The sequence below is a fragment of the Silvibacterium sp. genome, from assembly GCF_047605705.1.
Classification (GTDB): Bacteria; Acidobacteriota; Terriglobia; order Terriglobales; family Acidobacteriaceae; genus Silvibacterium.
The window spans coordinates 1-50679 of record NZ_JASGFD010000038.1 but is presented as its reverse complement, the minus strand read 5'-3'; the positions used below and the strand labels follow the sequence as shown (position 1 = coordinate 50679).

The following is a 50679-nucleotide window of genomic DNA, read 5'->3' as shown; positions in this document are numbered from 1 at the left end:
AGTTGGTGGTTGCGTAGTTCAGCGTGGTGTTGGCATTGGGCTGGGGCAGGGCTTTGCCGAGTCACTCACCTCGCCCTTCTCGGTTGCCGTCAACAGCCGTCAGCGTGTCGACGTCAGCCTGCAGCCGGGCAGCGTTTCGCAGACCGTCACGGTAACCGGCGCGGCCTCGCAGCTGCAGACGGAAACCAGCGATTCGTCGACGATCATCAATCATTCGGAAGTCGTAAACCTGCCGCTGAATGGCCGCGCTTATGGCGATCTGGCCACGCTGGTTCCGGGCGTTCATACGAACATTCTGGAAAACCAGACGGTCACCAGCCGTGACGCCTCGTTCAACGTGAACGGTCAGCGTTCGGAGTTCAATAACTTCCTGCTCGATGGTCTTGACAACAACGCCTACGGTACTTCGAACCAGGGCTTCTCGAACCAGGCCATCCCGCCCTCGCCGGACGCTATCGATCAGTTCCAGGTGCAGACGAATAACTACTCGGCCGAGTTCGGCCGTGCGTCGGGCGCCGTCATCAACGTGTCGATCAAGAGCGGTACCAACAAGCTGCACGGCAGCGTGTGGGAATACAACCGTAACACCGACATGAACGCCGAAGGTCCTTTCGTGGCCAAGTCGAAGCCGACGCTGGTCCGCAACCAGTTCGGTGGCGCAGTGGGCGGTCCCATCATCAAGGACAAGCTCTTCTTCTTCGCCGACTACGAAGGCAACCGTCAGAACCAGGGCTCCTACGCGACGGCGACCATTCCGACCACGGAACAGCAGCAGGGCATCTTCAAAGATGCGAACGGCGTTGGCATCCCGCTTCGCAACCCCATTACGGGCACAGTCTACTCCGATGGTGTGGTACCGCAGTCGGACTGGACGCCGCTCGCTAAGCTGGTCTTTGCAGCACTGCCCCAGCCCAATGCCAACACCACGCTGAACTACGCAACCACCAACTATGTCGGAACCCCGATTGCTACCCTCGTGGATAACAAGGGCGACGGCCGTCTCGACTACTTCATGAGCCCGAAGACCACCATCTTCGGTCGCTACTCGAAGCACAAGGGCGACATCGTCGACGCCTCCCCGGTTCCGGGTGATGACGGCGGCGGTGGCAACGGCACGATCCACGCGTATAACCAGCAGATCGCTGCCGGCGTCACGCACTCGTTTACGCAGAACCAGATTGTCGATGCCCGTATCGGCTTTACCTGGACCCAGGGTGGTAAGACTCCTTACCTCGCCGGCCAGACGAGCCTGAATACCGAGGCTGGCATTCCCGGTCTGCCCACCGATTCTACGGTCATCCGTGCACTGAGCTCGGAAGCGGTACAGGGCTTCACCGCCTGGGGCGCGCAGACCTCGAACCCGCAGTTCCAGAACCCCTTCGTTATCGATCCGAAGATCAACTACACCTGGCTCAAGGGCCGTCACTCGCTGAAGTTCGGCTGGGAGTTCCTCTCGCTGAACACCGAGATCGACGACTTCAACCCAGTCTATGGTTATGAAGACTTCAACGGTGGCTTCTCGCAGTATGGTGGCGGAACCAGCGCCTCTGCGGACGCGCAGGCTGCATACCTCACGGACTTCCTGACCGGTGCCCGTGCGACGTACCAGCTCAACAACTTCGTCGTCATCAACCAGCACCAGCGCATGCACTTCTTCTATGCGCAGGATGACTTCAAGCTCTCGCCGAAGGTCACCATCAACGCGGGTCTCCGTTACGAACTGGCTACTCCGCCTTACGTCAGCGGCAACCACCTGGCAAACTTCGACCCCACGAACGATACCCTGATCCAGGCCAAGAGCGGTTCGCTCTATGACCGCGCTCTGGTCAACATGCCCAAGCTAGACTTTGCCCCGAACTTCGGTTTCGCCTACCAGGTGGCTCCGACGACGGTCATTCGTGCGGCCTACGGTCTGAGCTTCGATCAGTTCAACCGTGAAGGTGGCGAAAACCTCCTCGCCTACAATGGTCCGTACATCGTTAATTCGTCGATCACGCAGGTTGCTCCGTATGCATATTCCACCACTGGTACCGGTCAGACACTTTGCACCGGCCAGAACTACAACGGCTGCTTCCGCGATGTAGCCCAGGGCTACCCGACCAACTTCGTGAGCTCGTCGAACTTCAGCACTCTGCTGGCAGAGACGCGCTACATCCCTAAGGACATCTCCACCGGTTACGTGCAGAGCTACCATGCCGACGTGCAGCAGCAGCTTGGCAAGAGCACGACCTTCACCCTGAGCTATGTCGGTTCACATGGCGTTCACCTCTGGGTACTGGCTGACCAGAACCAGGCACCCCCGAACGCTCTCGGAGGTACGGCTACCCTGCTAGCGCGTCGTCCGATTACCGGCTTCACCGGCATCGAGGTCTCGCTGCCCGATGGCTTCCTGCGTTACAACTCGATGCAGGCCAAGCTTGAGCATCGCACCTCATATGGTCTCTACTTGCTGAACGCCTTTACATGGTCGCATGCCATCGACAATGCGGCTGGTCACCTAGACACGCCGAACGGCGACAATTCGCGTATCGTCCTCGGGAATCCCAAGTACAACGTGGGTCAGTCGGCCTACAACCAGCCCATCAACGACACCCTGACCGTGGTCTATGACCTGCCCTATGGTAAGGATCGCGAGTGGGGCGGCGGTGCGAACCGCTGGGTACAGATGGCGCTGGGAGACTGGCAGCTGACAGCCACCAATATGGCCACCAGCGGCGCGCCGGTCAATCTCACCTACTCGGAGAGCGGAACCCAGGACATCAGTGATCTGCTCGTCTACCATCCCAACATCACTGGCAATCCCAAGGCCAAGAAGAGCGCATGGGTGAAGACCACCACCTCTCTGAACGGCTACCTGGATTCGACCAAGGTTGCCACCGCAGCCCAGATGCCTGTGAACGCGCCATTGGGCAACTCGGGTCGTAACTCGATCCGCGATCAGGAGTTCAACCAGCTCAACCTCGGTCTCCACAAGAGTTTCCGTCTGTGGAACGACACCTCGAAGTTCGAGCTCCGCGGAGAGGCGTTCAACGCGCTGAACCACGTCAACTACCAGAATCCGGACTACAACCGTAGCGATTCCACCTTCGGTGAAATCTCCTCGGCCTTCCCGGCTCGTCAGTTGCAGGTGGCGGGTAAGATCACCTTCTAATTCACACACCTCCCTTCGGCTCCGCATAAGATTTCTTGTGCGGAGCCAGATTTTTTGCTCCGATTTTGTGCTCAAACGAAAGGATTTTTGTGGCTGACCTTCGTGCCTCCCGCGTATTCGCCTCTCTGTCGCTGCCGGTCATGGCGGCGATCCTGTGCAGTGCAGGCGTTGCTGCTGCGCAGAACGACGACAACGTGCGCATCAACCAGATCCAGGTCATCGGGACGCACAACAGCTATCACGCCGGCTTTGCGCCCAGCGCTGCGAAGCTCTGGCAGCAGAAGAGCCCGAAGATGTACGAGGGGCTGAACTACAGCCATCCCACGCTGACGGCTCAGCTCGACGGCGGCGTGCGCCAGCTCGAGATCGATATCTTCGCTGACACCAAAGGGGGACTCTTTGCGCATCCCTACGGTGAAAAGGCGATCGCCGAGGCTGGCCTCCCAGCCGATCCGCCGTATAACGCCGATCACGTCATGGACAAGCCCGGCTTCAAAGTCCTGCACGTGCAGGACGTGGACTACCGCAGCCGCTGCGAGCCCTTCACCGCCTGCCTGGCAGAGGTGCGTAAGTGGTCGAAGGCGCATCCGCACCACCTGCCCGTCTTCCTCCTCATCGAGAACAAGTACGGCAAGCTGAAGAATGTGCCCTTTGATACGGTGACCCCGGAAGACTGGACGCCCGCGATCTTCGACGATCTCGATAGAGAGATCCGGTCGGTCTTCCCAGAGAGCGAAATCGTCACGCCGGACGACGTGCGCGGCAAGTACGCCACGCTGAACGAGGCGATCCGTGCCGGCAACTGGCCAACTTTGAAGCAGGCACGCGGCAAGGTCATCTTCCTGATGGACCAGCGCAGGTTTGAGGATATGTACACCGAGGGGCATGCGTCGCTCCAGGGACGAGTCCTCTTCACCAACGCAGTGCCGGGCCAGCCCGACGCTGCGTTTACCGAGGAAAACGACGGCACGCCGGAGGAAATCGACGCGCTGGTGAAGCAGGGCTACCTGGTTCGCACGCGTTCGGATGAGCCCGGCCGCGAGGCTCCGAAGAACGACACTACACGTCGCGACGTGGTGCTTCAGACGGGCGCGCAGATCATCAGCACCGATTACCCGGCGGCGGAAAAGCATGCTTCGGGCTACGATGTCGAGCTGCCCGGCAACGCCGTGGCGCGTTGCAACCCGGTGCTGAAGCCCGCAGACTGCACTGACAACGGACTGGCAGCGAAGAAGTAAACGGAGTAGAAGAGAAAAAGCGCGCCGTCAATCCGCGGCGCGCTTTCCTATTGAAACGAGTTCCATTGGGAGACGTTCCCTCGCCCTCGCCTTTGCTCTATGCTTGAGCAAAAGGTTCTGATTGCCGCACCACCGCGGCCGGAGAGGGTTTCTCAAGCGTGCGTCTGTCGCTCTTTATCACCTGTTATAACGACACACTGTTTCCGGAGACGGGCAAGGCCGTCGTCCGCGTACTGGAGCGGCTGGGACACGAAATCTCCTTCCCATATGAGCAGACCTGCTGCGGGCAGATGCACTGGAACACCGGCTACCTGAAGGAAGCCGTGCCGATCATTCGGCATTTCGTTGATGTCTTTCGCGGTGCCGAGGCCGTGGTGATTCCGTCCTCTTCTTGCGTGGCCATGATCCGCGACCACTATCCGAAGGCAGCCGAGGCGAGTGGCGATCCGAGTTTTATTGCCGATGTGAATGCGCTGTTGCCTCGAGTCTGGGAGTTCTCAGAGTTTCTGGTAAAGAAACTCGGCATCGAGGACGTAGGAGCGGAGTTTCCGCATCGCGTGACCTATCATGCAAGCTGCCATTCCCTGCGGGGACTCGAGCTGGGTGACACCCCCCTGCGGTTGTTGCGGAATGTAAAGGGGCTCGATCTGGTTGAGCTCAAGAATGTGGATCGCTGCTGCGGCTTCGGCGGTACCTTCGCCATCAAGAACGCCGATGTCTCGACCGAAATGCTCGGTGAGAAGCTGGTCTCCATCCAGGAGACGCAGGCAGAGATTTGTACGGCTGTCGATAACTCCTGCCTGATGCACATCTACGGTGGCCTGCACCGGCAGGGCGCAGGTGTGAAGGCGATGCACATTGCGGAGATTCTGGCCTCTACCGGAGGTGTGCAGTGAGCGCGGACGTCGGCCATGCGTGGCCCGATGTCGCCTTCCCGGAGGCGGCGAAAGAGTCTCTCAAGGACACGCAGCTGCGCCGCAATGTGCGCAACGCGACCGACATCATCACCACCAAGCGTGGGCGCGTAACCGGAGAGCTCGAAGACTGGCAGGAGCTGCGCGAAGCCGGCAGCGCCATCCGCGCGCACGTACTGCGCAACCTTGATGCGTATCTTGTGCAGTTTGAGCAGGCTTGCACGGCAGCAGGAGGGCAGGTTCACTGGGCACGCGATGCGGCGGAAGCCAATGCCATCGTGCTCGAATTGCTCGCCGCGAAGAACGCGAAGGAAGTCCTCAAAATCAAGTCGATGACAACCGAGGAGATCGGGCTCAATCGCACGCTCGCCTCACACGGCATCGAGGCGAAGGAGACCGATCTTGCCGAGCTGATCATCCAGCTGGGCAAGGACAAGCCCTCGCACATCGTGGTTCCCGCCCTGCACAAAAACCGCCATCAGGTTCGCGAGATCTTCTCGCGCGAGATGGGGCTCAAGGAACTCGGCGACCGGCCTGAAGATCTCACCGAAGCAGCGCGCCAGCATCTGCGTGAGCGTTTTCTGCGCGTGCCGGTAGCCATCAGCGGCGCGAACTTCCTCATCGCCGAGACGGGTGGAGTCTGTATCGTCGAGTCCGAAGGCAACGGCCGCATGTGCCTCACGCTGCCGGACATGCTTATCACTATCGCGGGCATCGAGAAAGTGCTGCCGCGTTTCGCGGACATGGAAGTCTTCCTGCAGACGCTGCCGCGTTCAGCCACCGGCGAACGGATGAATCCATACAACTCGGTCTGGACAGGCGTGCGTCCGGGCGATGGCCCGAGCGAGTTTCATGTGATCCTGCTCGATAACGGCCGCTCTGAAATCCTCAGAGATGCCGAGGCGCAGCAGACGCTCAAGTGCATCCGTTGTGCTGCCTGCCAGAACGCCTGCCCTGTCTACCGGCAGACGGGGGGACACGCTTACAGCTCGGTCTACGCCGGACCGATTGGTGCGATTCTCACGCCGCAGCTCTATCAGCTGGAGCGAGGATCAACGCTGCCCTATGCCTCATCCCTGTGCGGAGCGTGCTACGAGGTCTGCCCAGTCAAGATCAACATCCCCGAGGTGCTCATTCACCTGCGTGGCGAAGTGGTGCGCGAAGAGCAGAAGACACTCAAAGGCAGACTCGGGCCGTGGAATCTCGGCATGCAGGCCGCTGCGAAGATCTTCCTCAGCGGCGACCGTCTCGAGCTTGCACAGCACCTTGGAAAAATGGGACAGAAGCCCTTCGTCGGTAGCGATGGTTTCATCCATCACCTGCCCATGATGATGAGCGGCTGGACGAAGTCGCGCGATATGGCGGCGATGCCGAAGGAAAGCTTCCGCCAGTGGTGGGAGAAGCGTGGAAAGGAAGCGAAGGCATGAGCACGGCGCGCGCGGCGATTCTTGGAAAGGTGCGCTCGGCGATTGCTGCTTCGACCGGTGCCAGCAATGACAATCAACGCGAGCAGGAGTACGCGGAGCTGCCTCGCAGCTATGCACGGAAATCGGCTCTCGATGAAGAGAGCCGCCTGGCTCTGCTGGCGGAGCGCCTTCACGAATACGACGCCGGAGTCTACGAAGCCACGCGCGAAGGGCTGAGCGCAAAGATCGAGGAAATTCTGCGTGGGCGCGGCAAACATCGGCTTGTGCTTCCGCAGGCCATTCCGGAGAACTGGCTGCCGCAGGGTTTCGATTTCGTTCCCGGCGAGAAAATGACTGCGCTCGAGCTCGACAAAGTCGATGGACTGCTGAGCGGCTGCTCTGTGGCGATCGCCCTCACCGGCAGCCTGGTGCTACAGAACACCGCGGCGCAGGGGAAGCGGGCGCTTTCGCTGGTGCCGGATTACCACCTGTGCGTCGTCTTTGCCCGTCAGGTGGTGACGACGGTTCCGGAGGCCTTCGCGCGGCTGGATGCAACTTCGACCTTGCCGACGACATTCATTTCCGGCCCTTCAGCCACGGCGGATATCGAGATGACGCGCATCAAGGGCGTGCATGGGCCGCGCTTTCTCGACGTAGTGCTGGTCCGCTAATTCGCAAGATGATAGATTGGCGAGGAGTAATCCTTGGTGCTCTCGCGGTAACGATTCCATCCTGCAAATTTCGGGAAAACGCTGGATTCGTCACTCTTTCCGTTACAAATTTGACATAGGCCGGATCCACCATTGCTCGCCGGCCTCACTCTTCATAGAAAGGTTTCCCGCAGCATGCTCTCCAGGCGCACTTTTCTTGAACTGGCGTCCCTCACTGCCTGTTCCAACCTCGTCGCCAAGCCATCGTTCAAGGTTGGATTGGGTGGCGCGCACGACGGCCTTACGCAGTATGTGAACATCGCCATCGGCACCGGCGGCCATGGCCACACCTATCCCGGCGCAACCGTGCCCTTTGGCGCGGTGCAGCTGAGCCCGGACACCTTCAATGCGGGTTGGGACTGGTGCTCGGGGTACCACATCTCGGACAGTTCGATCATGGGCTTCAGCCACACGCACCTGAGCGGCACCGGATGTGGCGACTTGCTCGACGTGCTGCTGATGCCGTGCGTGGGTGACGTCAAGCTGGAGGCCGGCTCGCGTGAAAACCCGGAAAGCGGCTATCGCTCGCGCTTCTCGCACGATGACGAAGTGATGAAGCCGGGCTACTATTCGGTGAAGCTCAAGGACTACGGTGTCCTCGCCGAACTGACCGCGACCGAGCGCACAGGCGCACACAAGTACACCTTCCCGGCGAGCGAAAAGAGCCACTTCATCCTCGACTGGAGCCATGCCTACGAGGACCCGAAGAACCCGATTTCGGATGCCTTCCTTACCGTGCATGGCAGTGACACGATCGTCGGCGGACGCACCGTCCACTCCTGGGGGAACGGCCGTAAGATCTATTTTGCAATGCAGTTCTCGAAGGCGCCTTCGAAGATCGACATTGTCGCCGAAGGGACCACGTTGCCTGCGGGTACGACCGAGGCGAAGGGCACGGCGCTCAAGGCCGTCCTGCATCACGCGACCGCCGCCAATGAAGCTGTTTACGTGAAGACCGGCATCTCCGCGGTGAGCGCCGAGAACGCGCTCAAGAATATCGAAAAAGAGCAGCCGGGCTGGGACTTCGACAGCGTACGCAAGGCCGCGCACGAGACGTGGGAGAAGGAGCTGGGCCGCATCCGCATCGACGGCGGAACGGACAAGCAGAAGCAGATCTTCTACACCTCGCTCTACCACATGATGGTTGCGCCTACGCTGATGGACGACGTGGACGGACGCTATCGCGGCATGGACGGTCAGATTCACCAGCTCGATCCTGGCCAGCACAATTTCAGCACCTACTCGCTGTGGGACACCTACCGCGCCCTGCATCCGAGCTTCACGCTTTTCCAGCCGGAGCGCGTGCCGCTGATGGTGAACAGCCTCATCACCATGGCAGAGCAGAGCCCAGCAGGTATTCCCGTATGGCCGCTGCAGGGGGAAGAGACCGCCTGCATGACCGGCTACCACTCCGCATCCGTAATGGCCGAGGCCTGCGTAAAGAACTTCCCCGGCATCGACTGGGAGCGCGCCTACAAGGTCATGCGCAAGCGCAACATGGACGACGATTATCAGGGCCTGGGCTACTACCGCCAGATGGGCTACATCCCGGCCGATCTCGAAGGCGAGTCGGTGAGCAAGACGCTCGAATACGATTACGGCGACTGGGCCTGCTCGCGCGTGGCGGAAAAGCTGGGCAAAACCGGCGATGCCGAGCTGATGAAGAAGCGCTCGCGTAACTATCAGCACCTCTTTGACCCGAAGACGAAGTTCATCCGCGCCAAACTCAAGGACGGCCAGTGGGCCACTCCGTATGACCCTAAGGAAATGGGTCATATGCAGAAGTGGCGCGACTACACCGAGTCGAACTCGTGGGAGACGACCTTCAGCGTCCAGCACGATGTGAAGCACTACATCGAGATCTTCGGCGGGCGCGACGCCTTTGTCGCCAAGCTCGATGAGCTCTTCAATCAGGATTCGAAGCTGCCGGCCGATGCTCCTCCGGACATTGCCGGTCTCGTCGGCATGTACGCGCACGGCAATGAGCCCTGCCACCACATGGCGTACCTCTATCTGTGGGCGGGGCAGCCGCACAAGACACAGGCGCGCATCCGCATGCTGCTCGATACCATGTACGACAACAAGCCGGACGGCCTCGCAGGCAATGAGGACTGCGGACAGATGTCGGCCTGGTATGTGATGTCGGCCATGGGCCTCTACGCCGTCGATCCGGCGAGCGGCACGTATGTCTTCGGCTCGCCTATCTTTGATAAGGCAACCATCACCCTCGCTGGCGGAAAGAAGCTCGAGATCGAGACGAAGCGCAAGTCTCCCACCGATCAGTACATCGCGTCGGTGACGGTGGATGGCAAGAACCATGATCGTTTGTGGATCGAGCATGAGACGATCGCCCGGGGTGCGAAGATCGTCTTCAGCATGAGCCCGGAACCGAACATGCAACTGGGAACGTCGGAGGCCGTGGCCCCGCCGTCGCTGGAGGTTTAAGTAAGAGAATGAGCAACGAGAATTTCTTCAACGCTGGCATGAGCCGCCGCGCGATGCTGCGGGGCGGTCTGGCCGCAGGTGTAGCCGGGCTCGCTGGACGGGCCGCCGTGGCGGAAGGTGGCACGCAGTCGGCTATGGCCATGGCCCAGGCAGACGCGCCCCCTCCTGAGCTCCGCGAGCGTCCTGCACCAGGTAAGCGCCGCTTCCAGAGCGACGCGATCGAGCGCGTCATCCGCGAGACAAAGGCGAAGATCGCCGATCCGACACTGGCGACGATGTTCGAAAACTGCTTCCCGAACACGCTCGACACCACCATCTATGCCGGAACCTTCGGGGGCAAGCCGGACACCTTCGTCATCACCGGCGACATCGATGCCATGTGGCTGCGCGATTCCTCGGCGCAGCTCTGGCCGTACGTCCCTTACTGCAAGGAAGACCCGAAGCTGGCGCAGATGGTGGAGGGTGTCATCCGCCGCCAGTCTCGCTGTGTCCTTATCGATCCCTATGCCAATGCCTTCATGCCGTCGGTCGATGATAAGCCGCTCTCCTGGAGCGTGCAGGACCTGACCGACCTGAAGCATGGCGTTGGCGAGCGCAAGTGGGAGATCGACTCGCTCTGCTATACGCTGCGTCTTGCGCACGGCTACTGGAAGGCCACCGGCAGCACTGCTCCCTTCGACGCGCAGTGGAAGCAATCGGCAGAACTCATCGTCGAGACTTTCCGCGTCCAGCAGCGTAAGGATGGCCCCGGACCGTACCACTTCCAGCGCTCGTCGCCGATCCCGACCGATACGCTGATGCTGAACGGCTACGGCAATCCAGCTGTCCCTGTGGGCATGATCTTCTCCATGTTCCGCCCCTCGGACGACGCCTGTATCTATCCGCTCTTCGTGCCCGCGAACCTCTTCGCCATCACCAGCCTTGAGCAGCTCGCTGAGATGGCAACGGCCATCTACCATGACGCAGAGCTGGCGCAGAAAGCGCAGGCTCTGGCGAAGGAGGTGCGCGCAGCGGTGATGGAATATGGCCGCGTGCAGCATCCGAAGTACGGGGAGATGCTGGCCTATGAGGTCGACGGCTACGGTGGCCGCAATCTGATGGACGACGCGAATGCTCCGGGCATCCTGTCGCTCGCTTACCTCGGTTGCATGGACGTGCATGATCCGCTCTACCAGTCGTCGCGGAAGTTCGTGCTCAGCACAGACAATCCCTACTTCTTCAAGGGGACGGCGGCGGAAGGCATCGGGGGCCCGCACCAGGGGCTGAACTCGATCTGGCCCATGTCGGTCATCATGCGCGCCCTCACCTCAACCGATGAGGCCGAGCAGAGGGCATGCCTGCGCACCATCCGCAACACCACCGCGGGTACCAACTTCATCCACGAGACCATCAACAAGGACGATGCGGCCAAGTACACCCGGCCATGGTTCTCCTGGGCGAACGGTCTCTTCGGTGAGCTGATCCTGCACCTGGCGGAACATCGCCCGGCCCTGCTAAAGGAAACCTACGCGTAGGGCTGGAGTCAGCAGCGATGACGGCTAGCCTTTGCGCTCTCATTCCGCACAGCAACACCAAGGGCATCCCTAATGGGTGCCCTTGGTGTTGCCAACCAATGCATGTCGTTCCGACCGAAGCGAGCCTCAGGCTCGCGCAGTGGAGGAACCTGCGGTTCACTCCCCAGGCGAGAATGCCGACGGTGGCCTTATTGCTGATCAGGCGGCAGAGGCGAAGGCATGGCGCTCAGGTCGGTGATCTTTTGCGGAGGGGCATTTGCGGCCGGCGGCGCCAGGTTCACCGGGTCCAGGTCGAGCGGCTGTTTCAGCAGATCGAGTGCGCTGGCGGGCAGCGGGTTGTTCGCATTCGCCAGCAGCAGGGAAACCTGCCACATCTGCGTCTCGTTCAGAACTTTTCCGAAGGCCGGCATCCCGGTCAGGCGGATACCGTTAGCGACCTTCCAGTAGGTCTCGCCTGGGGGATCGTCGCTGACGCCCACATTTCCGTCCCCATGGGGAGCCCAGAGCTGCGGCGCGTGGGGGTACATGGACTTGGCAAAGCTCGCAGGCCGGCCGTAGAGTCCGTGGCAGGCGGCGCACTGCTGCCGGTAAATGTGCGCTCCGGCCTCCAGATTGGTGACCGAGGCCTCAATCGGCGCAGATTTGGGCATCTCCGCGTGAATCCGGGCGTGAAGGGGCATGTGGACAATCTGCTTTTCGAAGGGAAAAGGCGGATCGGCGACGGCGACCGGCGGATGGCCGAGGTGGAAATAGCAGGCAGCGGCGACAGGGAGCGCCAGAAGGCCGAGAATCAGACCGGCGAGGAATGCTTTCATCGTGTAGAAACCTCGTTTCCTTTCGATGCGGCCCAGACCTTCTACGGGGGAAAGAGTCTAATCTTCAGCAAAGCAGGGCGCGCAAGTGATTTAATACCTAAAGCAGGGAAAAGATTTCGTTATTTTGACCCCCAGAGTCAGCAGGCAGTGGAGGCAAGCAGGTTCATGCACTTGAGAAAGCGCAAGGTTTTGGCGCTGGCACTTTGGTTGGCGCCGGCTTTGGTATGCGCGCAGACTACCACCGGACAACAGCAGCAGCAGCCGGATCAGACCCAGACACAGACGGCGCCTTCCACGGAAATTCCGGCGACCGAGGGAACGCAGGAGCGCGCCGAGGTGCTTCGCCAGGCGCAGGCCCGCGTCAAGGCTCGCCGCAAGCTGCGTATCCAGCAGATTGTCCAGGACACCTACACGCATAAGTACGAGACGTACTTTGGCGGTGGTTATCTCCGCTTCCGTCCGGGCGCGAACCTTCAGCACATCAATGAAGGTGGCTGGAATGTGGGCGTAACGGATTACCTGAAGGGCAAGCTGGGCGTCACGGCGGATTTCCGCGGTTACTACGGCACCACCTACACGAACGTGAACTACTACCAGATCTTCTCGCCCAGCATCAGCCAGTACACGTTCCTGGCCGGTCCTACGGCGCGTTTCTATGAGAGCCAGCACTGGGGTTGGACCGGCCATGTCCTTGCGGGTGTAGGCCACGGCAATTTCAGCACCGGCACCGGCGGTCTGGACGGCACGCTGATCGGTCTCTATCCCGACGGCAACTCCTTCAATATGGAGGTCGGCGCGAGCGTGGATTACAACCTCGGGCCCGGCCTGGCCATCCGTCTGACGCCGAACTACCTGATGACCCGCTACGGCAGCGGCACCCAGAACAACCTGGGTTTCACGTCCGGCGTGGTTTATCGCTTCGGCCGTCAGTAATCGCTCTTCGTATCAGGAGGAAGCCGCTTCTTCGGACGCGGCTTTTACTTTTTAGGGCGGCTAAGCCAGAGCAGGGAATTCGCAAAAAGCTGGTTTTGCGTCGGATCGGTGAAGATGCGGTCGCCGTGGCCCATGTTCATGTAGATCATCCGGTAGCGGGTATTAGTCCAGACCACGGGCAGGTCGCCGCCGTAGATCACATCCTTCAGCCCCAGCGGATAGTTCGAGGGCGAAAGTGTCAGCAGCACATGCACATTCTTGTTGCGTCGTGGCGAAGGCTTCCAGATATACCACTCGTTGGGCGGTGAGACGAAACTCGCCGGCAATCCCCGGACGCCAGGGTGCGCCGGATCGTCTAGGGTGAGCGTGGCCGGCAAAGGAGGCCAGCTGTTCCCATAGAAGACTGCGCCTCCCAGGAAATCCACGAACCAGGGCCATTGCGTGCTCTCATCGTTGTAGCCGGCTGCATGGAATCCAAGCCAGCCACCCCCATGCGCCATGTATTGTTCGAAGGCAGTCCGTTGCTCCGCCGTGTGGGGCAAGTCGTTGAGCCACAAAACAACGCGATATTGAGCCAGATTCTCCGCGGTGCAATCCTCCCAGTGCGTGGTTGCCGTGAAGGAGAAGTGCTCGCGCTCGGCCAGATCGCTATAGAAGCGGATCGCGTCGCGGGCGAAGTCCACATGGTCGCGCTCCGCGGTGTCAGAGTAGAAGGCCAGGACGCGGAAGGTGGGTTGCTGAGCCCACGCGGGCAACGCAACCCAGAGAGCGATAACTGCCAGCAAGAAGCGTTTCATTTGGTCGATGCCCAGAGAATCGCGTTATGGAAGATCGTCGTGAAGGCCGGGTTCTCGAAGAGATCCGGATGATGCCCCATGAAGATATACACGTTTCGCGCCTTCACGTGCTCGTTGCTCCAGACGACAGGGTGGTCGCCGCCCATCTTGATCTTGCTGTCGGGAGAATAGCTGCTCTCATCCACCGTGGCGATCACATGCACATTCGGCCGGGGGGATTTATCCCACGTGTACCACTCCTCATCTTTCACCGGGAAAACAGCAGGCACACCCTGCATGACAGGGTGCTGCCCATCCTCGACGTGGACATTGGCTGAGGAGAAGGTCGCGATGTAGTTTGTCCATCGGATACCGCCCATGAAGTTCGAAAACCACTGCCACATTGGGAAGCCGTCGAACTCGCCGAGCAGACCTGCATGATGAAAGCCGATCCAGCCGATCGTGCCGTTCTCGATAGCGGAGGTAAATGCCGCGGCCGCCGTCGGCGTCCAGTGATACGGCGGGTAATTCAACTCGATGAATAGCCGGTAATGCGCGAGATAAGCGGCGTCGATCGGCTTCGTATCCTCGATATAGTCGATCGAGAAGTGGTCGCGCTGCGCCTCCTGTGCGAGCCAGATCTTAGCAGCATCGACGAAAGGTTTGTGAATGCCGCCATGCTCGGCGATGGCGAGAACGCGGAAGTCTGGTACCGGCTGCTGAGCACGAAGCGGCAGAGCGGGCAGGAGACAAAGAAATGCGGCAGCAAGAGCGAATATTCTGGATCGAAGAATCAGCATGATTTTGGGTCGTCCTATTCTAGCCGTGGGCAAGCGTTTGTCTACAGAGTAGGATGGTGCGCGAGGAAAATGTCATGCGGAACTGGATTCTCATCCTGCTGGCGGCAGTGGGGGCAATGGTGAGCTATGGGCAGGAGCCGAGTGTCGGGTTGCTCAATCGGTCGGCCATTGCAGTGAATCAGCGGACGCGCACGGTGTATGCCGTGGATACTGCGCGCAATGCGCTCGAGATCATGCCTGCTTCCGGACCGCCCCATCGTGTGAACGTCGGCGCCGGTCCCGTGGCTGTTGCCGTGAATGAGACGACCGGGCGGGTCTATGTCCTGTGTGACGGGCCGCGTGCCGTGTGGATTCTTGACGAAAAGGACAAGGTGCTCACGAAGCTGCCGACAGCAGCCAGACCCTACGGCATTGGCCTCGATGAGACGGCGAACAAAGTTTACATTTCGAACACCTTCAGCCCGATGCTGACGGTGATCGACGGCGCGACCAACACCGCGCGCAACGTGAAGGCCGCCTTCTGCGACATGATGCTGGTCGACTCCGCTTCCCATCGGGTCTATCTCCTGAATTACGAGAGCGACTCGCTTTCAGTCTTCGATACTGTAACGAATACGGTGACAAAACTCTCGGCAGGGAAGCTGCACCAGTGGGGGATGGCCGTTTACGCGGACACACTCTATGTGTCGCATCCGCAGGATGGCAGTATCGGCCTCGTGGATGAGAAGACCAGGGCAGTGCGTGAAGTGAAAACCGGTGCATGGCCGTGCGCCGTTGCGGCCGACACGAAACATGGCGCTGTGTGGGTTACAAATTACACAGACGGCACGGTGACTGCAATCAGAAATGGTCGCGCCATCGCGACACTTCGGGTCGGGACAAAACCTGCTGCCGTCGCCGTGGATGAATCTGCGGATCGGGTCTACGTAGCGAACGAGGGCGATGGCACGGTAAGCGTGATCGAGGCGAATTCTCGTCGCGTGCTGAGGACTCTCGCCGCCGGGCAACATCCGTATGCGCTTGCTGTCGAGCCGTCGAGCCACCGTGTTTACGCGGCAAATGCAGGCGGTGGCGCGACGGTTGTGGACGTAGACTAGCTCACGGACTTATCGCGCTGCTTCGCTGCCTCGAGCGGCATCTGTGGCTCCGTCATCCGCTTCGGATCGAGAATCTCCGCGATCTCTTCTTCGCTGAGCAGCTGCCGTTTGCGCGCCAGCGCAATGATCGATTCGCCGGTGGCCACCGACTCCTTCACGATCTCCGCGGCCCTTGCGTATCCGATATACGGATTGAGCGCTGTCGCCAGCGAAACCGTGCTCTCGGCGTACTGCTGACAGCGGTTCACGTTCGCGGTGATGCCAGCAACGCAGCGCGTGTCGAACTGGTGCAGCATGTTCGCCAGGACGGTGATGCTCTGGAGTACGTTGTACGCCATCGTCGGCATCATCACGTTCAACTCCAGTTGCCCGGCCTGCACCGCGTAGGCCACCGCCGTGTCATTGCCCAACACCTGGAAGCTGACCATCGCCGCAAGCTCAGGGATCACCGGATTGATCTTGCCTGGCATGATCGACGAGCCAGGCTGCAGGCTGGGCAAATGAATCTCCGCGAAGCCCGTGTTCGGACCCGAAGAAAGCAGCCGCAGGTCGTTCGAGATGCGAATCACTTCGAGCGACAACGAACGCAGCGATCCACTCACTTCGGCCATGCATGCATTCGATTGCATCGCCCAGCGCATGTCGTCCGCAGGAGAGAGCTGCTGGTCAGCGATGCGGCTCAGGTGATCGATGGCGCGGGCGCGATAGTTGGGATGCGTGTTGATGCCCGTGCCTACCGCGCTTCCGCCCAGCCCGAGCGCGCGGAGAGAATCCGCTGCGTGTGCGATAGACACATGCGCCCGTTCGATCGCCAAGCCGTAGGCCGCAAACTCCTGTCCGAGGCGGATTGGCACCGCGTCCTGCATATGTGTGCGCCCCGACTTCATCACGCCGTCGAACTCGTTTGCCTTCGCTTGGAAGGTCGCAGTCAGGGCATCGAGCACTGGATACAACGTCTCGAGATTCAGCAGCGTGGCCACGCGCATCGATGTAGGAAAGACATCGTTCGTCGACTGGCCGTAGTTCACGTGGTCGTTAGGGTGGACATGCTTGTAGCTGCCGATTGGCGCGCCAAGAATCTCATTCGCGCGATTGGCGATGACCTCGTTGGCATTCATATGGAAGCTCACACCGGCGCCGGCCTGGAAGACATCGACGACAAACTCGCTGTTCCAGCGGCCATCGATGACTTCGTTCGCTGCCTCGATAATGGCGCGGGCGCGGCTCTCATCAAGAAGCGCAAGCTCAAGATTGGCTTCTGCCGCGGCACGCTTCACCATCCCAATGGCGCGAATGAGCTGCGGGTGGGCGTGTATGCCCGAGATGGGATAGTTCTCGACCGCGCGTGCGGTCTGCGCGCCGTAGTACGCCGTGGCTGGGACCTGCACGGAGCCGAGAGAGTCTTTTTCCTCACGAAAAGCCTGAGTCGGAACGGATGAAGACATAAAAAAGCGCACTCCTCATCTGAAACAGATGCAGGAGTGCGCTGTTTTGGATCGTGCAAAGCTTAGGCGAGAATCGGAATCCCCGCCAGCTTCGACTGGATCTTCGCCTGCCACTCCTTCGGTCCTGTTTGATGCACGGAGGTGCCTTTGGAATCTACGGCAACGGTCACCGGCATATCCTGCACCTCGAATTCGTAGATCGCTTCCATGCCAAGATCTTCAAACGCCAGCACGCGCGAACCCTTGATCGCCTTTGACACGAGATAAGCAGCGCCGCCCACAGCCATCAGATACACGGCTTGGTTGTCGCGGATAGCCTCGATCGCCGCCGGTCCACGCTCTGCCTTACCCACCATGCCCAGCAGGCCGGTCGTCTCCAGCATCTGGCGCGTGAACTTATCCATGCGTGTTGCGGTCGTCGGCCCCGCCGGGCCAACCACTTCTTCACGCACGGGGTCCACCGGGCCAACGTGATAGATGAAGCGATTGGTGAAGTCCACCGGCAGCTTCTCGCCGCGGTTCAGCATGTCCGTCATGCGCTTGTGCGCGGCGTCGCGGCCGGTCAGCAGCTTGCCGTTCAGCAGGATCACCTCGCCCGGCTTCCAGCTCGCCACTTCCTCGCGAGTTACCGTGTCGAGATTCACGCGCCGCGCCGTCGAAACGTCATAAGTCAGCGTCGGCCAGTCTTCGAGCGACGGCGGATCGAGCGCAACTGCGCCAGAGCCATCGAGCGTGAAGTGTGCGTGGCGTGTAGCCGCGCAATTCGGAATCATCGCCACCGGCAGATTCGCTGCGTGCGTGGGGTAATCGAGGATCTTCACATCGAGCACGGTCGTCAGGCCGCCGAGTCCCTGCGCGCCGATGCCGAGCTCGTTCACTTTTTTGTAGAGCTCCACCCGCAGCTCTTCGATCTTGTTCTGCGGGCCGCGTGCGATCACGTCCTGGATGTCGATCGGGTCCATCAGCGACTGCTTCGCCAGCAGCATCGCCTTCTCCGCCGTGCCACCGATGCCGATGCCGAGCATGCCCGGCGGACACCAGCCTGCGCCCATGGTGGGTACCGTCTTCAGTACCCATTCCACAATTGAGTCGGACGGGTTCAGCATGACGAACTTCGACTTCGCCTCTGAGCCGCCGCCCTTGGCTGCGACCGTCACCTCAACGTCGTGTCCGCGCACCAGCTCAATGTTGATGACCGCGGGCGTGTTGTCCTTCGTATTGCGGCGCGCGCCCGCAGGGTCAGCCAGTACCGAGGCGCGCAGCTTGTTGTCGGGGTCGAGATACGCGCGGCGCACACCCTCGTTCACCATCTCGTCCACGGTCATCTCTGCGTCCCAGCGCACCTCCATACCGATTTTCAGAAACACGGTCACGATGCCGGTGTCCTGGCAGATGGGGCGATGCCCTTCGGCGCACATGCGCGAGTTGATGAGAATCTGCGCGATCGCATCCTTCGCTGCCGGCGACTCTTCGAGTTCGTAAGCCTTGGCCAGGTTCGTAATGTAGTCGACCGGGTGGTAGTAGCTGATGTACTGGAGAGCGTTCGCGACGCTCTGGATAAGATCTTCCTGCCTGATGGTAGCCATGCGTATGAGCCTTTCCGAACCTGTTCGAACCCTCCGGCTGATCTTGGGAGCCATATGGGCTGTTTCCCGAACCCTTTAGGGTAAATGAAAGATGTGACGATCGGCCTCAGCTGTCGCGGAATGCGGCGACAGAGGCGAGCGGCTGTCTTATCATGAACAGATGAGTGAGAAGAACGGGTTTACCGCAGCGGAGGGTGTATCCGTGTCCCCCATCGCAGGTTCTACTGCATCCCCGGTCGAATCCTTCGATGTGCTGGTGATCGGTGCCGGGCCCACAGGCCTTGCATGCGCCATCGAAGCGCAGCGTTCGGGCTTTCGCACGGCGCTGGTGGACAAAGGCTGCCTGTGTAACTCGCTCTTCCACTACCCGGCGCACATGACGTTTTTCACCACGTCGGAGTTGCTCGAAATCGGCAATATCCCGTTCCCGAGCGTGAATGCCAAGCCCACCCGCAATGAGGCGCTTGAGTATTACCGCAAGGTCGCTGACCATTATCAGCTCGACGTGCGTCAATACCGGCATGTGACCGGAGTCAGTGGGCACGACGGGGAGTTTCGTGTGGCCACGCGCGACCAGCACGGCCGCGACAGTGTCTATGAGACGAAGAAGCTCATCGTCGCTACGGGTTATTACGATTTGCCGAACTACATGAAGATTCCCGGCGAAGATCTCGGCAAGGTCTTCCATTATTACGACGATCCTCACCCGTATTACGGACAGGATGTAGTAGTCATCGGGGGGAAGAACTCGGCCGCGATCGCAGCCCTCGAGCTCTGGCGTCATGGAGCGCGGGTTACGCTGGTGCACCGTGGCGCGACCATGCACAAGCATGTGAAGTACTGGATTCTGCCGGACATCGAAAACCGCATCAAGAACGGTGAAATCACAGCCTATTTTGAGAGCCGGGTGACGGAAATCACACCGGACAACATACATCTCGAAACGCCGCGCGGTACGGTGACGCTCGAGAACGATTTCGTGTTTGCGCTTACGGGGTACCATCCCGACTTCGCGTTTCTGCGCGAGCTGGGTGTGAGCCTGGAGGGCAAAGACCTTCTGCCTTTGTGTGACAAAGAGACACTCGAGAGTAATGTTGCGGGCGTATACCTGGCCGGTGTAGTCGTGGCAGGTTCGCGTACCAACGAGATATTTATCGAGAACGGGCGCTTCCATGGTCGGCAGATCGCCGTCGATTTAGAGAGGAAGCTCGCGTCAGGCAGCAGGGAGATGGCGCCGGCGTACTGACGCCGGTTGCTTACCTGCCCGGGCCTGGCGCAGGAAAGGCAAAAGGCAGTAGATGGTTTCATTCAGGCCTCGCACAATCCGTGGCCAGTTAACCGGCGGGCTGGTGATCTTCGAGATCCTGGTCCTGGCCGTCCTGTCGTTGGTCGTCATCAGCGAGCAGCATAAAGAGCTGCAGACGCGCACGGACCAGCGCCTGGAGTACGAGGCATCGCAGATTGCGTTGCAGAGCACGACCATGCTGGAAAGCAGGGCGTTCACCTCGCTCGAGCAGTTTGTCTCACAGATGCGTGGCAGTCCCGGCGTGAGCGCCGTCGTTGTCACGGATCCCACCGGACGGCTGTTGGCCGACGATGGCAGCAGCGAAGTTGCTACCACGCTGACGCCCACCGAGCGCAGCTTCCTGCGCAATCTGGATAAGCCGGCCATCTTCACCGGCGACCGGGGGCACCGCGAGGCGGTAGCCCCGGTGCGCGTTCATGGCGTGCTCCAGGCACTGGTCTGGATTTACCCCGATGACAGCCGGGATAAGGAGCAGTTGCACAGCCTGCTGCGGACGACCCTGCTTTCCGCGCTCTTCGGGATCGCCGGATGCACACTCTTTGCCAGCCTGATGGCCCGGCAGATCGCCCGGCCGCTCGGAGTGCTCACCCGCGCCACGCGCAAGCTGATCCGCAACCCCGAAGACACGACAGCCTTTCCTATTCCCATCTCCGCATCGAACGAAGCCGCCGATCTGACCATGGCTTTCAACCTGATGGTCGCTTCGATCAACGAGCAGCGGGCCGGGTTGAATGACACGCTGGCCCTGCTCGATTCCATGCTCGCGAATGCGCCCATCGGCTTCGCCTTCTTCGACCACCGTCTGCGCATGGTGCGCGTCAACCAGTTCCTCGCGGGTATGAATAACCTGACGATCGGCCGGCACCTCGGCAAGACGCTCGAAGAAGTCTTCACGCCCGGTGCCGCGCAGGCCCTGCGCGCCTCGATCGAACAGGTCTTCGCCGACGGCGAGCCGGTACGCGATCTCGAGGTCACCAACGAAGACCCGGTGCAGGGACGTCTCGCAGCTGAGGCGCGCAGCTGGCTCGCGAACATCTACCCGGTGCGCACCGAGACGCAGACAGTCCGCTGGGTCGGCATGATCCTCGCGGAAACCACCGAGCGGCGCCGCGCGGACGATGCGCTGCGCAAGTCTGAAAAGCTTGCGGCGGCAGGACGCCTGGCGGCTTCCATCGCGCACGAGATCAACAATCCGCTCGAGGCGGTCACCAACCTTCTCTACCTGATTCATCAGTCGCAGCAGGACATCGCTACGCGTGGATATACCGAGCTGGCGCAGGCCGAACTGGCCCGCATCTCGGAGATCACGCAGCAGATGCTGCGTTTCTACAAGCAATCGACCAAGCCGGCGCATGCCGAGGCCTGCGCGCTGCTCGACTCGGTCCTGTCGCTGCATGAGCGCCGCGCCGCTCTGTTGCAGATCGACATCGATCGCCGCTACGAGAACAAGGCACCGCTGTTCTGCTTTACCGGCGAGATGCGCCAGCTCTTCAACAACTTCATCGCTAACGCCATTGATGCCATGACGCCGGGGGGAGGTCGCCTGGTGCTGCGTGTGCGTCGTATCCCGCGTGACTGGAAGACCGGACTGCCCGGCGTCCGCGTCACCTTTGCCGATACCGGCTGCGGCATGAGCGATGAGACCCGGCGGCACATCTTCGAGCCCTTCTTCACCACCAAGGAAGACACCGGGACGGGTCTGGGCCTGTGGGTCAGCGCGGAAATCCTCGCCAAGCATCATGGGCGCCTCTGGCTGAGGAGCCTCGAACGCAATGCCGATCATGGAGGAAGCACCGTGTTTACGGTATTTCTCCCCGAAGGACTTGAGCAGCAGTTGCAGGCCGAAACGCCCGCGCTCTCGGATGCCCAGACGGTTTGAGATAGAGGCCCATGGGAGATGCTGTCATTCCGGCCGCAGCGACCAGAGGGAGCGCAATGGAGGGACCAGCGGTTTTTTCCCAAAGATGCGAATGTGGACGGTGGCTCATGCAAGCCTGAAGTTGGCTTGAGTGGGAACCACAATACCGCCGCTGCGCATCAGCGGATTCCGCAGTCCTCTTAATCAGCGAAGATGAGGGTGCCCCGTCCAAGCTACGCTTGGGCGGGAAGGCACAATCCTCTAATCCAAAGGCTTCAGCGGTAGCGTGTCTGAAATCGCCGGGATATTCCTGCCGCGGCCGCTCGGCGTAAGCCCTTGCAGCGCGCAGGCCGAGGGATGATGGCCGGTCTGGTACTTGGACTGCGTAACGTGGAAGGGATGGAGTCGCATGTAGCGCACGCGCAGCCCGCCAAGGGTCTGCGGAGTCGAGGCCGGAAGCTGGTTCATATCGACCAGGATCAGGATGGCCGGCTCGGTCGGATTGTCGGCGCTCTGCGTGACGCCAACGCCGAAGATGGCCGGATCGGCCAGAAGCGACGGCGCATAGCGGGTGACCAGGCTCTCGGCATTGCTGAGGGCATCGTCGGTCAGGTGCAGCCCAGTGACGGGCGCAGGATGGGTAGGGGCCTGGTCGCGGGTGATCGCGGCCATCGTGGTTGCGACTGGCTGGGTGCGCAGGCCGCCCACCGTCTGGGGAACTTGAACCGGACCACGAGAGGCATCGGTATAAACCACCACCGCCGCATCTCCGGGGCTATCGAGGCTCTTGCCGGCGGCGACGCCGATGACGCCCGCCACCCGGCCAACCAGCGCCTGACCGGAGGTGTCGGCGACAGCTTTAGCCTGGCTGAGTGTGTCCGCCGAGACGGCAAGGCTGTTCCATGGATCGGGCGGCTGAGCCTCATACTGGACACAGGCGACGCTGTGCTGCGTACTGGTGCCGACCACTGAGAAACTGGTTCCCGCCTGGCTGCCGAGTTCTGAAAGGACTTCTCCGATAGGGCTGGCCACGGAAAGACCACTGCCGGAGCCGTCCGTGCCGCTCGAAAAGAGCAGGCCAACAGGCTGTGCATTGGCCGAATCCACCACCAGCGCGCCGGAGTCGCCGCTATCGGAAAAGCGGTCGCCGGAAATGCCGATCTGGCCGGTAAATGTCTTGGTGGTATACGGCTGGGTCTCAGCGCAGTCCTTGTAGTAATCGATCTGCACGCTGAGGTCGACAGCTTGCACCGTGGAACAGGTAAGGCCCGTCGTGCGCCCGCTCTTTACCAGCCGGATGTCCGCGAGCTTTGTCGCGTCGAGGGCTTCGCCCGTGCCCGCAACCGGCGGTGCGGAGCCGATGTCCGAGGTATTGCCGGGAGCCGTAGGTTCGAGTTGCAGAATGCTGCCGGAAGGATCGACTGAGCCCGGTGTGACCGCGGCCAACGCCGCGTCCACATTGCTTTGGCGGCTGGAGAGGGGCACCGAGTACCGCAGCGTACCTACTTGGCGGATATTGCCGGAAGCGCGGTCGAGCGGCACGCAGCCGTTATCGATAAGTCCTGGCGCATCAATAGTATCGCCATTCTGCGCCTGGTCGGATTCGGCAAGCACGTGGTTATTGCTCAGTATGTACTGCGAGCCGGAGGTGTCCTGCACCAGCGCGCCAAGGGTGCCGCCGCAGCAGTTCGCTATATAAGGATTGCCGGACTTGTCCTGATAGGTGTCGTAATCGTTGTCGTTGCCGCCGGAAGATCCAAGTGAAATCGGACCGTTCTGCACCGTCTGGTTTACGGATGGCGTGGTGTTCCAGCCATTGTTGTTCACCAGGATGCGCAGCGGCGTGGCTACACGAATATTGTTCACTGACGCGGTCAGGGTCACCGTCTCGGACGCAGCTATGCTGCCGGGCGCGGTGTAGGTGATCTTGCACGTCGTGTACTGGTCGAGCGAGTGCGAACAGGTCTGGCTGGAGAGGGTGCCGCGGTCTGCGCTCGACGCGCCCCCGCCAAGCGACCACTGGACGGAGCCGTCGCTTACTTCGGCGATCTCGGCTGTGATTTCGACATCGTGGCCCGGCGTTAGCGCCGCATTTTCAGGCAGTAGGGACTGCACAAACCCCGGACTCACCGTAATCAGCTCGCTGGCCTGGGCGGTGGGGTTTGATTTGAGCGTCGCCAGGACGCGTATCCCGACGGTATCGTGCGCCAGGGCGCTGGGCGGAGTATAAAGACCGTTTTTATCGATGCGCCCTTCGCCCAGGGATGCAGGGTTTTCCCCCTCTGCTATCGACCAGGTAACCGGCGCGGCATCCCCGTTTGGCAGCAGGGCCGTGAATTGCACCTGCCCGGTGGTGCTGGTGGCTGACGAGGACGCTTCAATGCTGAAAGCGCCGCCATTTGCGCCATTAAACTGTCCCACGCCGCAACCGGCCATGGCCATGAAAAGTGGCGGCAGGGCGAAAGCGAGGCGTTTGCGGGCAGGCGTGGGCATGAGTCGTACGGCTGGGCAGAGGGAGGAAATCTGGTCCTAGCCGTATTTTAGACGGGAGTTACGAGCAGAAATGTAACAATTGGAAACGCAATCATCCATCAAAATTGCGTCTGGGGAACGCTGTCTCCAGATTGGGAAGAGGGGTTTCTCAGGCTGCCGTGGAATTGCTCTTGCCGCGAGTCAAAAGCACCGGCCCCGCAGGCACCGCTACGCCCGGAGCGGCCTTAAGCGCCTTCATCCGGCGAATTTCCCGCCCCGTAAGCGGGCGCATGGTCACCGGCGAGTACGGCACATGGATACCGCAATTCAGGCAAACCATATAGCACTGGTCTTCAAGGCTGAAAGGGCGGCTCAGACGCTCATGGGCACAGCCGAAGACGATGGCACTGAAGAAGTTAACGGTGTTGCGGATTGCATTCATGGAAATTGGCCTCCCCGGCGGTGACACTGCGGGAGGCTCCAGCCGTGGCCGGAGCCGTAACAGATGGGGGTAAACCGCGTGTCCCATAAGATGCCCGCTTTCTCGCGCCTGCAAGGTCAAAAACAGTGCGCCGGGTGTGGAAAACCTACCGGCTGATTACGATTTTCCCGAAATGGCTCGCGCTCTGCATGACCGAAAGGGCCGCCGGAGCTTTTTCAAAGGGAAATACCTCATCGACCACCGGCTTCAGACGGTGCAGGGTGATCGCCCGGTTCATCTCCTCGAAGTCTGTCCGCGATCCGACATAGATGCCCTGCAGTCGTACCTGCTTATGGAGCATGGGGCCGATCTGCACCGGCTCTGCCGACTGGCTGAGGATGCCGATCTGGGCGATATGACCGCCTACGCGCACCGCCTTGAGCGATTGTGCGAATGTGCCGGCTCCGCCCACCTCGACGATCAGGTCTGCGCCCTGGCCGCTGGTCTGCTCCAGCACCCACTTGGCCCAGTCTTCCTGTTTGCGGTAATTCACGCCTTTGTCGAGGCCGAACTGCTTTGCCCGCGCCAGCTTCTCGTCGCTGCCGGAGGTGCCCAGCACACGTGCGCCCAGCAGCTTCGCAAACTGCAGCGCAAAGATAGAAACGCCGCCCGTCCCCTGGATCACGACCGTATCCCCGGCTTTGACCTGCCCTGCATGAACCACCGCATTCCACGCGGTGACGGCCGCGCAGGGCAGCGTCGCCGCCTCTTCCCAGGAAAGGTGTTCCGGCACGCTGACCAGGCCATTCTGGTCGAGAACCACCGATTCGGCAAGCATGCCGTCGATATCGCCGCCGAGTGCGCCCTTTTGCTTTGCGGCGCTGGCCGGGCCATCGATCCAGTTCTGCATGAAGATACCCGCAGCGCGGTCGCCGGCCTTGAAGCGGGTCACGCCTTCGCCGACTGCGATGACCTCTCCCGTCCCGTCCGAACAGGGGATCCGGGGCATCGCCAGCTTCGGGTTGTAATGGCCGAGCACGATCATCAGATCGCGGTAGTTGAGCGAAACAGCCCGGATGCGGACGGCAACCTGGCCCGGTCCGGGTGTAGGCTCCGGACGCTCAGTAAGCTGCAGATGATCGATGCCGAAGGCGGGGATTTGCCAGATTTTCATAGAAACTCCATTCCGAATGGACATTCTTTTCAGGCTAGAGATGCGTCACTATTCGCCGCGGATGCGGTTCCGGGCGGTAGCATAAAGACATGGCGCGAGGATGGGAAAGCAAATCGGTAGAGGAACAGGTGGCGGAGAAAGCGACCGTCGATCCTGTGAAGTCCAAGAGTGAACAGGTAGCGGCCGAGGCTCACCGCAAGCGTCAGCAGCAGGAACTGGAGCTGCAGCGTGAACGGATTCTCGACCAGCGGACATCGAGCCCGCATCGAAGGGCGGCTCTCGAAGCCGCGCTGGCGGAGATCGAAGCGAAGCTCAAGCAGCTATCGTAACCGCCGTTGTCACGATTTCTCCGGGCAGGAACCTATGTGCCCGGAGATTCGTAACGTCTTTGGTTGCGATTAGCGTGTGCCAACCTGCTGCTTGCGGTTAAAAAGCAGGGAATTGGCCTGGTCGATGGAAGTCATGAGCACGCGTGCGATATTCACGTGCGCGGGGCGCGCTGCCGTCCAGACGATGGTCTCGGCGACATCCTCCGGGGTGAGCGGCGTCACGTCCTGGTAGACCTTCGCCGCTCGTTCAGAGTCGCCGCGAAAGCGGGTAAGGCTGAAATCGGTCTCGACCATCCCGGGGTCGACCGTGGTCACGCGGACCGCGGTGCCCAGCAGATCCTGGCGCAGTCCGTCGTTGATCGCGCGTTCGGCTGCCTTGCTGGCGCAGTAGACCGCGCCGCCGGGATAGGTCTGCTCGCCGGCCGTCGATCCCAGGTTGATGATGTGGCCCGAATTGCGCTCCACCATGCCGGGGACAACCGCGCGCGTCACGTAAAGCAGTCCCTTTACATTGGTGTCGATCATCTCTTCCCAGTCATCGATCTTCGCCTCGTACACCTTGTCGACGCCACGGCTGAGGCCGGCGTTGTTCACCAGCACATCGATCGTCTTCCATTCCGTGGGGAGTGCCTCGATCGCCGAGGCGACTGTCGCGCGCTCACGTACATCGAGCACCAGCGTGTGCACCGCGATGGCGCCGGCTTCCTTCAATTCGGCGGCAAGCGATGCAAGCTTCTCGTGACGGCGGGCGGCGATGAGCAGGCGTGCGCCCTCACGCGCAAAGGCAAACGCGGTAGCTGCGCCAATGCCCGCGCTGGCCCCGGTGATAAAGACAGTTTTCCCGTTCAGGTTTCCCATGGATATATCGTAAGCCTCGGTAGGTGAAGTAGGTTTAGCCCTGCGGGCCGGTCGTTTCACGGACAAACCGATAGTATCCGGCGGCCCAGTCGGCATCCTGCATATCTGCATCGATGGCGCGGCGGAAGTTGGCCGCAAAGGAATCGGCCAGCGGCGTAGTCACGCCCGCGTGTTCTGCTGCCTCGCGAAAGAGACGTGTGTCTTTCTCCCCCAGCGCGATGGTAGCCGCTGCTTCCGCAGGCGGATGCAGCATCACCTTGCTGTAGTTCGCGTAAAACGTCGACTGAAACAACGCGTTGTTCACCGTTTCGAGGAAGATGCCGGGATCGATCGCATTTGCTTCGGCGTAGGTCATGGCCTCGGACAGAGAGGCGATCATCGCCGTAATGAGAAAATTGCCGCCAAGCTTCAGTGCATGCGCGCTCGCAGGATCTTCTCCGATCACCGTTACCCCGCGACTGAATGTTTCGACAAGCGGCTTCGCTGTGGCAACGTGTTCAGGCAATCCGGCGAGAACGGTCCAGAGTCGGCCTTCTTCCGCAAAGTTAGGCCGTCCGAAAACCGGCGAACCTACATACCCCTGACTATGCGCTGCGTGCGCGACTGTGAGCCGCTGCGAGAGCGCCACGCTGATGGTGCTGAGGGCGATATGCACCGCGCCTGCGGGCAGGGCTTCGAGCAGCTTTGCCTGGTCGATCAGGTGGGTGAGTGCGGTGTCATCCGTGACCATGGTGAAGACGGCCTCGGCCTCGCGCACCGCATCGGCGGGCGTCTCGGCCAATGTGGCCCCCGCGGCGACAACAGGCTGCGCGCGTTCCGCCGTGCGATTCCAGACGGTGAGCGTGTGTCCGGCGCGTAGAAGATGAAGGGCGATGGGCGTCCCCATGCGGCCGAGGCCAAGGAAAGCAATGCGCATGCGTGCTCCAGCAAAAAAGGTATGCCTGTTTGGATGATGGCACTCCGTTCGGCGACGCAGTGCGGGCAAAAGAAAGGCCGCCCCTGCGGGCGGCCTTTCTGCAGTTGTTGAGGTTAACCTAACGCTGCGGCTCGTTCGAGACGCCGGTAGGATTCTGGGGCTGCTGCGGTTGTTGTTGCTGCTGTTGAGGCTGTGCCTGCGGCTGAGTATTGTCGCTGCCCGGAGTTGGCGCGGCCTGCTGTACGCCGATCGCATTACCCGAGACGACCAGCTGCACGCGGCGGTTCTGTGCGCGGCCAGACGCCGTGGAGTTATCAGCCACCGGATTCGTCTTGCCATAGCCAGTGGCGCTGATGTTGCCCTGCTGCACGCCCTGGCTCACGAGATAATCGCGAACCGCATCGGCGCGCTGCTCGGAAAGCTTTTGGTTGTACTCATCCGAGCCAACATTGTCGGTGTAGCCTTCCACCTGCAGCGTAAGGCCGGGGTAGGAGAGCAGGATACCTGAGACCTTCGCCAGCTTCTCGCGTGCTTCAGGCTTGAGTGTGTACTTGCCGAAATCGAAGAGTACGTCGGACATGTTAACGATCAGGCCGCGCGCAGTTTCCTTGGTCTGGAGAACCGCATTCAGCTGATCCTTCAGGCGCTCACGCATCTGTTCGGTCTGGTCGTTGGCCTGCTGGGCCTGGTGCTGCGCAGCTTCCTGCTCGGCCTTGGCCTTTTCAGCGGCGGCTTCCGCCTGTGCGGCGCGAGCCTCGGCCTCAGCCTGCTGCGCTGCCGCCTGTTGTGCCGCCAGCGCGCTCTGTGCAGCCTGCTCCTTGGCATGTTCAGCATCCTGGCGATGCTGCTCATCCTCTTCCGCCTTCATCTTGCGGATCGACATCAGGCGAGCATCTTCCGCGGCCTGTACTGCCTCGCGGGCGTAGGTGATGGTCTGCTTCTGGTCCTTCTTGTGCTCGTCGAAGTCCTGCGCGTTCTGCAGATCCTGCTTGGCCGTAGCGATCGTATCCGGCGCATACTTATCCGCGCCCTGAGCCTCTGCGATCTGCACGGCATTCACGGCTTCATACAGTTCGAGTGGCGAACGGTCATTGCGCGTAATGGGATGAATTACGCTGTGCTGGCCGGCAGTCTGCGTGTAAGCGCCGCGCGGCAGCAGGGAATAATGTGCGTTCACCTGCTCGAGGATGCCCTGCGTCTTGTTCGGCAGTACAAAATTTTGCATCACGACGACATCACTCGGCATGGTGACGGCGTAATACGGTTCAGCCGTGATGATGAGGCCATAGGCCTGCAGATCGGTCGTGACGGTGATCTCACTCTTCGATCCCTGGGGAAGCACTTCGCCAAGATTCACCGGACGGCCTTCCGGCGTGATCGCCCACAGCACATAGGTCAGGTACTCCACGCCGAAGCTGTTCGCGGGGACAAGCCCCTCGAACTTCGCGTCGATGACCATGCGCCCGCGGCGGCTTTCCACTTCCGCCGACCCCTTGCCCTGCGCCATCAGACTCGTGCCTTCGAAGCCAATCTTCGTGGAACCGCTGCGATGGAAATAGTTAATGGCCGGGATGTCGCGTCCCACCACGGTGACCTTGTACACAGGGACGCCATTTTCAATGTGCGCCTGCGGCTGGTCCTTCTGCTGTTGCGATTGCGGCCATTGCATGGTGGAGGTGGGGTTGGCTTCCTGAGCGCCGGCCAGAGTGGCGGCGCAGCTGAGAACTGCCAGAGAGAGTGCGTATTTCATCGTCTATCTCTTCCTCGATCCGTCGATGCGGATCCATCTTTCTGCTGCGCCAAGACTGCGCAGGAAATCGCCGCACAATGCGTGAAGCGACGACGGCATGGGGAGCTCCGAGATCAGCCGTTCGCTAGAGATGGATGCAGGGAAGAGAGGCCGGGATTGCCCGGGCGATCAGCCAGAAGGATGGACTGGCTGATCGTCACAACGGAACTGAGACAGATAGAAAAAAGAACAGCGAAAGTTACGCTTGCGGGGCAACCAAACGGTGCGCGATGGCAAACATCGCCAACTCGAGACGCGTGGACACACCTGTCTTGTCGAAGATGTTCGAGAGGTGCCGCTTCACCGTCTCCTCGCTGAGCGTGAACTGCTTGGCGATATCACGGTTGCTGCAGCCTTCCACGATGCAGCCGACAACATCCATCTCGCGCGGCGTCAGACCGAAGGTCTTGCGCTCCGGAACGGCAGCCTGCTTGGTGAGGTCGTGCAGCGCCTGGACAAGGTTCACTACGCGCTTGCCGCCGATCCAGTAGTCGCCGGAGACGACGGTACGGATGGCGCTGGTGAGATGGTCGGTAAGCGCATCCTTGAGCACGATGCCGCGCGCGCCGATCTGCAGCGCCTCGATAATCTGCTGCGGCGTGACCGTGCTGGTTAGCAGAATGATCTTCACCGTCGGCGATCCGTTCATGATCGCGCGCATCGCCTCGAGTCCGGGCAGGCGCGGCATGTTCAGGTCGAGCAGGAGAATGTCTGGAAGCGTTTCGAGCGTCTGCGTGATGGCCTCATCGCCATCGCCCGCCTCGCCTACGACGTCGAAGCCCTCGTCGGACTGCAACATGTTGCGTACGCCAATGCGAACAACCGGATGATCATCCGCAAGCACGATACGGATATTGGACAGGATGGGTCGGCCGGCGACAGGAGAGAGTTTGGTGGGAGAGGTCCGGGCAGTCATAGTGTCACTCTAGTTAATAAGGATGAACTTTTGTCATCAGGATACGCTCCAGCTGGTCACAGCTGAACAACAATTTATTTATCAAATCAGGTACATCCGCAGGAGAATATCGTCCTGCCTCAAGAAAAGCAGCCGTAGCGGCGGTCTGCGCGGCGCCGACCATGGCGGCTCCGCCTTTGACCGTATGCGCAATCTGGCGCAGCCGTGACTCGTCTTCCCCGGCGGCTTCCAGCATGAGCCGGGAGCGCAGCCGGGTGTCCTTGAGACACACTTCATATACTTCGGCAAGAGCTGGCGCCGGCATCATCGAGGACAGCTTCTGATAGGTGTTTTCGTCCAGGATCGCCAGCTGCAGTGGCTCATCCTGACGGTTGGCTGCGGCAGGCTGGAGCGGCAGCCGAGAATTCTCGATGACGTTCTGAAGTCCCTCCAGATTGAGCGGTTTGGATACGAAGCCGTGATAGCCGGAGCTGTCTCCCGGTGAGGCACTCATCGCGATCAGTGTGGCCTCCGGCAGAAGGGTATGCAACGCCAGAGCGAGCTCCCGTCCGCACAGACCGGGCATCTGGAGGTCGGTGAGGACGATGTCGGGTGCAGCGGCAGGGAGAGTGTCCGCGGCCAGGCGAAGCGCCGCTTCGCCGCTGTCGGCGGGGAGAACGGTGAATCCGGCAGAAGATAACTGCATGCTGACGAGAGAAAGGCTGATCTCGTCATCGTCGATAAGAAGCACGGACTTCGATGCAAGCGAGGGAGTATCGATCATGATCTGCAGTAACAGGCTGGGGAGGATTTTGGGGGGAGGCGCCTGTAACCACGGTCACTGAGATGCAAAAAATTGCCCGCGAGTTTCGTGGCGTTTCTCGTCCTCATTCATTTGTCATTCTCGGCCCATTCATCTGGCATTTGCATTTCGTTCTTATCCTCTGCACCATGCGGAAAAACAGACGGATTGCAGTACTTTTTGGGATTGGCCTCCTTATGTTGTTGATTTCCGGAGGGAACCTGTTCGCTCAATACGATAATGGCAGCCTGGTCGGCACCATTCATGACTCCAGCGGCGCGGCAATTCCGAACGCTTCGGTCAGCGTATTGAACACAGGAACCAATATCGCCAGCAATGTCACGACCAACGGCAGCGGCGATTACGATGTACCCTCCCTTCGCGTAGGAACCTACAAGATCACGGCCACCGCCCAGGGCTTTGCAACCGCGGTTGCGGAAAATATCCAGATCTCGGTGGGGAACCGCCAGCGCATCGACCTGACACTACAGGCCGGCGCCGCCCAAACCACAGTGGAAGTGAATGGCGTTGCCCTCCAGCTCGAAACCGAATCGAGCCAGCGCGGCCAGACCATCACCAACTACCAGAGCGAAGCCCTTCCGCTGGTAACCCGCAACTACTCCGACCTGCTGGGCCTGGTGACCGGCTCGCGTCAGGCGCCCACGGCGGCGACGACCAGCTCGATCAACAGCCTAGTCCGCCAGGGCTCCTATAACGTCAACGGCCAGCGCAGCATGTTCAACAACTTCCTGCTGGACGGCATGGACAACAACGCCTACGGCGAGAGCAACCAGGGCTTCGATAACCAGATCATCGCCATCCCGCCCGATTCGGTCGCACAGTTCAATGTGGTCACCAACAATGAGAGCGCGGAGTATGGCCGTTCGTCGGGCGCGACCATCAACGTGGCCTCATCCAGCGGTACGAATGATTTCCACGCGACACTCTATGAGTTCCTGCGCAACACCGATCTGAACGCCGACGGCTTCTTCAAGCCGAACGTCGTGAGCAACACCGGCACCGCCACCGCCTTCCAGAAGCCGGCCTTCAATCGCAACCAGTTCGGTATGAACTTCGGCGGCCCGATCATCAAGGACAAGCTCTTCTTCTTCCTCGATTACGAGGGTTTCCGGCAGACTTTGACGCCGCTGAGCGTGCTTACGCTGCCCACAAAAGATGAGCTCGCAGGCGACCTGGTGGTTCCGGTCAAAGATCCCCGTTCGGGCATCGTCTATCCGGCGAACACGCCGATTCCGACCTCGGTCTTCGACCCGCTCTCGCTCAAGATCGTCGATAAGTTCGCGGCGCTCTCGCTGCCGCAGTCGGGCCTAGCGACGACCGGTCTCAACTCCAACGATTACGCCGTGCAGGTGCCCTTCAGCGACAACTCCGATAAGGGAGATCTTCGCCTCGACTACCAGCAGGATGCGAAAAACTCCTGGTTCCTGCGCGTCAGCGACCGCAAGGAGACGGGCGTGAACTACCCGTCGATCCCGCTTCCGCTCGATGGCCAGGCGAACGGCACCATCCGCGTGCTCGATCAGCAGGTAGCCCTGGGCTACACGCATCTCTTCGACGCGAACAAGATTGTCGATGCGCGCCTCGGCCTCTCGCGCACCAAGGCCGGCAAGTACACCCTCTCTATCGGCAACAACTCGCTGGGTTACACCATCTCCGGCCTGCCGCAGATTGCCGGCATCTCCGGTGGTCTGCCCTCAATCGGCATCACCGGCTTCACCGCCTTTGGCCGCCAGAGCACCAATCCGCAGTGGCAGGATCCGGCGCTGCTGGATCCGAAGGTGAACTTCACCTGGGTGAAGGGTCAGCATACGCTCAAGTTCGGTTACGAATATGAGCACGTCTGGATGGCGGTGAACGATAACAACCCGCTCTACGGCGGATGGACTTACGGCGGCGCCTACAGTCTCGACGGCACCTCGGCGGTTTCAGATAACTACTGGGCCGACTTCCTCTTCGGCACCACCAGCAACTATCAGCTCGCTAACTATTTCGTCGCGCACCTGCGCCAGACGCTGGACAGCGCCTATGCGCAGGATGACTGGAAGGTTCTTCCTAACCTGACGCTGAATCTGGGCCTTCGCTGGGAGTATGGCTCTCCCTATTCGGAAGAGAACAGCTACATCTCGAACTTCGATCCTGTCTCGCAGACCGTGCTGACCATCACGCCCGGAGCTTCCGGCACAGATGTCACCCCCGTCAGCAAGGGCGGTGTCTACGGCAGGACGCTCGTCAATCCCGACCTGAACGACTTTGCACCGCGTGTGGGCTTCGCCTACGCGGCTACGTCGAAGACGGCGGTTCGCGGCGGCTTCGGCATGTCGTACGTTCACTACACACGCGCCGGCTCGGGCGACATCCTCGCGATCAATGCGCCGCAGGCTCAATTCGCCTCGGTAACGCAGATCAAGCCGACCACCACCAATCAGTGCTCCTCGCCGCTGCCGGCGCAGATCGTCGCCGTGGGTTCAACCTCGCCCAGCTGCTATGCGACGGCCAGCCAGGGCTTTCCTTCCGGCCTGACGACGACCTTCAATCCTTCCACCGACAACATCACCTGGGTGCCGAAGAACACGCGTGACAGCTACGTGGAAGACTACTTCCTCAGCGTGCAGGAGCAGCTGGCAAAGAACACCATCCTCGATATCGCCTACGTCGGCAATCACGGCCTGAAGCTGCAGGGCTTCCTCAACGGCAACCAAAAGAACCCCTCGAACGCCTTTGCTCGCCCCTACGGCAACTGGCCCAGCGATATCACCGAGGCTCTCAACGAATTCTGGTCGAATTACAACGCACTGCAGGTCCGCTATGAGCAGCGCTTCAACGGCGGTCTTACGCTACTCAACTCCTTTACCTGGGAGCACTCGCTCGATAACGCCAGCGCCTCGCTCGAAGGCAACACGCCCTCGCCGCAGGATGCCAACAATATCAAGGCGGATTACGCGCAGTCGGACTACAACCTCCCGATTGAGAACACCACGAGCCTCATCTATGAGCTGCCTTTCGGCCGGGATCGCCGCTGGCTGAACAATGCCAACGGCGCGGTGGATGCGGTGCTCGGCGGATGGCAGGTCAGTCTGATCAATATGGCGCAGGCCGGCACGCCGTTCAACATCACCTACACGCCGAACAGCGCGCAGGCTGTTTCGCAGCAGATCTCAGCGACTTATCGCGGTGCAAATGAATATCGCCCGGACATGGTGCCGCATGCCAAGGTGACACAGGGCCGCAGCTCACGCGCGGCCAATACCGGCTACATCAACTATGTGAACTACAACGCCTTCGTGCTGCCCCCCATCAAGGACGCAGCGGGCAACGTGCTGAGCCCCTTTGGCGATGCTCCGCGCAACCCTGGACGCACGCCGGCCTTCTATGAATCAGACCTCGCGCTCAATAAGAGATTCAGCACGCCAGTCCAGGGGCTGAAGGTCGAATTCCGCTCGGAGTTCTACAACCTCTTCAACCACACCAACCCCTACCTGCCCAGCACCATCAGCGGCACGCAGGGTACAACCGGCGAAACGCTGAGCACAGGTGCCACGGCACCGCTCTCGGCCATCACCGGCGGTGTGCCGACCAGCGGCGGCCAGATCTCGAGCACCTTCGAGCCGCGCATTATCCAGTTCGGACTCAAGGTCATCTATTAGTTCGAACCTGAGTTTGCAGCGCTTTTCCGGGGAGCCCACACAGGGCTCCCTTTTTTCTTGCATGCGTGGCGAGGTAGAGTGGTCGGGATGACTGACGATGCAGATGAGCTGGATGTAGTCGAGCTCCGGCGAGAAGTGGCTGCCTTGCGGGCTCGCGTGGAGAGGCTGGAGCAGCAGGCTCGCGTGGACGCAGTTGCCTCCCGTGAGACAACTCCAGCATCGCCGCCTGCCTTCTCGTCGCCGCCGCAACCGGTCGCGTCGGCCCCGGCTACCGCATGGCAGCATGCCCCTGCGCAAACATCTCCGCCGCCCGGCACGGTCCTGCGTGATATCAGCCGTGCACTGCACGACAACGAAGCTTCGCGCGGCAGCGGTACTTCGCAAGACAGTCGTAGTTCCCTGGAGCGGAAGATCGGTTCCCAGCTTTTCAACCGCATCGGTATCGTTGCCGTGCTCATCGGCGTGGCATGGTTCCTCAAACTGGCTATCGATAACGGCTGGATCGGGCCCGCGGTTCGGGTCATGATTGGTATCGCCGGCGGTATCGGCGTTGCCGGCCTGGCAGAGCGCTTCCGCCGCAAGGGATACCAGGCATTCGCGTACTCGCTGCAGGCCGTAGCCACCGGCGTACTCTACCTCTCGCTGTGGGCCGCATACTCCATCTTTCACCTGATCCCCGGCAGTGTCGCTTTTCTGACGATGGTGCTGGTTACGGCGATGAACGCCTGGCTCAGCTGGCGGCAGAACTCCGAGATCTTGGCGTTTTACGCCGCGGTCGGAGGCTTCCTCACGCCGCTGCTGCTCTCCGCCCATGCCAGCGATGAACTCGCGCTCTTCGGCTACCTGCTGGTGCTCGATGCTTCGGTCGTAGCGCTGCTCGCCGCGCGTCTTCATCAGCGCCCGTGGAGCCGCCTGCTGCTGGCCGCTTTCGCCGGTACTACGTTCTACGCTGTCGGCTGGTACGCCAGCAGCTATGAGGACGAACGCTTTGGCGCCACCCTGTTCTTCGTGCTGGTCTTCTTCCTGATCTTCGCTCTTTCCCCGGCGCTTCTGTTGCGGCAGGCGCGGTCCACCGTGAGCGAAACGCGGCACCCGCTGGAAGAGAGCCTCGCCCTGCGCCTGTTGCCCGTGCTGAATGCGCTGGTTGTCTTCTGCGAGCTCTTCGTGCTCTTCGGCCATCCTCCCTACGCTGGCCTGCGGGAGTGGATCCCTCTGCCGTTTGTGGCTTTCTATCTCGTGTTGCAGCGCCTTAGCGGCGCGCGCGCAGCCACGACGGAGATTGCGCTGGCAGGTGCCTTCGCTACCATCGCTATTCCGATGGAGGCGCATGGCCGCTGGATCACCGTGGGCTGGTTCCTGGAATTCGGTGCACTCACGTGGCTGGCTGCACGGCGCAGGCCGGAGGTTGCAGCCGCATCATCGCTCTCGCGCCCCTTATTTCTGACGGCATCGGGCGTGCTCGTGTTGGCGGTCTTCTCGCTCATCGCTCCGGTGGAAGCCTGGCATCCGCCAGTGCTTGGCCCGCTGCTGCTGAATACCCGCTTCGCCAGTTGGGTGTTGGGCGCCGGCGTCTGTGCGTGGGCTATGCGCCTGGGACTGGCTGCGGCAGCGCGTGAGAAACAAGGTTCGGCAACCGGATACAGCGAAGAGTGGCGCAACTTTGCCGCGGCCAACGGGCTGGTGGCTACAGCACTCCTGCTCATTGCCGTCTGCATGGAGATCCACGCCTACTGGGCGACCGGGAACAGCCCCCTCGGCAACTCGCTCGGGGAGCAGTTCAGCTATTCGGCGTGGTTCATGCTTGCCGGGGCAGCTCTGCTGGCCATGGGATTCTGGCAGAAGTCGGCCTTCCTGCGCTGGCAGGCGCTGGTGCTTCTCTCGCTCAGCATCGCCAAGGTCTTCCTTTTCGATACGCGCCAGCTCGATCAGGGCTACCGCATCCTGAGCTTCCTGGGGCTGGGCGCGCTGCTGCTCGCAGTCAGCTTCGTCTACCAGAAGGATTGGCTGAGCCTGCGCAATACAGGCTCCCGGCACCAATAAAGGGCACCTTTGGATGCCTTCGAACGGTACCTGTCCCGGTAGCAGGCATTACCAGTGGGAGGCCGGAATACCCCGTCCAAACTGCTATGATCGGGGTCAACCGCCTCAGTCGGAGGCCCTCCGCCGGTTCGGCCGGCGTGCAGCTCGCGGTAGGATCTGCTTCCGGCTTTCAGGACGTTCCAACTGGCTGCATCTATCCATGCAGCGCGCTGTGAATCGTATCGTTGCCTGGGCGGACCCTGCGCGTGAGATCAAAGCACTCCAGGGATAAGGAGCGGATGGAAACCTCGACGGAAAAGCAAGTGAAGGCAGAGAAAGCGCAGCACGGGTATCGCCCGGATATCGACGGACTGCGCGCCATTGCAGTGTTGCTCGTAGTGGCCTGCCATCTGAAGATGGGCCAGTTCACCGGCGGCTACGTAGGCGTCGACGTCTTCTTCGTCATCTCCGGCTTTCTTATCAGCGCCATCATCCTCTCGAAGATCGAGCGCTCGCGCTTCTCGCTGGTCGAGTTCTACGAGCGCCGCATCCGCCGTATTATTCCCGCCCTGCTCGGCGTGCTCATCTTCAGCAGCATCATGGCGTGGCGTTTCCTGCTACCCACCGAGATGCGCGATTACGGGCTCTCTCTACTGGCCGCTGTCTTTTCTTTCTCGAATATCTATTTCTGGACGCAGTCGGGATACTTCGACGCACCCGCGGCGACCAAACCGCTGCTGCACACCTGGTCGCTCGGCGTGGAAGAGCAGTTCTACTTCGTCTTTCCGCTCTTTCTGATGCTGGTGCGCAAGCTCTTTCCGCAGCGCCTGCGCGCAGCCGTCGTCGGACTCGCGGCAGTCTCGCTGGCGGTCAGCGCCTATGGCGCGTATCACGACCGCGAGACCGCCTTCTACATGCTGCATTGCCGCGCCTGGGAGATGCTGCTGGGCACCATCCTCTCCATGCGTATCCTGCCGCAGCTTACCAACCGGCTGGCGCGCGAGATCGTCTCGGGAGCCGGGCTGCTGGCCATTCTCTTCGCCGGACATTTCTACAGCGCGGCTACCCCGTTCCCCGGGTTCGCCGCCCTCGCGCCGTGCCTTGGAGCCGCCGCCATCATCGCCGCCGGGCAGGCCGGGATATCGGCTGTCGGACGACTGCTCTCGACGCGCCCCTTCACCTTCATCGGGCTCATCTCCTACTCGCTCTACCTCTGGCACTGGCCCATCATCGTCTTCCAGAGTGTCGGTCACGTGATGGTCGGCAACGGATCGATCCGCAGCGTGCAGGGCATGGCGCTTGTGCTCTCGCTGGTCGCCGGTTATCTCTCCTGGCTGTTGATCGAGACGCCTTTCCGCAATGGGCGCTTTAAGCTCTCCGGCGCACCGCTCTTTGCTGCCGCCGGGGTAATCGCCCTCGTCGTGGCTGTGTCCGCTGCCAGCGCGCTCCATACGCATGGCTACCCGTCGCGCTTCTCACCGGAGGCGACCCGCGTCGGCTCCTATCTCGATTACAAAGCCGATTACCGGCAGGGCACCTGCTTTCTCACCTCAAGTGACGCCGCGGACTCCTTCAATGAGGCAGCCTGCCTTACACCGGTTGCAGGCGAGAAGAACTACCTGCTGATGGGAGACAGCCATGCCGCGCAGCTGTGGCACGGGCTCAATCAGGAGCTGCCCGGCGTGCACATCCTGCAGGCCACGGCGTCAGGCTGCAGGCCCATGCTGGATGGCAAGGGAGAGCCGCGCTGCACCCATCTTGTGAACTGGGTTCTCCGCGACTACCTCGCGGCGCATCATGTCGACGGCGTGTACCTGGCGGCACGTTGGGAGCCGGGTGAGCCTGCGAAGCTCGCACCGACCATTGCATGGCTCGAACAGCAGCACATTCCGGTTACCGTCTTCGGGCCGCTCGCGGAATACGACACAGCCTTCCCGCGCCTCCTCGTCGCCGAACTCTCCACGCATGACCCCTCTTCGGTTACGAGCCACGAGCTGACCATGTATCGCAAAATGGACGCGGAGATGAAGGCGTTGAATGCCTCGCAATGGCATGCGCGTTATCTCTCGTACTTCGATACGCTCTGTCCGCAAGGCCCCTGCCCGCTCTACGCAGGCAACCAGGTGCCTTTCCAGTACGATCTCTCACACTTAACCAGTGAAGGATCGTCCTACGCGGTGCGGCAGTTCGTCGCCAGGGGGCTGCTGCCGTAGCTTTTATCCAGCCAATAAAACAAAACCGATGCATGGGAGCGCTGAACCTGTTTCCATAACAGGCAACGGCAACGCAGAACGGTGTCCTGGCTCACAGACATGCCCTTTACAGGCATGACAGAATCTGCCAATGTTCCAGCTTCCTCGCATCATTCAGGGTGGCATGGGCGTCGGTGTATCCAACTGGCGTCTCGCGCGTGCCGTATCGCGGCTTAAGCAACTCGGTGTAGTCTCGGGCACCGCTCTCGACACGCTTCTCATTCGACGTCTCGGCGACGGAGACAAGGACGGCGCCATGCGCCGCGGTCTCGATGCCTTTCCATTTCCGGCGATGGCGCAGCGTATCTGGAACGAGTTCTTCATCCCCGGAGGCAAGAGCGCGGACAAGCCCTTCCGCCTACTCCCTATGCACCAGCAGCAGATGCCGCGCAAGCTGGCCGAACTGTGTATCGTGTCAAACTTCATCGAGGTCTTCCTCGCTCGTGAAGGGCACGACAATCCAGTGGGAATCAACTATCTCGAGAAGCTGCAGCTTCCGCATCTCGCCTCCATCTACGGAGCCATGCTGGCCGGTGTGAGTTATGTGCTGATGGGCGCGGGCATTCCGCTGCACGCCCCTGCGGTGCTCGATGCCTACGCCGCGCAACGCCCAGCCGAATACCGGCTAACAGTGACCGGCGCGACTCCGGAGCTCGAAACGAAGATGCACTTCAACCCTGCGGATTACATCGATGGCCCGCTTCCCCAACTCACGCGGCCGAAGTTCCTTGCCATCGTCTCGTCGAACACGCTGGCCTCAACCATGCTGCGCCGCGCCTCGGGCAAGGTCGATGGCTTCGTCGTCGAATCCCCGACAGCAGGCGGCCACAACGCGCCGCCGCGCGGCAAGGTTCAGTGGAACGAGGCAGGAGAGCCCATCTACGGTGAGCGCGATCGTGTGGACCTGGCTGGGATGCGCGAGCTGGGGGCGCCATTCTGGCTGGCCGGCGGCTATGGCAGCGCGGAGGGATTGCGCGAGGCCCTGGAGCAGGGTGCATCCGGCGTACAGGTGGGAACGGCGTTCTCGTTAAGTGAGGAGTCGGGGCTGCGCGAGGATTACAAGAAGACGCTCATGGCGGATGCCATCGCAGGCCGCAGCACGGTGTTTACCGATCCGCTGGCCTCGCCCACGGGCTTTCCTTTCAAGGTGGCCGCGGTCGATGGCACTTACTCCGATGCGCATGTGTACGAGGCGAGACAGCGCATCTGCGATCTCGGTTATCTGCGTGAGGCGTATCAGACTCCGGAGGGCGCCATCGGCTTCCGTTGCGCAGCGGAACCCGTGCGCAACTATCTCGCCAAGGGAGGCAGCGAGGAGGAAACCGTAGGCCGTAAGTGTCTCTGTAACGGGCTCGTGGCGAACATCGGACTGGCGCAGACGCGCGGAGAAGACTGGACTGAGCCGGCGATCGTTACCGAGGGCGACGACCTGAACTCGGCAACGCAGTTCCTCGCTCCGGGTGCGACTTCCTATACTGCTGCCGACGTGATCCACACCCTGCTCGGTACGCGGGAGTCAGCGTAGAACGACGCAAAAGAAAATTTCGGGGCTGTTGCGTCGTGCGGGATGCGCAGCTCCGGCACGAGCGAAAAAGCCATTGACAACGCGATCAGCTTTGCAATACAAAGTGAAGCAATGAGCGATCTTTCCAGAGCGTTGGTCGACATCGACCGCATACGGCAGCAGGTTGCGGAGAGCTCGGAGTTCCGTGGCTATGGTCCTGCCACCGTGGCAGGCACTGGAGTCCTCGCGGTTGCCGCGGCTTTCGCGCAGTCACGCTGGCTGCCTGAGCCCGTGGCGCATCACGCGCTTTATCTCGAGTTGTGGATCGGTGTGGCCATCGCTTCCATCGCGCTCGCGGCCATTGAGATGTTCGCGCGCACGCGCCGCATCCACACCTGCATGGCCAGCGCCATGCTGCGTATGGCCATCGAGCAGTTTCTTCCGGCGCTGGCTGTGGGCGTGCTGCTCACCGTTGCGCTGGCGCGCTTCGTGCCGCAGAGCTTCTGGATGCTGCCTGCGCTCTGGCAGATCCTCTTCAGCCTCGGCATCTTCGCATCCTGCCGCTTTCTCCCCCGCGCGATGCTCTTTGTCGGAGGATGGTATCTCGTCACTGGCCTGCTTCTCTTCTCTTTGGCGGGAGATCGTGCGCTCTCGCCGTGGGCCATGGGCATTCCATTCGGTGTGGGAGAGGTGCTGGTCTCTGCGGTGCTGTGGTTCGGAGCGGAAAAGGAGAGCAACGATGCCATCTGAAGATCCGTCGATGGAATCGCCCTTTGCCTACGAGGGCCTCGACCGCGTCATCCACGAGCGCGCAAGGCTGGGTATTCTCACCTCGCTCGCCACGCGCAAAAAGGGCGTGAGCTTCGGCGATCTCAAGCAGCTATGCAACCTCACGGACGGCAATCTCAACCGGCACCTCAAGGTGCTCGAAGAGGAAAAGATGGTGCAGGTCATCAAGACCACGGCAGGGAATCGTCCGCAGACGATCTGCCGCATCACCCCTGCCGGACGCGCCCGCTTCATGGAGTACCTCACCACGCTCGAAAAGGTTGTGAAAGACGCCGCGGCGCTGATGGAGGGAAAGTCCACCCCTGAAGGGCTGAAGGCCCTGCTGCCGCAGAAGAGCTAATTTTTTGCTGCAATACTTTGCAATGCAAAGTAAACCTGATGTTCGACAAGGAGAAACAAGATGCAATCCATAACGCCGCAGGAAATGCGGGACTGGAATCCACGCTCCATGGGCATGAAGCTGCTGCTGCTGAGCGTGCTGGCCCTGTTCATGACCATTCCATCGTTCTTCGTAAGCAGTCTGGTGGAGGATCGCAGCCAGATTGCCGCACATGAAGTGACAACTGTGCAGACGGCTGTTACAAATGCACCGGCATCGGCACTGCCCATCCGCACCGTGGACTCCTATCGCTCGGTCACGCGATCGCTCAAGTATGTTCTGCTCTTTCTCGGGCTGGTCTTTCTCACGTATTTCGTCTTCGAGGCTACGACCGGCACGCGTGTGCATCCTGCACAGTACGTGCTGGTGGGGACGGCGCAGCTCATCTTCTACCTGCTGTTGCTTTCACTCACGGAGAAAGTCGGCTTCGACTGGGCCTTTCTGATGGCAGGCGGCGCAACCGTGGGCCTGCTTTCGACAAATGCCGGCTGGATCTTCGAGAGCCGCAGCCAGGGCTGGCGCGCACTGGCCGTCTTCGGCCCGCTCTACACGCTGATCTATCTCCTGCTGCGCCTGGAAGACGACGCCCTGCTCATCGGCGCAATCATGAGCTTCCTCGCCGTGGCTGTGGCGATGTACTTCACGCGAAAGATCGACTGGTACAGTGCGCGGACTGCGAAGGAGAAGCTGAAAACAAATGCAGGCCCCGAGTTCTTCCAGGGGCTGGTATAAACAAAGTTCCGGCGAAGGCGTGCTGGGTAAAAAGTACGCCTTCACCGCAGGATTCCGAGACAGATGCAACAGAAAGAGATCGTTCAAAGAATCAGTTTCTGGCTTGTGCTCTTCATCGGAGGGCTTTTGCTGAGCGGCGTTACGGCGTTTCCGCTTCTTACAGAACTGCAGTGGTTTCATCGTTTGCTTCTGACGGAAGTTCTACGCCGAATTTCTTTTGCAATAGGATTACTCCCCTGGATCGCCCGCGTTCACGAAGGGTTGGCAGCGATGCACCAGAGCTATCCGTTTCTGGCATATGGGACAGACTGGCTGGCATTCGCGCACATGGTGATCGCCATTGCCTTCATCGGGCCGTGTCGTGAACCGGTCCGCAATAAGTGGGTTATCGATTTTGGACTCATCGCTTGCGCTGGGATCATCCCGCTGGCGCTGATTGCAGGCGCAGTGCGCTGCATTCCATTCCCGTGGCGGCTGATCGACTGCAGCTCTGGTGTGTTTGGCTGTATCCCTCTGCTGTTGTGTCGGCGTTGGATTTCCGTACTCGAGCGCGATCACGCACAATGACGGCACAAACACGAACGGCGTGGCTTTTGGCCACACCGTTCGTGTTTGAAGTGGATCCTGGCTTTACCGCATTGCCGATTCCACCTCACTCAGCCAGTCCGGCCGCTTGAGAATCTCGCGCGGCTTTGAGCCCTCGGCCGGGCCTACGATGCCATCGCGTTCCATCATGTCGATCAGGTGTGCGGCGCGGCCGTAGCCAATGCGCAGCCGCCGTTGCAGCAATGAAGTAGAAGCCTTGCCGAATTCGAGCACCAGCCGTACCGCGTCCTGGAAGAGCTCGTCATCCTGGTCGCCGCCATCGCCATCGCCGCCGATCTCGCGCCCGTTCGCGTCCTTCGGCGCTTCCAGGAAGCCCTCCGCATATTCGGCCTCGCCCTGCCGCTTCCAGAAATCTGTAACCGATGCGATTTCTTTTTCCGTAACGAACGGCGCATGCACGCGTTGCAGCCGTGAGGTGCCTGGTGGCAGAAAGAGCATGTCGCCGCGGCCCAGCAGGCTCTCGGCACCGTTGGCATCGAGAATCGTGCGTGAGTCCACCTTCGTCGCAAGACGGAAGGAGATGCGGCTCGGCACGTTCGCCTTGATGAGGCCGGTGATCACGTCGACCGAAGGCCGCTGCGTGGCCAGCACCAGGTGGATGCCGACGGCGCGGGCCATCTGTGCAAGGCGCGTGATCGCTTCTTCGACATTTGCCTTATCCAGCATCATCAGGTCGGCCAGCTCGTCGATGATGATCATGATGTAGGGCAGTGGTGTCTCTTCCGGCGAGTCCTCGAATAGGCTTGGGTTTTCGAAGAGCTTGTTGTACTGGTCGATATTGCGCACCGAGCGCGCGGCCAGCAGCTTCAGGCGGCGCTCCATCTCGCGCACCGCGTTTCGCAGCGCGTTCGCCGCCAGCTTGGGTTCGGTGATAATCGGTGTGAACAGGTGCGGAATCTTCTCGTACATGCCGAGTTCCACGCGCTTTGGATCGACGAGGATCAGGCGCACCTGGTCCGGCGTGGCCTTGAAGAGCACCGACATGATCATGGCGTTGATCGCCACCGACTTACCGCTGCCTGTCGAGCCGGCGATCAGCACGTGCGGCATCGTCGCGAGATCCGCTGTCACAATGCGGCCGTTGATGTCCTTGCCCATGGCCAGCGTCAGCTTGCTCTTTGCCGAGCGGAAGCCGTCGGCTTCAATCACGTCGCGCAGCCAGATCGTCTCGCGGTCATGGTTCGGCACCTGGATGCCGACCGTGCTCTTGCCTGCCATGCGTTCGATCAGGATGCTCTCGGCACGCATCGCCAGGCAGAGGTCTTCGGCGAGCCCGGTCACGCGGCTGTACTTCACGCCTGCATCGGGACGGAACTCGAAGGTCGTGACCACCGGGCCCGGGTTGATGCGTTCCACCTGGCCCATCACGTCGAACTCGGCGCACTTCTCTACGAGGATCTGCGCCTCGGCGCGCAGCTCGTCTTCACGAATGGTCTGCGTATCCTCGCTCAGGTGCAGCAGCGTGCTCGGTGGCAGCTGGAAGCCTGCAACGGACTTTGGCGCGACGGTGACATGCTGTGTCTGTGCTTCGGCCCGCTGGCCAACGGCAACGGTGGCCTGAGCCGGAGGACGGCTGGAGACCGCGACCGGTTCCACGAAAGCTGCGGGTTGCTCCTGCTCTTCGTCCGCTTCCGGATACGGCACACGCGGAGGCTCGGCCACATGAATGGGTTCGCGTACCGGCTCCTGCACATGCGCCCGCGGAATCTCGTCCCACATCGTTGCAGGCTGGGCTGGGCTGTCGAGATATCCTTCCGGCGCGTGCGTCTCGGCAAAGCCGCCGTGACGGCCGCGCTCGTATTCCATCTCGTCGTCGAACTGGGGTGAAGGCACCGGCTCGACAATATGTCCCTGCTTGAGCTGTTTCTTCTGTTCCTTCGCTTCCGCCTTGCGTGCCTTGGCCAGTTCTTTTTCGAGCCGCTTCTCTTCGGCTTTCTGTGTCTTGGCCTGTGCGCGGTTGGTGCGCCAGTTGCGCAGGCGGTCGCGCCAGGACATCACAAAGGCCAGCCGGATCGCGAGCCGGTCCTGCGCCGTATTGAAGCTGAACGTGGTGGAGAGATAGAGCGCGATGGCGACCATCGCGACCGAAACCACGCACGCGCCCGGATAGTTGAGCCAGGTAACCAGCGCATCCGAGATGAGGCGGCCGGTCACGCCGGAGATCGGCAGGCCGGCAGGGAAGTGCATATGCCCCGGCAGCAGCGCCATCAGCGAGGGCAGGAAGAGCGCGCATAGCAGGATGCCGAGCAGCTTGGCGCCGGGCGAGCCCGCAGGCCGCGAGCGCAGCCATGACCATCCCAGTGCGCCGATCAGCAGCGGCAGACAAAATGCGGTCAGGCCTTCGACCTGAAGCACGAGGTCGGCCACCCACGCGCCAATCAGGCCAGTCCAGTTGTGCGCCGGGCGCCCCGGAGGGCCGAAGCCGCCGACCGTGTCGAACGAAGGATCGGTGGGCCGGTACGAGATAAGTGCAAGGAGAAGAAGGATCGCGGAGACCAGAACCAGCAGCCCGATCAGTTCATTCAGGCGGCGGTTGCGGGTGGGGGTCGTGACAAGTTTGAGAGGCTTCATCTGAGGGTGTTTTCAGGCGGGCGTTTTTCAGGCGCAACACAGTGTTCGCCGTCGAGCAGCGGGCACACCGTCCAATCCCCAGAGCAAGTTCATTGTGGCATACCGGGGCGAATAAGAGGGGAAAAAGGCCGGCGGGGAACCGAGGTGGGAACGAGCAGTGCGATCGGAACCTTAGCTTGCAACTATTTGTTGACAGGCAGAGACAGGCGCCGGTAGAGTCGGCGCGCTTGATGGTAGCGATTCCATCCAGCTGCGGCAGGCGGCGCCTCTCTCGTCGCCAACTCCATTCCTTTGTTCTAACTCTGGAGCCCCACATGACGCGACTTCGATTCGAAGTTTTGTGGCACTACCCCATGGCTGTCCTGTTCTTCCTGCTGCTCGCAGGAACGGCACTCACGCCCATCAGCGCATCGGCGCAAACCGGCTACACAGGAATCTTCGGAGGTGGCCCGATCTACAAGAATCCGACCACGACCATCTCCGAACTGGAGAACTCCGGCTTCACCGAGGTAATTGTCTGGAGCGTAGAGGTCAGCTCCACCGGCGATCTGAACCTCAACGGCGAGTTCCCGCTCACCTCTGCAGGCGTCTACGTTGGCAACCAGACCTACCCGAGCTTCGCCTCGACGCTGGCAACCCTCAAAGAGGGTACGGTCAAGCGGATCACCCTGAGCATCGGCTCCTCCAATGTTGGAGACTGGCAGGATATTGAGGCCCTGGTCAATGCGCAGGGCACCGGATCGACCAGCATTCTCTACAAGGATTTTCAGGCGCTGAAGACCGCGATCCCTTCGCTCGACGCGATCGACTTCGATGACGAGAACAACCAGGACTCATCCTCGATGACCGCCTTCGCCGTGATGCTGGGGAACCTCGGGTATCACGTCGAGCCCGATGCTTACGACAACAGCTCCTTCTGGACCGGCGTAGTCACGCAGATCAACACCCAGCTCGCCGGCACGGTGGATGCGGTCCATTTGCAGGCCTATGCCGGCGGGGCGGGAAACACACCATGCTCGGGCTGGAACTTTGGAACCGTGCCGGTGCTGCCGGGCCTCGAAGCCTCGGAGGATACTCCCGCCGAGGTACAGACCACGATGACCAGCTGGCACTCCCAATGCAATATTCTCGGCGGCTTCCTCTGGCTCTATGACACGATCGCCGGGGACAACACGGCCTCGCAGTATGCCAACGCCATCAACGCTGCGGTCGGAAGCACCACCAACAGCACCGGGGCCTACAACGTGAGCGGTGTCTACACGGATGGCACATCGTTCACAACCGGCGGGCTGGATGGCAACGGCTACGCGTACTCTTCCGATCTGCTGGGATCGACGGTGAGCTGGAACGGCAGCACCTTCACCCTCGGGCCGGCCAATAGCGCCGATGCCTGGAGCAGCACCACCATTCCCCTGACCTCCGGCAAGTACTCGACGCTGAACCTGCTGGCCAGCGGCGTGAACGGAGATCAGGCCTCGCAGACTTTTGTGGTGAATTACACCGATGGCACCAGCACAACCGTCACCCAAAGCCTGAGCGACTGGTACACACCGCAGAGTTACAGCGGAGAGTCCGAGGCCAAGATCATGGCGTATCGCGATACCAGCAGCGGAGGGCAGGACGACCGCACGTTCTATCTGTACGGATACTCTTTCGCGCTGAACAACAGTAAGACCGTCAAGAATCTGACGCTTCCCAACAACCGGGACGTAGTGGTTCTGGGCTTTGCCCTGCAGTAGGAGTGCTCGACTGGCCTCAGCCCTGGAATTCTTCAGGGCTGAGGCCTCTTACACGGAAATCGAGGGATGCGCCGTTGCGCCTATTCGCGATCGCTCCCATACACCGCGATCCCTTGCTGAATCTTGAACTCGAGATCGCTTGCCCGGGCTGAGTATTCCGACTGCGGATACTTCTGCTGCAGGTGGTCGGTGATGCCCATGGTGTGGGAGCGGTCTTCCTTCGCGCGGTCGTTATTGCCGTCAGCGGCCCACATGTCTCCGGCCGAGGCCATGCGCCACGCAGCGAGATAAAGCGCCTGCGGCGCTCGGACCGAATCCGGGTGCTCATCGGCGTACTTCAGATAGATCGCGGCTTCCTTCTCCGGGCACTTCTCCGATCCCTGCCAATCGCCGCACAGCTGGTTCTCGATCAGGTCCCACGCGGCGAAGTCGGCAAACTTTGTCTTCGGAAAGTACTTGATGATCTTCCGCATCTCGTCCTCGTCCATCTGCTCGCGCAGGTAGGACTCCTTCTCATGCGCGGAAGGCAGCGTAGCTGCATCGGCTTTCTGCAGCTGCCAGCGGATATCCGCCGCGCGCCACATCGCCTCCGGGACGATCGGCGACTGCGGGAACATCTCCACCACGCGCCGGTAGAGCAGGCGCGCATCCTGCGCGGCACGCGGCGGCGGATGCGGTTCGGACGCTGCATTTTCCGCGGAAATGGCCTCGCCGAAGAGGATCTGTTCGCCGTGCGGTGTGTCCACGTCGATCACGCCCTTATTCACCATCCAGCCGGAGATGGGCTGCACCTCCTGCGTATCTTCGAGCACCGGCTGGTCGGAGAGCCGCGACTCCGGCGCATCCACGTTGGCGAAGACGCGCAGCCAGTTGCCGCTCCGCTCCACGATCACCAGCTCGCGTCCCGGTGTGACCTCGCCCGTGCGATCCGAGGATTCATCCGCCTGTGAGTACAGATTGCCCACGCGGATGATGGTGGCCATCTTGCCGTTCTTCGGCATCTGGATGGCCGGAGGCCGCTTCTGCGCAAACGCAGAGCCGGCAGGGGACAGAAGCATGGCGAACGGAAGCAGGGCGAGGATGGTTCGCGGCGTGCGCATCACGGGAACAGTGTAAGCCAGCCGTATGCGGCGAGTCAGCGTGCCGGCAAGTTTCAGCGATACCCACACACCGAAACGAAATGGGTGCCCCATCCAAGCTTCGCTTGGTGTGAGGTATCAAACTCTTCGCGGACTCGCCCTACCCGCTGACTCGCTCCTACCCAACGATCTGCTTCAGAATCTCCGGCTCCACATTGCCGCCGCTCATCACCGCAACTACCTTCAGGGCCGGCAGCAGTTTGTTCTGGTGGAAGAGCAGCGCCGCAGCGGTCACGGCTCCGCTCGGTTCGGGCGTGATCGGCGTCGAGCGCACAATCACGCGCATGGCTTCGCGAATCTCGTCCTCGGTCACGGTGAGGATGTCATCGACGTAGGCGCGGACATGCAGAAAGTTCAGATCGCCAAGGCTCTGCGTGCGCAGCCCGTCGGCGATGGTGCGGGTTGTCATCTCCGCGGGCCAGCTCACCAGCTTGCCGCCACGGAAACTCTCCTGCGCGTCAGCGGCGAGGAGTGGCTCAATGCCGAGCACCCGCACCTCGGGCCGCAGATGCTTGATCGCCGCGGCCGTGCCGCTCAGCAGTCCCCCGCCGCTCACCGGCGCAAGCACCAGGTCCACATCCGGCAGATCGGCAAGAATCTCGAGGCCGCATGTGCCTTGTCCGGCGATGATCGCCGGATCGTCGTAGGGAGGAATCATTACGTAGCCGTGCTCACGCTCCAGCTCTTCTGCCTTGACCTTGCGGTCGGAGCTCGCCGCACCCACGGTCACGATCTCTGCGCCCAGCGCAAGCGTGGCCTGCTTCTTCACCTCTGGCGCGTTCGAAGGCATCACGATGATCGCCTTTGCGCCTACTTCGCGCGCAGCATACGCTACGCCCTGCGCATGGTTGCCGCTCGAATAGGTGATGACGCCGCGACGGCGTTCCTCCTCGGTAAGCTGAGCGATCTTGTTGTACGCCCCACGCAGTTTGAAGCTCTTGATTGGCTGCTTCGATTCATCTTTCAGCCACGCCGAGATGCCATTGTTGCCGGGCAAAGGGAAGGGAACAAGCGGTGTATGCACGGCGACGCCGCGAATGCGGTCCTGGGCTGCGCGAAAGGTCTCAAGGGTGACGAGCGAGATGGAAGGAGTGGCGCTGGTCATGTGTCTCATCATAGGCCAGTGAGAGAGGAGCGGGCTCAAAGTCAATCTGGCGCCTCGTCTAAGAACAAAAGCGGCACCCCGAAGGATGCCGCTTCACGTCTGTAAAGCTCTTTCGTCAGATCTCCAGAATCACCGGCATGATCAGCGGACGGCGGCTGGTGTTCTTCTGGATATACCGCTTCAGGTCGATGCGGATCTTTTCCTTGATGACGCCGTAGTCGGCCTTTTCTTCTGCGGTCGAGTTTTCGAGCGTCTTGATGACCACCTGGCGTGCGGCTTCCATGAGTCCGGTTTCGCCGCTTACAAAGCCGCGGGTCACCAGCTCGGGCTGCTTTTCCACCAGCCCAGTGAGCTTGTTGATGGTGAGTATCGGCAGCACAAAGCCATCTTCAGAGAGATGACGGCGGTCGCGGATCACGATGTCCTGCACCACGTCGGCGGTCGAGCCCGAATCGATGCAGATACGGCCCGCGGTTACCTTCCCGCTGCGCACCGCGCTCTCGCCATCCAGCTCGAGCACGTCTCCATC

Annotated in this window: 37 protein-coding genes and 1 pseudogene; 21 read left to right on the top strand and 17 right to left on the bottom strand. The window is 61.1% G+C overall.

Annotated elements, in window-relative coordinates:
* The 7 genes from QM649_RS14105 to QM649_RS14075 form a co-directional block, all read left to right on the top strand.
* Positions 1 to 3151: TonB-dependent receptor plug domain-containing protein (locus QM649_RS14105; protein WP_415199690.1), on the top strand; the 3151-nt coding region annotated here is incomplete at its 5' end.
* 89 nt (positions 3152 to 3240) lie between these two features.
* Positions 3241 to 4389: a phosphatidylinositol-specific phospholipase C1-like protein gene (locus QM649_RS14100; RefSeq protein WP_415199689.1), complete on the top strand. Its 1149-nt coding sequence runs from the start codon at positions 3241 to 3243 to the stop codon at positions 4387 to 4389.
* 158 nt (positions 4390 to 4547) lie between these two features.
* Complete coding sequence (locus tag QM649_RS14095) at positions 4548 to 5285, top strand: (Fe-S)-binding protein (RefSeq protein ID WP_415199688.1); 738 nt, start codon at positions 4548 to 4550, stop codon at positions 5283 to 5285.
* Entirely contained in the window at positions 5282 to 6730 is a 1449-nt protein-coding gene (locus QM649_RS14090) for a LutB/LldF family L-lactate oxidation iron-sulfur protein (protein ID WP_415199687.1), read from the top strand. The genes QM649_RS14095 and QM649_RS14090 overlap by 4 nt, the downstream gene beginning before the upstream one ends.
* Positions 6727 to 7380 carry a LutC/YkgG family protein gene (locus QM649_RS14085; RefSeq protein WP_415199686.1) on the top strand — a complete coding sequence of 218 codons (654 nt, stop codon included), beginning with the start codon at positions 6727 to 6729 and terminating at the stop codon, positions 7378 to 7380. Before QM649_RS14090 ends, QM649_RS14085 begins: the two co-directional genes overlap by 4 nt.
* Positions 7381 to 7554: 174 nt before the next feature.
* On the top strand, positions 7555 to 9864 hold the full coding sequence (locus QM649_RS14080) for a GH92 family glycosyl hydrolase (protein ID WP_415199685.1): 2310 nt from the start codon (positions 7555 to 7557) through the stop codon (positions 9862 to 9864).
* A gap of 8 nt (positions 9865 to 9872) precedes the next feature.
* Complete coding sequence (locus tag QM649_RS14075; RefSeq protein ID WP_415199684.1) at positions 9873 to 11378, top strand: glycoside hydrolase family 125 protein; 1506 nt, start codon at positions 9873 to 9875, stop codon at positions 11376 to 11378.
* Positions 11379 to 11566: 188 nt separating this feature from the next.
* On the opposite strand, the gene QM649_RS14070 is transcribed toward QM649_RS14075, so the two are convergent.
* Positions 11567 to 12193: a c-type cytochrome gene (locus QM649_RS14070; RefSeq protein ID WP_415199683.1), complete on the bottom strand. Its 627-nt coding sequence runs from the start codon at positions 12191 to 12193 to the stop codon at positions 11567 to 11569.
* A gap of 189 nt (positions 12194 to 12382) precedes the next feature.
* On the opposite strand from QM649_RS14070, the gene QM649_RS14065 reads away from it, so the two are divergent.
* Positions 12383 to 13126 carry an outer membrane protein gene (locus tag QM649_RS14065; protein ID WP_415199682.1) on the top strand — a complete coding sequence of 248 codons (744 nt, stop codon included), beginning with the start codon at positions 12383 to 12385 and terminating at the stop codon, positions 13124 to 13126.
* A gap of 44 nt (positions 13127 to 13170) precedes the next feature.
* Here QM649_RS14065 and QM649_RS14060 read toward each other — a convergent pair whose 3' ends face one another.
* Together QM649_RS14060 and QM649_RS14055 are read right to left on the bottom strand one after the other, a co-directional pair.
* Positions 13171 to 13923 (bottom strand): ThuA domain-containing protein, encoded by a 753-nt coding sequence (locus QM649_RS14060; protein ID WP_415199681.1) that lies wholly within the window; start codon positions 13921 to 13923, stop codon positions 13171 to 13173.
* Positions 13920 to 14702: a ThuA domain-containing protein gene (locus QM649_RS14055; protein ID WP_415199680.1), complete on the bottom strand. Its 783-nt coding sequence runs from the start codon at positions 14700 to 14702 to the stop codon at positions 13920 to 13922. Before QM649_RS14055 ends, QM649_RS14060 begins: the two co-directional genes overlap by 4 nt.
* Positions 14703 to 14776: 74 nt before the next feature.
* On the opposite strand from QM649_RS14055, the gene QM649_RS14050 reads away from it, so the two are divergent.
* Complete coding sequence (locus tag QM649_RS14050) at positions 14777 to 15799, top strand: YncE family protein (protein ID WP_415199679.1); 1023 nt, start codon at positions 14777 to 14779, stop codon at positions 15797 to 15799.
* Here the strand turns inward: QM649_RS14050 and QM649_RS14045 are convergent.
* Positions 15796 to 17244, bottom strand: coding sequence for an aspartate ammonia-lyase (locus QM649_RS14045; RefSeq protein ID WP_415199678.1), 1449 nt, complete (start codon positions 17242 to 17244; stop codon positions 15796 to 15798). The two genes, QM649_RS14050 and QM649_RS14045, sit on opposite strands and share 4 nt — an antisense overlap.
* Positions 17245 to 17306: 62 nt before the next feature.
* Positions 17307 to 18830 (bottom strand): fumarate hydratase, encoded by a 1524-nt coding sequence (locus QM649_RS14040; protein ID WP_415199677.1) that lies wholly within the window; start codon positions 18828 to 18830, stop codon positions 17307 to 17309.
* A gap of 160 nt (positions 18831 to 18990) precedes the next feature.
* On the opposite strand from QM649_RS14040, the gene QM649_RS14035 reads away from it, so the two are divergent.
* Together QM649_RS14035 and QM649_RS14030 are read left to right on the top strand one after the other, a co-directional pair.
* Positions 18991 to 20076, top strand: a complete 1086-nt coding sequence (locus QM649_RS14035) for a YpdA family putative bacillithiol disulfide reductase (protein ID WP_415199676.1) — start codon at positions 18991 to 18993, stop codon at positions 20074 to 20076.
* 52 nt (positions 20077 to 20128) lie between these two features.
* Entirely contained in the window at positions 20129 to 22015 is a 1887-nt protein-coding gene (locus QM649_RS14030) for an ATP-binding protein (RefSeq protein WP_415199675.1), read from the top strand.
* A 240-nt stretch (positions 22016 to 22255) separates the two neighbouring features.
* On the opposite strand, the gene QM649_RS14025 is transcribed toward QM649_RS14030, so the two are convergent.
* From QM649_RS14025 to QM649_RS14015, 3 genes are all read right to left on the bottom strand, one after another.
* Positions 22256 to 24487 carry a hypothetical protein gene (locus QM649_RS14025; protein WP_415199674.1) on the bottom strand — a complete coding sequence of 744 codons (2232 nt, stop codon included), beginning with the start codon at positions 24485 to 24487 and terminating at the stop codon, positions 22256 to 22258.
* A gap of 148 nt (positions 24488 to 24635) precedes the next feature.
* The gene (locus tag QM649_RS14020; RefSeq protein ID WP_415199673.1) at positions 24636 to 24908 is read right to left on the bottom strand and encodes a hypothetical protein; all 273 of its coding nucleotides are present in this window, start codon (positions 24906 to 24908) and stop codon (positions 24636 to 24638) included.
* A gap of 145 nt (positions 24909 to 25053) precedes the next feature.
* Positions 25054 to 26061 carry a zinc-dependent alcohol dehydrogenase family protein gene (locus QM649_RS14015; protein ID WP_415199672.1) on the bottom strand — a complete coding sequence of 336 codons (1008 nt, stop codon included), beginning with the start codon at positions 26059 to 26061 and terminating at the stop codon, positions 25054 to 25056.
* A gap of 128 nt (positions 26062 to 26189) precedes the next feature.
* Between QM649_RS14015 and QM649_RS14010 the strand changes: the two genes are divergently transcribed.
* Complete coding sequence (locus QM649_RS14010; RefSeq protein ID WP_415199671.1) at positions 26190 to 26390, top strand: hypothetical protein; 201 nt, start codon at positions 26190 to 26192, stop codon at positions 26388 to 26390.
* 69 nt (positions 26391 to 26459) lie between these two features.
* Here QM649_RS14010 and QM649_RS14005 read toward each other — a convergent pair whose 3' ends face one another.
* The 5 genes from QM649_RS14005 to QM649_RS13985 form a co-directional block, all read right to left on the bottom strand.
* Complete coding sequence (locus QM649_RS14005) at positions 26460 to 27248, bottom strand: SDR family NAD(P)-dependent oxidoreductase (protein ID WP_415199670.1); 789 nt, start codon at positions 27246 to 27248, stop codon at positions 26460 to 26462.
* Between the two features lie 34 nt (positions 27249 to 27282).
* Positions 27283 to 28164 carry an NAD(P)-dependent oxidoreductase gene (locus tag QM649_RS14000; protein ID WP_415199669.1) on the bottom strand — a complete coding sequence of 294 codons (882 nt, stop codon included), beginning with the start codon at positions 28162 to 28164 and terminating at the stop codon, positions 27283 to 27285.
* Positions 28165 to 28282: 118 nt separating this feature from the next.
* Positions 28283 to 29914 (bottom strand): OmpA family protein, encoded by a 1632-nt coding sequence (locus tag QM649_RS13995; protein WP_415199668.1) that lies wholly within the window; start codon positions 29912 to 29914, stop codon positions 28283 to 28285.
* A 238-nt stretch (positions 29915 to 30152) separates the two neighbouring features.
* Positions 30153 to 30869, bottom strand: a complete 717-nt coding sequence (locus QM649_RS13990) for a response regulator (protein WP_415199667.1) — start codon at positions 30867 to 30869, stop codon at positions 30153 to 30155.
* A gap of 13 nt (positions 30870 to 30882) precedes the next feature.
* Positions 30883 to 31599, bottom strand: a complete 717-nt coding sequence (locus QM649_RS13985; RefSeq protein WP_415199666.1) for a response regulator — start codon at positions 31597 to 31599, stop codon at positions 30883 to 30885.
* Between the two features lie 248 nt (positions 31600 to 31847).
* Here QM649_RS13985 and QM649_RS13980 point away from each other — a divergent pair, with 248 nt between their 5' ends.
* The 8 genes from QM649_RS13980 (at position 31848) to QM649_RS13945 (ending at position 43557) form a co-directional block, all read left to right on the top strand.
* Positions 31848 to 35315 carry a TonB-dependent receptor domain-containing protein gene (locus QM649_RS13980; protein ID WP_415199665.1) on the top strand — a complete coding sequence of 1156 codons (3468 nt, stop codon included), beginning with the start codon at positions 31848 to 31850 and terminating at the stop codon, positions 35313 to 35315.
* A gap of 87 nt (positions 35316 to 35402) precedes the next feature.
* Complete coding sequence (locus QM649_RS13975) at positions 35403 to 37355, top strand: DUF2339 domain-containing protein (protein ID WP_415199664.1); 1953 nt, start codon at positions 35403 to 35405, stop codon at positions 37353 to 37355.
* 302 nt (positions 37356 to 37657) lie between these two features.
* A complete protein-coding gene (locus QM649_RS13970; protein ID WP_415199663.1) occupies positions 37658 to 39547 on the top strand; it encodes an acyltransferase family protein in 1890 nt (629 codons plus the stop codon).
* A gap of 130 nt (positions 39548 to 39677) precedes the next feature.
* Positions 39678 to 41111: a nitronate monooxygenase gene (locus tag QM649_RS13965; protein WP_415199662.1), complete on the top strand. Its 1434-nt coding sequence runs from the start codon at positions 39678 to 39680 to the stop codon at positions 41109 to 41111.
* A 111-nt stretch (positions 41112 to 41222) separates the two neighbouring features.
* Positions 41223 to 41840 carry a hypothetical protein gene (locus tag QM649_RS13960; RefSeq protein WP_415199661.1) on the top strand — a complete coding sequence of 206 codons (618 nt, stop codon included), beginning with the start codon at positions 41223 to 41225 and terminating at the stop codon, positions 41838 to 41840.
* Positions 41830 to 42219: a transcriptional regulator gene (locus tag QM649_RS13955; protein ID WP_415199660.1), complete on the top strand. Its 390-nt coding sequence runs from the start codon at positions 41830 to 41832 to the stop codon at positions 42217 to 42219. Before QM649_RS13960 ends, QM649_RS13955 begins: the two co-directional genes overlap by 11 nt.
* Before the next feature lie 60 nt (positions 42220 to 42279).
* On the top strand, positions 42280 to 42990 hold the full coding sequence (locus tag QM649_RS13950) for an inner membrane CreD family protein (protein WP_415199659.1): 711 nt from the start codon (positions 42280 to 42282) through the stop codon (positions 42988 to 42990).
* A gap of 63 nt (positions 42991 to 43053) precedes the next feature.
* Positions 43054 to 43557 carry a hypothetical protein gene (locus tag QM649_RS13945; protein ID WP_415199658.1) on the top strand — a complete coding sequence of 168 codons (504 nt, stop codon included), beginning with the start codon at positions 43054 to 43056 and terminating at the stop codon, positions 43555 to 43557.
* Between the two features lie 63 nt (positions 43558 to 43620).
* Here QM649_RS13945 and QM649_RS13940 read toward each other — a convergent pair whose 3' ends face one another.
* Complete coding sequence (locus QM649_RS13940) at positions 43621 to 46167, bottom strand: DNA translocase FtsK 4TM domain-containing protein (protein ID WP_415199657.1); 2547 nt, start codon at positions 46165 to 46167, stop codon at positions 43621 to 43623.
* Between the two features lie 314 nt (positions 46168 to 46481).
* On the opposite strand from QM649_RS13940, the gene QM649_RS13935 reads away from it, so the two are divergent.
* A complete protein-coding gene (locus tag QM649_RS13935; protein WP_415199656.1) occupies positions 46482 to 47906 on the top strand; it encodes a hypothetical protein in 1425 nt (474 codons plus the stop codon).
* A gap of 80 nt (positions 47907 to 47986) precedes the next feature.
* Here QM649_RS13935 and QM649_RS13930 read toward each other — a convergent pair whose 3' ends face one another.
* The 3 genes and pseudogenes from QM649_RS13930 to QM649_RS13920 form a co-directional block, all read right to left on the bottom strand.
* Positions 47987 to 49099: a tetratricopeptide repeat protein gene (locus tag QM649_RS13930; protein WP_415199655.1), complete on the bottom strand. Its 1113-nt coding sequence runs from the start codon at positions 49097 to 49099 to the stop codon at positions 47987 to 47989.
* Between the two features lie 64 nt (positions 49100 to 49163).
* Complete coding sequence (locus tag QM649_RS13925) at positions 49164 to 50150, bottom strand: threonine ammonia-lyase (protein ID WP_415199654.1); 987 nt, start codon at positions 50148 to 50150, stop codon at positions 49164 to 49166.
* Between the two features lie 115 nt (positions 50151 to 50265).
* Positions 50266 to 50679: pseudogene (locus tag QM649_RS13920) on the bottom strand (ribonuclease J); the annotation flags it as partial.

Excerpts from the sequence above, each read along its gene's own strand:
- QM649_RS14060 (WP_415199681.1), bottom strand. The coding sequence starts at position 13,923 with ATGAAACGCTTCTTGCTGGCAGTTATCGCTCTCTGGGTTGCGTTGCCC.
- QM649_RS14045 (WP_415199678.1), bottom strand. The coding sequence starts at position 17,244 with ATGTCTTCATCCGTTCCGACTCAGGCTTTTCGTGAGGAAAAAGACTCT.
- QM649_RS13990 (WP_415199667.1), bottom strand. The coding sequence starts at position 30,869 with ATGACTGCCCGGACCTCTCCCACCAAACTCTCTCCTGTCGCCGGCCGA.
- QM649_RS14075 (WP_415199684.1), top strand. The coding sequence starts at position 9,873 with ATGAGCAACGAGAATTTCTTCAACGCTGGCATGAGCCGCCGCGCGATG.
- QM649_RS14085 (WP_415199686.1), top strand. The coding sequence starts at position 6,727 with ATGAGCACGGCGCGCGCGGCGATTCTTGGAAAGGTGCGCTCGGCGATT.
- QM649_RS13950 (WP_415199659.1), top strand. The coding sequence starts at position 42,280 with ATGCAATCCATAACGCCGCAGGAAATGCGGGACTGGAATCCACGCTCC.
- QM649_RS14015 (WP_415199672.1), bottom strand. The coding sequence starts at position 26,061 with ATGAAAATCTGGCAAATCCCCGCCTTCGGCATCGATCATCTGCAGCTT.
- QM649_RS13965 (WP_415199662.1), top strand. The coding sequence starts at position 39,678 with ATGTTCCAGCTTCCTCGCATCATTCAGGGTGGCATGGGCGTCGGTGTA.
- QM649_RS13980 (WP_415199665.1), top strand. The coding sequence starts at position 31,848 with ATGTTGTTGATTTCCGGAGGGAACCTGTTCGCTCAATACGATAATGGC.
- QM649_RS13960 (WP_415199661.1), top strand. The coding sequence starts at position 41,223 with ATGAGCGATCTTTCCAGAGCGTTGGTCGACATCGACCGCATACGGCAG.
- QM649_RS14050 (WP_415199679.1), top strand. The coding sequence starts at position 14,777 with ATGCGGAACTGGATTCTCATCCTGCTGGCGGCAGTGGGGGCAATGGTG.
- QM649_RS14020 (WP_415199673.1), bottom strand. The coding sequence starts at position 24,908 with ATGAATGCAATCCGCAACACCGTTAACTTCTTCAGTGCCATCGTCTTC.
- QM649_RS14070 (WP_415199683.1), bottom strand. The coding sequence starts at position 12,193 with ATGAAAGCATTCCTCGCCGGTCTGATTCTCGGCCTTCTGGCGCTCCCT.
- QM649_RS13995 (WP_415199668.1), bottom strand. The coding sequence starts at position 29,914 with ATGAAATACGCACTCTCTCTGGCAGTTCTCAGCTGCGCCGCCACTCTG.
- QM649_RS13940 (WP_415199657.1), bottom strand. The coding sequence starts at position 46,167 with ATGAAGCCTCTCAAACTTGTCACGACCCCCACCCGCAACCGCCGCCTG.
- QM649_RS14000 (WP_415199669.1), bottom strand. The coding sequence starts at position 28,164 with ATGCGCATTGCTTTCCTTGGCCTCGGCCGCATGGGGACGCCCATCGCC.
- QM649_RS14035 (WP_415199676.1), top strand. The coding sequence starts at position 18,991 with ATGAGTGAGAAGAACGGGTTTACCGCAGCGGAGGGTGTATCCGTGTCC.
- QM649_RS13975 (WP_415199664.1), top strand. The coding sequence starts at position 35,403 with ATGACTGACGATGCAGATGAGCTGGATGTAGTCGAGCTCCGGCGAGAA.
- QM649_RS13930 (WP_415199655.1), bottom strand. The coding sequence starts at position 49,099 with ATGGGGCACCCATTTCGTTTCGGTGTGTGGGTATCGCTGAAACTTGCC.
- QM649_RS14040 (WP_415199677.1), bottom strand. The coding sequence starts at position 18,830 with ATGGCTACCATCAGGCAGGAAGATCTTATCCAGAGCGTCGCGAACGCT.
- QM649_RS14080 (WP_415199685.1), top strand. The coding sequence starts at position 7,555 with ATGCTCTCCAGGCGCACTTTTCTTGAACTGGCGTCCCTCACTGCCTGT.
- QM649_RS14030 (WP_415199675.1), top strand. The coding sequence starts at position 20,129 with ATGGTTTCATTCAGGCCTCGCACAATCCGTGGCCAGTTAACCGGCGGG.
- QM649_RS13955 (WP_415199660.1), top strand. The coding sequence starts at position 41,830 with ATGCCATCTGAAGATCCGTCGATGGAATCGCCCTTTGCCTACGAGGGC.
- QM649_RS14005 (WP_415199670.1), bottom strand. The coding sequence starts at position 27,248 with ATGGGAAACCTGAACGGGAAAACTGTCTTTATCACCGGGGCCAGCGCG.
- QM649_RS13935 (WP_415199656.1), top strand. The coding sequence starts at position 46,482 with ATGACGCGACTTCGATTCGAAGTTTTGTGGCACTACCCCATGGCTGTC.
- QM649_RS13925 (WP_415199654.1), bottom strand. The coding sequence starts at position 50,150 with ATGACCAGCGCCACTCCTTCCATCTCGCTCGTCACCCTTGAGACCTTT.
- QM649_RS14055 (WP_415199680.1), bottom strand. The coding sequence starts at position 14,702 with ATGCTGATTCTTCGATCCAGAATATTCGCTCTTGCTGCCGCATTTCTT.
- QM649_RS13945 (WP_415199658.1), top strand. The coding sequence starts at position 43,054 with ATGCAACAGAAAGAGATCGTTCAAAGAATCAGTTTCTGGCTTGTGCTC.
- QM649_RS14025 (WP_415199674.1), bottom strand. The coding sequence starts at position 24,487 with ATGCCCACGCCTGCCCGCAAACGCCTCGCTTTCGCCCTGCCGCCACTT.